Origin of the sequence: Glutamicibacter sp. BW78 (assembly GCF_002332245.1) — a bacterium.
GTDB lineage: Bacteria > Actinomycetota > Actinomycetes > Actinomycetales > Micrococcaceae > Arthrobacter_H > Arthrobacter_H rhombi_A.
In genome coordinates this window covers 1-56697 of record NZ_NRGU01000039.1, presented here as the reverse complement: position 1 = coordinate 56697, position 56697 = coordinate 1, and the positions used below count along the sequence as shown (strand labels likewise).

Annotated in this window: 54 protein-coding genes and 1 riboswitch (1 of these 55 only partly in view); of the genes, 27 read left to right on the top strand and 27 right to left on the bottom strand. The window is 65.0% G+C overall.

Annotated features, from left to right (window positions below; all coding sequences use genetic code 11):
* From CIK75_RS13065 to CIK75_RS13050, 4 genes are all read left to right on the top strand, one after another.
* A protein-coding gene (locus CIK75_RS13065) for an alpha-galactosidase (RefSeq protein WP_086995254.1) crosses the window boundary here: on the top strand, positions 1-370 show its 3' portion. The gene continues 1748 nt to the left of window position 1, outside the view; the window shows 370 of its 2118 coding nt (coding positions 1749-2118); its start codon lies beyond the left edge, outside the window; its stop codon occupies positions 368-370.
* 5 nt (positions 371-375) lie between these two features.
* On the top strand, positions 376-1524 hold the full coding sequence (gene galT / locus CIK75_RS13060) for a galactose-1-phosphate uridylyltransferase (protein ID WP_086995423.1): 1149 nt from the start codon (positions 376-378) through the stop codon (positions 1522-1524).
* The gene (galK, locus tag CIK75_RS13055) at positions 1521-2735 is read left to right on the top strand and encodes a galactokinase (protein WP_086995251.1); all 1215 of its coding nucleotides are present in this window, start codon (positions 1521-1523) and stop codon (positions 2733-2735) included. The genes galT and galK overlap by 4 nt, the downstream gene beginning before the upstream one ends.
* Before the next feature lie 232 nt (positions 2736-2967).
* On the top strand, positions 2968-4287 hold the full coding sequence (locus CIK75_RS13050; protein ID WP_086995420.1) for a TIGR00366 family protein: 1320 nt from the start codon (positions 2968-2970) through the stop codon (positions 4285-4287).
* 168 nt (positions 4288-4455) lie between these two features.
* Here CIK75_RS13050 and CIK75_RS13045 read toward each other — a convergent pair whose 3' ends face one another.
* From CIK75_RS13045 to CIK75_RS13025, 5 genes are all read right to left on the bottom strand, one after another.
* On the bottom strand, positions 4456-5664 hold the full coding sequence (locus CIK75_RS13045) for an AI-2E family transporter (protein ID WP_086995248.1): 1209 nt from the start codon (positions 5662-5664) through the stop codon (positions 4456-4458).
* Between the two features lie 57 nt (positions 5665-5721).
* Complete coding sequence (locus CIK75_RS13040) at positions 5722-7122, bottom strand: NAD-dependent succinate-semialdehyde dehydrogenase (RefSeq protein WP_241895451.1); 1401 nt, start codon at positions 7120-7122, stop codon at positions 5722-5724.
* A gap of 158 nt (positions 7123-7280) precedes the next feature.
* The gene (locus CIK75_RS13035) at positions 7281-8777 is read right to left on the bottom strand and encodes a DUF5129 domain-containing protein (RefSeq protein WP_158225974.1); all 1497 of its coding nucleotides are present in this window, start codon (positions 8775-8777) and stop codon (positions 7281-7283) included.
* A gap of 40 nt (positions 8778-8817) precedes the next feature.
* Positions 8818-9879 carry an L-glyceraldehyde 3-phosphate reductase gene (mgrA, locus tag CIK75_RS13030; protein WP_086995239.1) on the bottom strand — a complete coding sequence of 354 codons (1062 nt, stop codon included), beginning with the start codon at positions 9877-9879 and terminating at the stop codon, positions 8818-8820.
* Positions 9880-9972: 93 nt separating this feature from the next.
* A complete protein-coding gene (locus CIK75_RS13025; RefSeq protein ID WP_086995235.1) occupies positions 9973-10602 on the bottom strand; it encodes a hypothetical protein in 630 nt (209 codons plus the stop codon).
* 209 nt (positions 10603-10811) lie between these two features.
* Here CIK75_RS13025 and CIK75_RS13020 point away from each other — a divergent pair, with 209 nt between their 5' ends.
* The 3 genes from CIK75_RS13020 (at position 10812) to CIK75_RS13010 (ending at position 13838) form a co-directional block, all read left to right on the top strand.
* Positions 10812-11156 carry a DUF6507 family protein gene (locus tag CIK75_RS13020; RefSeq protein ID WP_256382363.1) on the top strand — a complete coding sequence of 115 codons (345 nt, stop codon included), beginning with the start codon at positions 10812-10814 and terminating at the stop codon, positions 11154-11156.
* A gap of 68 nt (positions 11157-11224) precedes the next feature.
* Positions 11225-12460 carry a hypothetical protein gene (locus CIK75_RS13015; RefSeq protein ID WP_143413350.1) on the top strand — a complete coding sequence of 412 codons (1236 nt, stop codon included), beginning with the start codon at positions 11225-11227 and terminating at the stop codon, positions 12458-12460.
* A 283-nt stretch (positions 12461-12743) separates the two neighbouring features.
* Positions 12744-13838 carry a hypothetical protein gene (locus CIK75_RS13010; RefSeq protein WP_143269184.1) on the top strand — a complete coding sequence of 365 codons (1095 nt, stop codon included), beginning with the start codon at positions 12744-12746 and terminating at the stop codon, positions 13836-13838.
* 171 nt (positions 13839-14009) lie between these two features.
* On the opposite strand, the gene CIK75_RS16355 is transcribed toward CIK75_RS13010, so the two are convergent.
* Positions 14010-14180, bottom strand: a complete 171-nt coding sequence (locus tag CIK75_RS16355) for a hypothetical protein (RefSeq protein WP_179204209.1) — start codon at positions 14178-14180, stop codon at positions 14010-14012.
* Between the two features lie 275 nt (positions 14181-14455).
* Between CIK75_RS16355 and CIK75_RS13005 the strand changes: the two genes are divergently transcribed.
* A complete protein-coding gene (locus CIK75_RS13005) occupies positions 14456-15232 on the top strand; it encodes an alpha/beta hydrolase (protein WP_086995224.1) in 777 nt (258 codons plus the stop codon).
* Here CIK75_RS13005 and CIK75_RS13000 read toward each other — a convergent pair.
* The 5 genes from CIK75_RS13000 to CIK75_RS12980 all read right to left on the bottom strand — a co-directional run bounded on the left by CIK75_RS13000 (position 15222) and on the right by CIK75_RS12980 (position 20506).
* Positions 15222-16442: an acyl-CoA dehydrogenase family protein gene (locus CIK75_RS13000; RefSeq protein WP_086995417.1), complete on the bottom strand. Its 1221-nt coding sequence runs from the start codon at positions 16440-16442 to the stop codon at positions 15222-15224. The genes CIK75_RS13005 and CIK75_RS13000 overlap by 11 nt on opposite strands.
* A gap of 156 nt (positions 16443-16598) precedes the next feature.
* On the bottom strand, positions 16599-17312 hold the full coding sequence (locus CIK75_RS12995) for a TetR family transcriptional regulator (RefSeq protein WP_086995222.1): 714 nt from the start codon (positions 17310-17312) through the stop codon (positions 16599-16601).
* Between the two features lie 26 nt (positions 17313-17338).
* Positions 17339-18868, bottom strand: coding sequence for a DHA2 family efflux MFS transporter permease subunit (locus tag CIK75_RS12990; protein WP_256382362.1), 1530 nt, complete (start codon positions 18866-18868; stop codon positions 17339-17341).
* A 37-nt stretch (positions 18869-18905) separates the two neighbouring features.
* Complete coding sequence (locus tag CIK75_RS12985; protein ID WP_086995216.1) at positions 18906-19883, bottom strand: PhzF family phenazine biosynthesis protein; 978 nt, start codon at positions 19881-19883, stop codon at positions 18906-18908.
* Between the two features lie 80 nt (positions 19884-19963).
* On the bottom strand, positions 19964-20506 hold the full coding sequence (locus CIK75_RS12980) for a hypothetical protein (protein WP_086995213.1): 543 nt from the start codon (positions 20504-20506) through the stop codon (positions 19964-19966).
* 453 nt (positions 20507-20959) lie between these two features.
* Between CIK75_RS12980 and CIK75_RS12975 the strand changes: the two genes are divergently transcribed.
* The 5 genes from CIK75_RS12975 to CIK75_RS12955 all read left to right on the top strand — a co-directional run bounded on the left by CIK75_RS12975 (position 20960) and on the right by CIK75_RS12955 (position 26491).
* Positions 20960-21934 (top strand): ABC transporter substrate-binding protein, encoded by a 975-nt coding sequence (locus CIK75_RS12975; RefSeq protein ID WP_086995210.1) that lies wholly within the window; start codon positions 20960-20962, stop codon positions 21932-21934.
* Positions 21935-21949: 15 nt separating this feature from the next.
* Positions 21950-22936 carry an iron chelate uptake ABC transporter family permease subunit gene (locus CIK75_RS12970; protein WP_086995207.1) on the top strand — a complete coding sequence of 329 codons (987 nt, stop codon included), beginning with the start codon at positions 21950-21952 and terminating at the stop codon, positions 22934-22936.
* Positions 22929-23996: an iron chelate uptake ABC transporter family permease subunit gene (locus CIK75_RS12965; RefSeq protein WP_086995205.1), complete on the top strand. Its 1068-nt coding sequence runs from the start codon at positions 22929-22931 to the stop codon at positions 23994-23996. The genes CIK75_RS12970 and CIK75_RS12965 overlap by 8 nt, the downstream gene beginning before the upstream one ends.
* Positions 23993-24748, top strand: a complete 756-nt coding sequence (locus CIK75_RS12960; protein ID WP_086995202.1) for an ATP-binding cassette domain-containing protein — start codon at positions 23993-23995, stop codon at positions 24746-24748. Before CIK75_RS12965 ends, CIK75_RS12960 begins: the two co-directional genes overlap by 4 nt.
* Before the next feature lie 264 nt (positions 24749-25012).
* On the top strand, positions 25013-26491 hold the full coding sequence (locus CIK75_RS12955) for a S8 family peptidase (protein ID WP_086995199.1): 1479 nt from the start codon (positions 25013-25015) through the stop codon (positions 26489-26491).
* A gap of 90 nt (positions 26492-26581) precedes the next feature.
* On the opposite strand, the gene CIK75_RS12950 is transcribed toward CIK75_RS12955, so the two are convergent.
* Complete coding sequence (locus CIK75_RS12950) at positions 26582-27385, bottom strand: SDR family oxidoreductase (protein WP_086995196.1); 804 nt, start codon at positions 27383-27385, stop codon at positions 26582-26584.
* Positions 27386-27634: 249 nt separating this feature from the next.
* Positions 27635-28453 (bottom strand): MBL fold metallo-hydrolase, encoded by an 819-nt coding sequence (locus tag CIK75_RS12945; protein ID WP_086995193.1) that lies wholly within the window; start codon positions 28451-28453, stop codon positions 27635-27637.
* A gap of 77 nt (positions 28454-28530) precedes the next feature.
* Here CIK75_RS12945 and CIK75_RS12940 point away from each other — a divergent pair, with 77 nt between their 5' ends.
* Together CIK75_RS12940 and CIK75_RS12935 are read left to right on the top strand one after the other, a co-directional pair.
* Positions 28531-30264 carry an SIP domain-containing protein gene (locus CIK75_RS12940; RefSeq protein ID WP_086995190.1) on the top strand — a complete coding sequence of 578 codons (1734 nt, stop codon included), beginning with the start codon at positions 28531-28533 and terminating at the stop codon, positions 30262-30264.
* A 66-nt stretch (positions 30265-30330) separates the two neighbouring features.
* Entirely contained in the window at positions 30331-30837 is a 507-nt protein-coding gene (locus CIK75_RS12935; protein WP_158225973.1) for a GNAT family N-acetyltransferase, read from the top strand.
* A 32-nt stretch (positions 30838-30869) separates the two neighbouring features.
* Here the strand turns inward: CIK75_RS12935 and CIK75_RS12930 are convergent, their stop codons facing one another.
* Complete coding sequence (locus tag CIK75_RS12930; RefSeq protein ID WP_086995184.1) at positions 30870-31823, bottom strand: oxidoreductase; 954 nt, start codon at positions 31821-31823, stop codon at positions 30870-30872.
* 118 nt (positions 31824-31941) lie between these two features.
* On the opposite strand from CIK75_RS12930, the gene CIK75_RS12925 reads away from it, so the two are divergent.
* Entirely contained in the window at positions 31942-32508 is a 567-nt protein-coding gene (locus tag CIK75_RS12925; RefSeq protein WP_086995182.1) for a DUF488 domain-containing protein, read from the top strand.
* A 145-nt stretch (positions 32509-32653) separates the two neighbouring features.
* Entirely contained in the window at positions 32654-32995 is a 342-nt protein-coding gene (locus CIK75_RS12920; protein WP_086995179.1) for a carboxymuconolactone decarboxylase family protein, read from the top strand.
* Between the two features lie 42 nt (positions 32996-33037).
* Here CIK75_RS12920 and CIK75_RS12915 read toward each other — a convergent pair whose 3' ends face one another.
* The gene (locus CIK75_RS12915; RefSeq protein WP_086995176.1) at positions 33038-33538 is read right to left on the bottom strand and encodes a MarR family transcriptional regulator; all 501 of its coding nucleotides are present in this window, start codon (positions 33536-33538) and stop codon (positions 33038-33040) included.
* A gap of 101 nt (positions 33539-33639) precedes the next feature.
* Here CIK75_RS12915 and CIK75_RS12910 point away from each other — a divergent pair, with 101 nt between their 5' ends.
* The gene (locus CIK75_RS12910) at positions 33640-35535 is read left to right on the top strand and encodes an ABC transporter ATP-binding protein (RefSeq protein ID WP_086995173.1); all 1896 of its coding nucleotides are present in this window, start codon (positions 33640-33642) and stop codon (positions 35533-35535) included.
* Positions 35536-35691: 156 nt separating this feature from the next.
* Here the strand turns inward: CIK75_RS12910 and CIK75_RS12905 are convergent, their stop codons facing one another.
* Positions 35692-36942, bottom strand: a complete 1251-nt coding sequence (locus CIK75_RS12905) for a phospholipase D-like domain-containing protein (RefSeq protein WP_241895450.1) — start codon at positions 36940-36942, stop codon at positions 35692-35694.
* A gap of 326 nt (positions 36943-37268) precedes the next feature.
* Between CIK75_RS12905 and CIK75_RS12900 the strand changes: the two genes are divergently transcribed.
* A complete protein-coding gene (locus CIK75_RS12900; RefSeq protein WP_086995168.1) occupies positions 37269-38654 on the top strand; it encodes an MFS transporter in 1386 nt (461 codons plus the stop codon).
* Between the two features lie 46 nt (positions 38655-38700).
* Here the strand turns inward: CIK75_RS12900 and CIK75_RS12895 are convergent, their stop codons facing one another.
* The 4 genes from CIK75_RS12895 to CIK75_RS12880 are packed head-to-tail and all read right to left on the bottom strand — an operon-like array spanning position 38701 to position 41725.
* Positions 38701-39378 (bottom strand): cation transporter, encoded by a 678-nt coding sequence (locus tag CIK75_RS12895; RefSeq protein ID WP_086995165.1) that lies wholly within the window; start codon positions 39376-39378, stop codon positions 38701-38703.
* On the bottom strand, positions 39372-39704 hold the full coding sequence (locus CIK75_RS12890) for a metalloregulator ArsR/SmtB family transcription factor (protein WP_198962448.1): 333 nt from the start codon (positions 39702-39704) through the stop codon (positions 39372-39374). The genes CIK75_RS12895 and CIK75_RS12890 overlap by 7 nt, the downstream gene beginning before the upstream one ends.
* Before the next feature lie 54 nt (positions 39705-39758).
* On the bottom strand, positions 39759-40409 hold the full coding sequence (locus CIK75_RS12885) for a metal-dependent transcriptional regulator (protein WP_241895449.1): 651 nt from the start codon (positions 40407-40409) through the stop codon (positions 39759-39761).
* Between the two features lie 53 nt (positions 40410-40462).
* Positions 40463-41725: an Nramp family divalent metal transporter gene (locus tag CIK75_RS12880; RefSeq protein WP_086995159.1), complete on the bottom strand. Its 1263-nt coding sequence runs from the start codon at positions 41723-41725 to the stop codon at positions 40463-40465.
* A gap of 93 nt (positions 41726-41818) precedes the next feature.
* On the opposite strand from CIK75_RS12880, the gene CIK75_RS12875 reads away from it, so the two are divergent.
* A complete protein-coding gene (locus tag CIK75_RS12875) occupies positions 41819-42931 on the top strand; it encodes a glutathione S-transferase C-terminal domain-containing protein (RefSeq protein ID WP_086995156.1) in 1113 nt (370 codons plus the stop codon).
* A 7-nt stretch (positions 42932-42938) separates the two neighbouring features.
* Here the strand turns inward: CIK75_RS12875 and CIK75_RS12870 are convergent, their stop codons facing one another.
* The 3 genes from CIK75_RS12870 to CIK75_RS12860 all read right to left on the bottom strand — a co-directional run bounded on the left by CIK75_RS12870 (position 42939) and on the right by CIK75_RS12860 (position 44367).
* A complete protein-coding gene (locus CIK75_RS12870; protein ID WP_086995153.1) occupies positions 42939-43394 on the bottom strand; it encodes a hypothetical protein in 456 nt (151 codons plus the stop codon).
* 32 nt (positions 43395-43426) lie between these two features.
* Entirely contained in the window at positions 43427-43885 is a 459-nt protein-coding gene (locus tag CIK75_RS12865) for a hypothetical protein (protein WP_143269182.1), read from the bottom strand.
* Between the two features lie 89 nt (positions 43886-43974).
* Positions 43975-44367, bottom strand: coding sequence for a VOC family protein (locus tag CIK75_RS12860; protein WP_086995148.1), 393 nt, complete (start codon positions 44365-44367; stop codon positions 43975-43977).
* Positions 44368-44467: 100 nt separating this feature from the next.
* Between CIK75_RS12860 and CIK75_RS12855 the strand changes: the two genes are divergently transcribed.
* Positions 44468-45496: a ribonuclease HI family protein gene (locus tag CIK75_RS12855; protein ID WP_086995145.1), complete on the top strand. Its 1029-nt coding sequence runs from the start codon at positions 44468-44470 to the stop codon at positions 45494-45496.
* Positions 45497-45550: 54 nt separating this feature from the next.
* Positions 45551-46696, top strand: coding sequence for a serine hydrolase domain-containing protein (locus CIK75_RS12850; RefSeq protein WP_086995142.1), 1146 nt, complete (start codon positions 45551-45553; stop codon positions 46694-46696).
* Between the two features lie 15 nt (positions 46697-46711).
* Here CIK75_RS12850 and CIK75_RS12845 read toward each other — a convergent pair whose 3' ends face one another.
* Positions 46712-47527: an FAD:protein FMN transferase gene (locus tag CIK75_RS12845; RefSeq protein WP_158225972.1), complete on the bottom strand. Its 816-nt coding sequence runs from the start codon at positions 47525-47527 to the stop codon at positions 46712-46714.
* Positions 47524-47802, bottom strand: coding sequence for a hypothetical protein (locus CIK75_RS16255; protein WP_158225971.1), 279 nt, complete (start codon positions 47800-47802; stop codon positions 47524-47526). The genes CIK75_RS12845 and CIK75_RS16255 overlap by 4 nt, the downstream gene beginning before the upstream one ends.
* 180 nt (positions 47803-47982) lie before the next feature.
* Here CIK75_RS16255 and CIK75_RS12840 point away from each other — a divergent pair, with 180 nt between their 5' ends.
* Together CIK75_RS12840 and CIK75_RS12835 are read left to right on the top strand one after the other, a co-directional pair.
* Positions 47983-48744, top strand: coding sequence for an SGNH/GDSL hydrolase family protein (locus tag CIK75_RS12840; RefSeq protein WP_086995137.1), 762 nt, complete (start codon positions 47983-47985; stop codon positions 48742-48744).
* 28 nt (positions 48745-48772) lie between these two features.
* Positions 48773-49507, top strand: coding sequence for a VIT family protein (locus tag CIK75_RS12835; protein ID WP_241895448.1), 735 nt, complete (start codon positions 48773-48775; stop codon positions 49505-49507).
* 5 nt (positions 49508-49512) lie between these two features.
* Here the strand turns inward: CIK75_RS12835 and CIK75_RS12830 are convergent, their stop codons facing one another.
* Together CIK75_RS12830 and CIK75_RS12825 are read right to left on the bottom strand one after the other, a co-directional pair.
* Complete coding sequence (locus CIK75_RS12830) at positions 49513-50067, bottom strand: RDD family protein (RefSeq protein WP_198962447.1); 555 nt, start codon at positions 50065-50067, stop codon at positions 49513-49515.
* A 71-nt stretch (positions 50068-50138) separates the two neighbouring features.
* Positions 50139-51653, bottom strand: a complete 1515-nt coding sequence (locus CIK75_RS12825; RefSeq protein ID WP_241895480.1) for an amino acid permease — start codon at positions 51651-51653, stop codon at positions 50139-50141.
* 232 nt (positions 51654-51885) lie between these two features.
* Positions 51886-51984, top strand: a riboswitch (glycine riboswitch).
* A gap of 188 nt (positions 51985-52172) precedes the next feature.
* Between CIK75_RS12825 and gcvP the strand changes: the two genes are divergently transcribed.
* The 3 genes from gcvP to gcvH are packed head-to-tail and all read left to right on the top strand — an operon-like array spanning position 52173 to position 56644.
* Positions 52173-55058 (top strand): aminomethyl-transferring glycine dehydrogenase, encoded by a 2886-nt coding sequence (gene gcvP, locus CIK75_RS12820; protein WP_086995131.1) that lies wholly within the window; start codon positions 52173-52175, stop codon positions 55056-55058.
* Positions 55059-55096: 38 nt separating this feature from the next.
* Positions 55097-56224 (top strand): glycine cleavage system aminomethyltransferase GcvT, encoded by a 1128-nt coding sequence (gcvT, locus tag CIK75_RS12815; RefSeq protein ID WP_086995129.1) that lies wholly within the window; start codon positions 55097-55099, stop codon positions 56222-56224.
* 39 nt (positions 56225-56263) lie between these two features.
* A complete protein-coding gene (gcvH, locus tag CIK75_RS12810; RefSeq protein ID WP_086995126.1) occupies positions 56264-56644 on the top strand; it encodes a glycine cleavage system protein GcvH in 381 nt (126 codons plus the stop codon).
* Positions 56645-56697: the final 53 nt, after the last annotated feature.

Genomic DNA, 56697 nt, shown 5'->3' with positions numbered 1-56697 from the left:
GCACCGGCGGCTGCTGCATTCCGGGGTTTCGGTCCGGGCCGATCTCGGCGATGACGCGTTCAGCCTGTACGGCACCGTAGCCGCCGACGGGTCCGAGGCGCTCTATGCCTTTGCCTTGCTGCGTTCCTCCGTCGGGGTCGGCCCCGGCGTCATGGCCCTGCCGGGTCTGCGGCCGGAGAAGACATACCGGGTCTCGGCCATCGTGCCGGGTAACGAACCGGGAACCTTCATTCACCGGGAACCGCCGGCCTGGCTCAACAACGGCTTCGTCGCCACCGGCAACTACTTATCAACCGTTGGATTGGCCTTACCTGCCCTGAATCCCGAGCGGGCCATCCTGCTCCACGCCGAAGCACTGGAGGCTTTGTGAGCACCATGAACAGCCCCACCGAAACCACCGATACCGAGGCCCTCCGTCGGCCAGTCCGCACCCGGATGGCTGATGGCCGTGAACTGTTGTATTTCTTCGACCATCCCGACCAGCACGAGGACTTCGTCCCCCCGGCAGACCTGCGCGAACTGCCCGAGCGGCCCGCCGCCGCCCGTCTGCGCCGGGACCCGCTGACCGGGGAGTGGGTTTCCTTCGCTGCCCACCGGCAAGGAAGAACCCATCTGCCCCCTGCCGACGAATGCCCGCTCTGCGCTTCGGCCCCCGACCGGTCCACCGAGGTTGCTGCAGCACAATACGACGTCGTCGTCTTCGAGAACCGTTTCCCCTCCTTCGGTCCGGGGCAGCACGAACACGATCGCTCCGATGCGCTGGGTGCCACCTACCCCGCTGAAGGCCGCTGCGAGGTGATCGCCTTTGGTGCCGATCATGAGGACTCCTTCGGCGACTTGGGTCCACAACGGGCCCGGACCGTCGTGGAAGCCTGGGCCCAGCGCACCGCAGAACTTTCGGCACTGCCGGGTGTCGAGCAGGTCTTCGCCTTCGAGAACCGGGGCGCCCAGATCGGGGTGACCCTGCACCATCCACATGGGCAGATCTATTCCTACCCCTATGTCACCCCGCGGACCCTCACCCAACTGGAGCAGGCACAACGGCACCGTGCAAAAACGGGGCGCAACCTCATGCAGGACGTGTTGGACTTTGAAGTGGGAGAAGGAACCCGGGTGGTGGAGCGGACCGAGCATTTCACCGTTTTTGTGCCCTTCGCCGCCCGCATGCCCATCGAGGTCCACGTGGTTCCGAACCGGCACGTGGCGGACCTGGCGGGACTGACCGGCGAAGAACGGGCCGATCTGGCAGAGGTCTACTTGCGTCTGATCCGTGGCGTCGACGCCCTCTACTTGACCCCTACCCCGTATATCGCCGCATGGTTCCAAGCCCCCGTCAGGCATCCGGGCGCCGAGGAACTGCGTCTGCACCTGCAGCTGACGTCCCCGCGTCGGGCGGAAGACAAACTGAAATACCTGGCAGGATCGGAAGCCGCGATGGGGGCCTTCATCGCCGACGTCACTCCCGAGACCACTGCAGAACGCCTGCGCGTGGCGCTCGGAACACTGAACGGAGCCACCTCATGAGCCAGCCGGACACCGAGGTCCTTGAGGCCCTTTCGGCGGCCTTCTCCACCCTCTTTGGCGGCCGACCAGATGGCGTGTGGGCGGCGCCCGGTCGGGTGAACCTGATGGGGGAACATACCGACTACAACGAAGGCTTTGTGCTTCCTTTTGCCTTGGAGAATAGTGCCCGGGTCGCCGTGACCCTGCGGCCCACGGGGCCGGCACGGCTGCGGGCAGCCTCCCTGCAGGGGGCAGATCCTGCCGGAACCGGGCAGGCGGCCCTGGCCGGCGAAATTGCCGAGGTGGATCTGACCGATCTTCACCCCGCAGGCGTCGCCCCCTGGGCCAGATATTTGGCAGGGGTCATGTGGGCCCTCCAACAGCGGGGGCACCCCGTGCCCGGGCTGGATATCCTGCTGGATTCGGACGTCCCGTCGGGGGCCGGGCTCTCTTCCTCGGCGGCCATTGAATGCGCGGTGGCCCTGGCCCTGGACGAACTGCTGGAGATCGGCATCGAACGCGAAGAACTGGTGTTGGTTTGCCAGCAGGCGGAGAACGACTTCGTGGGGGCGCCCACCGGGATCCTGGATCAGTCGGCTTCCCTGCTGGGCACTTCGGGCCACGCATTGTTTTTGGACTGCCGCAGCAGGGTCTCCCGGCAGGTGCCGCTGGATCTGGTGGCCGAATCCCTGGTGTTGCTGGTCATCGACACCCGCGTCGTCCACGCGCACGAGTCCGGCGGGTACAAGGATCTTGTTGCGGCCTGCGCCCGCGGTGCTGCAGGGCTGGGGGTGGCCGCACTGCGTGATGTGGGTCCCGAGCGGCTGCCGGAGGCCGCCGAGGTCCTGGACGCCCCGACCTTTTCCAGGGTGCGCCATATTGTGACCGAGAACCAACGGGTCCTGGAGACGGTGGCGGCATTGGAGGCCGAGGGGCCGCGAACCATCGGTGCCCTGTTGAACGCCAGCCACGCTTCGATGCGTGATGACTTCGGGATCTCCTGCGTCGAACTCGATGCTGCCGTCGAGGCCGCCCAGCAGGCCGGGGCGCTCGGAGCCCGGATGACCGGGGGCGGATTCGGTGGTTCGGCGATCGCCCTCGTCGATGCCGCCGCAGCGCAGACGGTGGGGGACGCGGTCCGTGAGCGCTTCGCCGCCGATGGGTACGGGAGTCCGGAGATCTTCGCCGTCCTGCCCGGCGCCGGCGCCCGGAGGCGGGACGGGCGGGCATGAAGAAGGCCCCGGCTTTCGGGGGGAGAAAGCCGGGGCCGGATTCATCACTCGCACCTGATGAGGTACTTAAAACACTAAGGTCCGAACCTAGTTGTTCGCTGTGCGTGCGGTGGGGGTTGACTGCAAACCACGGGTAATGTGGCGAGCGTCACCCACTCCTGAAACCCGCGAGGTGTTTTTAGTGCGCAACCGCACCGCTACCGATCAGCAAGGCACGGTCCTGTCACGGGCCATGCGTCCGGTCAACCATCTGGTCGAAAAGTTCATTCCCTCGGCGCTGGTCTTCGCCATCGTGCTGACCTTCATCGTCGCCGTCCTGGCGTTGGCCCTGACCGGTTCCTCCCCGGTACTGATTATCAAAAGCTGGGGTGACGGGCTGGCCGGGTTGCTGGCCTTCATGACCCAGATGGCTCTGGTGCTCCTGCTGGGATATATCCTGGCCAACACCCGTCCGGTCCGCAGGCTTCTGGGGTTTCTGGGCGGGATCCCCCGTTCGCCGATCCAGGCCTACCTCTTCGTCTTCCTCGTGGCGGCCGTCGCCTCGCTGATCACCTGGGGCCTCGGGCTCGTCGTGGGAGCCCTGCTCGCCAAGGAGGTCGCAGCCCAGGGACGCGAACGCGGAATGAAACTGCATTTCCCGATGCTGGTGGCCTGCGGGTTCGCCGGATTCGTTGTCTGGCATATGGGCTACTCGGGTTCGGGGCCGTTGACAGCAGCCACCCCCGACTCCTTCATTGCCGAGGAGTTGGGTGCACCGCTGCCGATCTCGGAGACCACGTTCTCGAGCTGGAACATGATTGCTGCCGTCATCACGATCGCCGTCGTCGCCCTGGCCCTGTTCTTGATTGCGCCCCGACAGTCGGACAAGATCGTGGAGCTGACCCGTGATGCTCGTGAAGCGGGGGTGGTCGTCGAGGAGGAGGTCCTCACACCCGCGGACCGTGTCGATGCCAGCCGGCTGCCCACCTTGCTGTTGGGCATCATGCTGGTGGCCTACCTGGTCATCCATTTCGCCCAGGGTGGGAGCCTGACCCTGGACATCGTGAACTGGTCTTTCCTGGCACTGATCTTGTTGTTGGTGCGCCACCCGTTCGAGCTGGTGGCCCTCACCAAGGACGCTGCCTCGAACGTCGGGGAGATCCTGCTGCAGTTCCCGCTCTATGCGGGCATTCTGGGCATCATGCAGGGGAGCGGGTTGATTGTGCTGGTCTCCAACGCCTTCGTGGCGATCTCGACGCCCCAGACCTTCGGGGTCTTGGCGTTCCTCAGCGCCGGAGTGGTGAACTTCTTCGTCCCCTCAGGCGGCGGCCAATTCGCCGTTCAAGCCCCGATCATGCTCACGGCGGCCGAACAACTGGGAGTGGACCCCTCGGTCCCGATCATGGCCGTGGCCTACGGGGATCAGTGGACCAACATGATCCAGCCGTTCTGGGCGTTGCCGCTGCTGGCCATCGCGGGGCTGAAGATGCGTGACATTCTCGGATACACCACGATCGTGCTGATCGCTTCCGGGCTGGTCTTCGCCGCGACACTGGTGATCGTCTCGCTCTAGGCGGGGGAAAGCGCGGAACATGATGAAGGCCCCAGTCCGGGCAGGACTGGGGCCTTGCTGTTTCATCACTCGCACCTGATGAGGTACTGATAACTCTAGGGGCCGAAACTTTGAGCTACCTGTATGCCGCGTGGGTATTGCCCGGGATCGGTGTCTCCGGCCGGGAGGCTACTCCCCGTCGGCCGTCGCGGGCTTGTATTCCTCGACGGCTTCCGGGTCCCGTCCGGTCCAGATCTTCACGATGGCCCAGCCGACGGCGGTCAGCGGGACCGACAGTACTGCGCCGACGACGCCACTGAGCACGGTGCCGACGGTCAATGCGAGCAGGATGACCAGCGCGTGCAGGTGCAGGGCCTGACCCATGACGACGGGCTGGAGGAAGTTGCCTTCGAGCTGGTTCACCAGGATCACCACGCCGAGCACGATCAGGGCGACCACGGGGCCATTGGCCACCAAGGCGACCAACGAGGCCAGGATGCCGGCGAAGGTGGCTCCGACGATCGGGATGAAGGCGGTGATGAAGACGATGGCCGCCAAGGGCAGGGCCAAGGGAACCTGCAGGATCCACAAGGCGATTCCGATACCTGAGGCGTCAACGAAGGCGACGATGGCCGTGCCGCGGATGTAGCCACCCAGGGTGTGGATGGTGCGGTATCCGCTGGCGCGCCAGTGGGCGTCATGGCTGCGCGGGACCCAGGACAGGAAGAAGGCCCAGATCTTGTCGCCGTCCTTCAGGAAGAAGAACAGGATCACCAGCAGGAGGACCAGCCCGGTGAAGAAGCTCCCGGCAGCCGAGATCCCCGACAGTGCGCCGGCGCCGAACTGCTTGCTGGTCAGGAAATCGGTGACGACACTGACGCCTTCATCGATCTGCTTTTGGCCGATCTGAATGGGGAGGTCCTTGGCCAGGTCCTGCAGTTGACCGAAACCCTCGACGGCCTGATCCACGAGCCCCGACCATTCGGCGCGCACGGCGAAGACAATGGCCGTGCCGATCCCGCCCAGGACCACCAAGGACCCCAGGAAGACCGTCCAGGCGGCCAGCATCGAGGAGAGGTGTCGACGCATGAACATCACCAGTGGCCACATGGCACTGGTGAGGATCAGGGCGATCAACAACGGAAGCACCACGACGCTCACCTGGGCCAACCCGACGACTGCCACACCGGTCAGAACGAGCACCAGCAGGATCTGAGCGGCCCGGGTGGCGTTGCGGCCCAACGCGTTGGACCACAGCAGAGCCACCCGGTCGGCGGGGGCCACCCGGGAATCCGCGGGCCCCAGCGCATCGAGCTGGGCGTGGCGCGCGCCGGGACTGACGGGAAGTGCCGGGGCAGAGCTGCGCCCGGAGCGGCGGCGGAATAATCGAAGACTCATCGGATGACCTCTGGTTTCATGACCACCACTCTAGGCGAGCAAACGGGCGCTGACCTGCTAATCCGCGATGTAGAACAGACGTTTGTTCACGAATTCGTCCATTCCTAGTGGGCCCAGCTCGCGACCGTAGCCCGAACGCTTGACCCCGCCGAACGGCAAGTCGGCGTCCTCGCCGATGCCGTTCACGTTGGCCATGCCGACCTGCAGCCGGTGAGCGAGCTTGCGGGCCCGCTCTTCATCGGTGCTGAAGACCGCGCCGCCGAGACCATATTGGGTATCATTCGCGAGCTTGATGGCCTCTTCGTCGGAGGAGACCTTATAGACGACGGCGACCGGGCCGAAGAGCTCTTCGCGGTAGGCCCGCATATCCTTGGTGATGCCGGTCAATACGGCAGGGGAGTAGTAGCAGGATGGTCCGTCATGGAGGGTTCCGCCGGCGTGCAGGGTGGCGCCCTTGGACACGGCGTCCTGCACCTGCTCGTGCACTGCCTCGGCTGCGGCGCGGGAAGACAGTGGGCCGAACGTACCAGCATCCTCCGTGGCCGGGTCCCCGGGAACCAGACCGTTGGCCTGCTCGGTGAGACCGGCCACGAAATCGTCGTAGATATCCTCCATGACGATCATGCGCTTGTTGGAGTTGCAGGCCTGGCCGGTGTTTTCGATCCGGGTGTCCCAGGCCAGCTTGGCCGCTGCCTTGACGTCCTCGGAGTCCAGCACCACGTAGGGATCTGAACCGCCGAGCTCGAGCACGGCCTTCTTGAGGTTTTGTCCGGCCAACTGGCCGATGATGGCCCCGGCTCGCTCGGAACCGGTCAGTGAGACCCCCTGGATCCGCGGGTCGGCGATGATGTCGGCAATCTGATCATGGGTGGCGAACAAGTTCACGTAAGCACCTGCCGGAACGCCGGCATCGTCCATGATCTGGGCGATGGCCATGGCCGAACGGGGGCAGGTTTCGGCGTGTTTGAGCACGATGGTGTTGCCGAGCATCAGGTTGGGTGCCACGAAACGGGCGACCTGGTAGTACGGGTAGTTCCACGGCATGATGCCCAGCAGCGGGCCGACGGGCAACCGCTGGACCACGGCGCGGCCACCACCGATGGCGTTGATCTCCTGATCGGCGGCCAGGGTGGGGCCCTCGGTGGCGAAGTAGTTGAAGATGTCGGTGCAGAATTCGGCTTCGCCCTTGGACTCCGAGAATGGCTTGCCCATCTCCAGGGTGATCGTCGAGGCGAGCTCATCGGCACGTTCGGTGAACAGTTCGGCGACGCGCTTGACGACGACGGCCCGCTCGGCGATGGGCAGGGCGCCCCAGGATTCGTAGGCGGCCTGGGCGGCGTCCACGGCCTGAACGACCTGGGCATCGGTCGCGGTTTCGAAGGTCTCGACGACCTCGCCGGTGGCGGGGTTCTGCACGCGGTAGCCGGACGGGTTGGACTGCTGGGCGGTGGTGGTCACTGCCGGTCTCCTCTTCATTGAAACTCACGGCGCCCTCGGCGGAGGCCGCACGGACCCATCATGTCGCGGATACCCGGGTTTGTGAATCGAGTCACTGCATCTGCACATTTTGGCGGCCCTGCTTCAGTGCAAGGGCCCGGGATGCGGGTGGTGCGGTTCTAGAAGCTCGAGGAGCTGCCGGAGCCCGAGAAACTACCGCCGCTGCTGCCGTAGCCGGAGGAGGACGAACTCTGGGCGCTGGCCACCGATGCCTGGCCGGAGGTGTAGCCGGTGTTCATGGTGGCGGCGCTGAAGTAGAAGACCCCGGGGTAGGACGTGGTCAGGATGCTGGTCCTCCGGGCGCGTGGCCGGGTGGATTCTTCCTGGGCCTGTTTGAGCTCCTGGCGCATGAGTTCTTCCTCCGCGGTGGAGGAAGCGTGGGCGGTGATCGCCGCCTCGGCATGGGCCTGGAAAAGTTCCGAGAGTCGTGCACGGGTGTCCCGGAGGGTATCGAGCCCCTCGTCGGGGGTCATGCTGCCGTCGGCCAGGCCGGCACGCCAGGAGGGCAGGGCAGCCTGGATCTCATCGCGGAAGGACAGCAGCGATGCGGCAGTTGCTTCGTTGGGGTCCGCTGCGGAGGTCTTGAGCACCTCGTCGATGCCGTCAAGGTCCTCGCGCAGATCGCGGGTCTGGTTCTCCCACGCCTCGTCCCAGCTCGAGTCATGGTTCAGGAATGAGTTGGCGTCGGCGATGACATCGTCGAGCTTGTCCAGGGAGACGGCTGCCTCGGCGAAGGCCTCCGCCTGGCGGACGCCTTCGACGGTGGAGCGGACCCTGGTTGGCACCGTCTCAAGGTCGCGGCGTTGGCCGGTCAACTGGGTGTACCGGGTGCGGAACTCCCGATACCGCTCCAGGACCCGGGCACCGTAGGCGGATTCGGTGGGAATGGTCCGGGCGTTGAGTTCGGTGATGTCCAGGTCCATCGTCACGTTGGCGTAGGCCTCATCGCCCTGGGCGAGTGCTTCGGCAAACGAGCGCCGGTTCTTGCGTTGTTCGTTCAAGACCAACACCACCACGGCCCCGACCACCAGGACGCCCAGCCCGCCGAGGACGAACGTCACCGGGTGCAGGTACCACGGCCGGTTGATGATCCGTGCTCCGGCCTGGACCGCATCAATGGCCCCATCCGTCCACTGGGCGTCGGCCAGGAGGTCCTTCGCCGCATCCTGGATATCGGATTGGGCATCCATGCTGACCTTGCGGTCCTCGCCCAGGTAGGTGCCGATATGCCGGCCGTCAGGGTCGATGGCGACGATGAAGAGCCCGTCGGCCCACTTCTGTCTGTCGGCGCTGAGCCATTCGGGGTGGTGGTCCCGGGCGTAGGCCAGGACCCGCTCGTTGAAGATGTCATCCTTGGCCCCCCGTTGGGTGAGGACGACGACGGTGGTGGGGCTGCGGAAGCTGGTGTCCTTGATGGCCGGGACCAGCTTCGACTCGTCGAGGATGCCTGCGGTGTCCGTGACGACGACGTCCTTCGGGGGGTTTGCCTGGGCGGGCGAGCCGACGCCCACCAGGGCCGCCACGGCCAGCGCGGCCGCTGCCAGGAGCCGGGCCAGGCGGGCTCCCGCCGTCGTCGTTGGTTCCCTGTCCCTGACAGGTCGCAGGTCGGTGTTCACCCGGTGGCCTCCTCGTCGGTGCTCGGTTCCGCCGCCCCGACTAGGACTGGGAGAAACGGCGCCAGATATCCACGCTATCGGCACCGTTGGTGATCCCGTCAATGAGTTCCAGTTCCTCCGTGGAGAAGGAAGTGTTCTCCACGGCCGAGAGGTTCTCATCCAATTGCCGGGTCGAGGAGGCCCCGATGAGCACCGAGGTCACTCCGCCCTCGCGCAGCAGCCAGGCGATCGCCAGCTGGGCCAGGGTCTGACCGCGTTGTTCGGCCAGCCGGGCCAGCTCACGGACCGTGGACAGGTTCTCCTCGGTGAGCCCGGCCAACGAGGACCTGCCTCCGGAAGGGACCGCATTCTTGTCGTCCAGATATTTTCCGGTCAGTAGGCCCTGCGCCAAGGGGGTGAACGCGATCGAGCCCATCCCCAGTTCCTTCAGGGTGTCCAGCAGCCCGTCCTCGACCCAGCGGTTGAGCATCGAGTAGGAGGGCTGGTGGATCACCAACGGTGTACCGAGTTCACGGGCCACGGCCTTGGCGGCGGCGGTCCGCTCGGGGGAATAAGAAGAGATGCCGACGTACAGGGCCTTGCCCTGGCGGACCAGTTGGTCCAGGGCGCCCACGGTTTCCTCGATGGGCGTCTGGGGATCGGGGCGGTGCGAATAGAAGATGTCGACGTAGTCCAACCCCATGCGCTGCAGGGATTCGTCGGCGGAGGCACGGAGATACTTGGCCGAGGCCCAGTTCCCGTAGGGCCCCGGCCACATGTCGTAGCCGGCCTTCGAGGAGATGATCATTTCGTTGCGGTAGGGGCGGAAATCGGTGCGCATCATGCGTCCGAAGTTCTCCTCCGCCGAACCGGCGGGTGGGCCGTAGTTGTTCGCCAGGTCGAAGTGGGTGATCCCGTGGTCGAAGGCGTGGCGGAGGATTTCGCGCTGGGTGTCGAAGGTCCTGTTGTCACCGAAGTTCCACCACAGGCCCAGGCTCAGCGGCGGCAGCAACAGGCCGGAGTTGCCGACCCTGCGGTACTGGAGGTCGTCGTAGCGCTCGAGGGCGGCGACGTACGGATCGTGGGTTTCCGGGGTGCGCGGCGTGCGGACGTCATCAGCCATGGGGTGCTCCTGGGGATGGGAAGACAAGGTCAGCCCCATGCTACGCGGTGCCCGGGGCGTGACACCGCAGTGATCGATACCAGGCGGTGTCCCTTAGCTGACGAAGGGCAGCGCCCCCGCGAGGACGCCGATCATGAAGGCAGGCAGCGGAACCCACGACCACCAGGTGGTAGGAAAGCCGGGGTGTGAGGTGTCGGCAGCAGGCCGTGGTGGTGGCGCCAGGAACAGGCAGATCAGACCGAAGACCACTAACAAGACGGTCGTCACTGCCGCGCCGGCCAGCGTGTTTCCGAGGAAGACTCCTTCGGGTAGCGCCTCGGTGGCAGCCGCCTCGTGGAAGGCATCGAGGACGGAAGTGGCACTTGAGGTGCTTGGCAGCCAGCAGATGACAAAGAAGGCGATTGAAACCACCGCAGCGGCAATGGTCGTGAACCGTACCCCGGGACTGACAACCTTGCTTGCATCGGGGCGCATGAGTCGAAGCCAACCGAGGTAGGCGAGGATCGGAACGAAGGTGAAAAGCAATATGCCCGCGGCGAAGCGGATCAGCTGGATGATGGACAGGCTGCCTGTTTCGGCCATTTCCGCCCCGGTGATGTCCCCAGCGATGGACAAGACGGGAGCCCGGAAAGCCGCGAACCACAAAAGTGCCACTGCGGAGCCCACCAGCGCGGCGATGAGCCGGTTGCGGACAAAGGAGAGATAGGGGTTTCTCATGGCCATGACGTCGTAATCGTTCCTTGGGCTGGGGAGTGCTGCGGCATCAGTATAAGCGGGCCTGCCCGTAGCCAACGGGTAGGTAGGGGCGGCCACCATGGGGAGAACTCCCCATGGCGATGTCGGCCAGCTGTGCCATAACCTATATCTGAAACAGTAGCTTGTGGTCGCGCTCTCTCCGTGGCCCAGATCTCGGCGGAGAGGCACAACGCCCCATGACAACGTACGACCTGTCACCCGACGCTATGAACAACGTTGCAAGCAACGTTGAAGTCGAGCTCGATTTGCTTCCAGGGTTAAGGAAGACGCTGAGCAGCACCTTGGACGAGGCCGCGGAGGCTTGCAAGATGCAAGACATCACGGCTGCTCTGACCGGAGTGTGGAGCGAGATCCTTGCTTTCCAAGCCGAAGCGGCCCAGACCCGCATCGAGAATGCCTGTTCGGCCATCCGAACCACGGCAGCCGCCTATCGCAGTGGTGACGAGAAGATGATGGAGGAAGCATCGCGGGCCGCGGATGATGCCCCCAACGTGTTGATCGAAGACGGGAAGGACATCTGATGGGGCTCGATACAGCCGGTCTCGAAGGATGGCCGGACCCGGCTTCCATCAGCGCGGCAGCGGCGTCCGTGTCCACCGCCGGAGGCAAATACGACGACAAAATCGAAAACGCAGCTGATGATTGGACACCCATCGGTTCGGCCTACCGCCAGGGGGCTGGGCGTGGCGAGGTCCTGCGGGCGTTTTCCCCGGTCAAGGATCATGGCGAGGCCATTCGGACCGCTTCAGGGTTCGTGCGTGATGCCTTGGATGACTTCGCCGCGGATGTAGTTGCCCTGAAGGCACGCCGCAAGAACGTGCTGCTCCGGGTCGATGCCTTCAATACGAAAGTGGCAAACGATGAGGAAATGCTTGACTACGGCTACTCATCCGAAACCGGCATCCAAGCCACCATCGATGCCATCGCGCAGGACCTCAAGGACCGGGCCAACGAGTGTGCCCAAGCGCTCAAGGACATCACCATCAAAGCCAAACCAGGTGGGGGATTCCTCGCTTCTCCAGAGGGAGGGCTAGTCACTGGCAGCATCTCCAAATATATGAAGTTGAATGAGGTTGCTTCTTTCAGTTACACGGAATTGCACGTCAACGTCCAGACATACACATTTTCCCACCAAGACAAGAAGCTCCGGCCATGGGTTCGGTTGTGGAACAACGGCAAATTTGACCCCGGGGCGGGAGTTTGGCGCTATGACACCACGACCCACCACGTGACCGTGATCAGCATGGAGGAAATCGAGCGGAAGGGAACCTGGAAGCCGAACTGGACGCCGACTGATACTCGTTGGCGGCAATGGATCGAGGGGAAATCCAAGTGGTACGGGAACTACGCAGCCAACCGGGCGGGCCACTGGCAGCAGCCATCCAGCGCTTCGTGGCTGGATGATTTCAAGAATGCGGGCAAAGGAACGAAATTCCTCAAGGGAGGAAACGTCGCACTTTCTCTTGCGACCACGGGGCTGACATACGTCAACGAACGCGACAAGGAATATAATCGGCTGCTCCAAGAGAATCCAGGCTGGTCGGACGACAAGATTTCCGACCGTGCCCGGGAGGTGGGAGCAGTGAAGACCACCGCCAAGACAACAGTTGACTTTGGCGCGGGCATGGCTGGTGCCGCAGTGGGCACGATGATCGGCGGCCCGGTGGGGACCGTCATTGGTTTCGGCGTGGGTATGGGCCTGAGCTATTTGTCGAACAAGTCGGGGGCCTCCGATTTCGTCGCCGACAAGGCGGTTGAGGTGTGGGATGGTGCCAAGGATATGGGCGGGAAAGCAAAGGATTGGGTAGGAGGTCTCTTTGACTGAGCATGGTGCGAACGGGGACCGGCCCGGCGCGGCTGGTGGAAGCGACATGTCGGATGGGCCACTGGCTCGGCTTCGACTAGGGCTTGATGTCCCTGGACTGTGGACTGTTGTGGAAGTGGCGGACGCCGTCGTGGTTTCCCATCCCGACGTGGAGGGGTTTTTCCGACCAAATCTTGTCGTTCGGCGGACCCTTGATCATCGTTCTTTGCCGGAGATCTCCGCGGCTGCCCTCAAGACCGCTTTGCTGACGTTGGAGAATTGCCACGTTTTCGCAAATGAACCGATGATTTTGAATGGGCACCCCGCGCGAGCGCAGCGGTTTGTTTGTGACGCAGGAGGGTATTCCCTGGTCGTCGATCGGTGGCTGACAACCGATGGCGTCAGCGCGATTGAGCTGACGGCAAGCTATTCCGTGGTGCAGTCCCTGGACATGACATTGGCCATGTCCAATATCGCGGCTTCGTTACGGGTCGAACCATCGGAGGAAACGGAGGCAGGGGCGTCTCCGGCTGAACGCTCGCCACGCCTCGACGATTTTGCCGGTGGGGTTGCTGGCCAACCGCTGGAGACGCTGGACAGGTTCTCCAGCGGACAGCACTACGTTTCCGAGGGCCCCGTGCTCTCGCTGTCGACCATCAACTTTTTGACGGAGCGTTCAGGGGAGCGACGGGTGGGGCGGCTCGAGTGGAAACGGTATGCGAATGAGGTGGATGAGCTGCGACGTTCGGGACTGATGGACTCCTCGGGACGGTTTTCCGGGGAACTGCTCTCCTACCTCATCCCGGTCAGGACCTGTCGATTTACCCTGCAATGCGCGGGTGAGCAGCCGGGAGAGGGCAGTCACCTGACCCTGTGGGTCGGTGATGGTGCGGTGTTGGTCGCTGCCGGGTCGTCGCACGCGGCGCTGGTGTTCGGCAACCCAGAGGGCAGGGTTCCCGAGGGGTATGCACGGCTTGATCTGGTGGGCATGGAGGGGGTCCCCGGAGTCGTCGCTTCGTGGGCTGGAGTGGCTCCGGCCTATTCGGTTCCCGCCCGGAGCCCTGAGGTCCATGGTGAGGCACTGAACCGACGGATGGAAGGGAAGACCCCAGTCCCACGCGATGATGCGGCACTGAGGCGGATGTGGGATCAGCCCTGGTTCAGATGGTCATGGCGGATTGAACCCTTGGGTGCGGGAGCGGATCTGCTCAATGCGGCGGCGGCCGGCCACTATCTCCCTGTCGCCGTGGCGGATGGAGCAGTTGCCTTGGGCGCCCTGAAGTCCGGGGATCTGTGGGATGGGCTGGTGCACACCTATGTTTCGGCCCTAGCGGAGCTCCCTCCGCGGGAGGCATCGGGTGAGGCTCACCGGGGTGGGAACCAGCGCGGACGCGATTGAACGGCAGACGTTAAAGGAGTGAAGCACCGGCCATAGCGGACAAGGAGGCGACAAACCGCTATAACCGGTGCTTCTGATCACTCGCACCTTTGAGAAGGTTCCTTCAGCTTAACCAGCGAAACTTGGAGCCAGCTGTGCGCCCCGTGTCAGCTCGGTGGGAGTGTCTGGAGATTAGTAGTTCGACGGCGGATCGGAAGCCGGGAAGGACTCCTCTTCCCATTCATCAACCCGCTCGTCATCGTGGTCGTGTTGCGCCTGACGTGCCTTCTTCGCCGCGTCTTCCGCACTCTCGAGTGTGGTGTTCGGGCCGTCCGTGGACAGTCCCCCGGTATTTTCGCTCATGACGTCCTCCCTCGTTGACGGGGCCTATGCCACCAGTCTCGTCCCGAAAGAACAGGGTGTCGAGGGTGGGCCGCCGCTTAACGAGATGAGCACCGACTGGATCGATAGTTGGGGGGAATCATCGATGGTCCAGCCGGTGCTCTCATCACTCGCACCTTCAAGAGGTACTTAAAAACAATAAGGTCCAAAGCTTGGCGTTTGCTGGAAAATGCTGATCAGCCACGTGTGAATCACCGCTGGGTCGCCACCCATGTGCCGCCCGATAGCCTGTGGGGATGGTTGAAACGCAGAATCCCCGGGACGGAACCACCATCTCCTATGACGTGTCAGGGCAGGGGCCCGCGGTCGTCCTGCTGCACGGCTCGGCCCTGTCACGGGCCATCTGGCGCGGACTGGGCTACGTCAAGGCACTGGAGGGGTTCACCGTGGTGCGGATCGATCTGCGCGGACACGGCCGCAGTTCCAAACCACACCGCCCGCAGGACTACGCCATGGACCTGCTGGTCGACGACGTGCTGGCCGTGCTCGACGCCGAAAAGCTGGCCAGTGCCGCGGTCGTTGGCTATTCCTTCGGGGCGAGGGTCGGTTTCTCGCTGGCCGTGGCGGCGCCAGGGCGGGTCGAGAAACTCGTGACGCTCGGCGGGACCTTCAAGGCGCAGGGCGGCCAGATAGCCGACGTGTTCTTCGACGGCTATCTGGAAGCCCTGCGCACCGGCGGGATGCAGGCCTTCGTTGACGGGCAGCGGCTGGATCCGCAGACCCGGTTTGCCTTCATGAATAATGATGCCCAGGCCCTGCACGCCTACTTCGAACGCACCGAGATCGAACCCGGAATCGATGAGTCAGTCGTGGCAGGACTCGAGCTGCCGACCCTGGTGATCGCCGGCACCCGGGACCGTCAGCGTTATCTGGACTCCCGGGCCGCGGCGGACTTGATGCCTGCGGCCCGGTTCGTCCCTTTGGAGGGCCAGGCGCATGGTTCGACGCTGGCCGCAGTGGACGAGATCCTGCTCCACTTGCTCCCGTTCCTGAGCGAACCTGCTATTTATTGAAGGCCGAGAGTCCGGTGATCGACCGACCGATGATCAGTGCCTGGACGGTTTCGGTGCCTTCGTAGGTGTGGATGGCTTCGATGTCAGCGAAGTGACGGGCCACCCGGTTCTTCAGCAGGATGCCGTTGCCGCCCAGGAGGTCGCGGGCGTTGGAGGCGATCTGGCGTGCGGTGCGCGTGCACGTGTATTTGGCCAACGATGCCTGGGCTCCGGTGAGTTCGCCGCGTTCTTCGCGGCGGGTCATCTGCATCACCATCAGCTGCATGGTAGCCAGTTCCGAGTGCATGCGGGCCAAACGTTCCTGCACGACCTGGGCGGCCGCCAGCGGGCGGCCGAACTGCGTGCGCTGGGTGGCGTACTGCACCGCGGATTCGTAGCAGGCCATGGCATGCCCGACGGCGGACCAGGCGACTCCCAGCCGGGTGGCGAAGAGGACCTTGGCGGTGTCCTTGAAGGAGTTGGCCCCGGGCATGACATGGCTGTCGGGGACGAAGACGTTCTCCAAGCGGATATGCGCCTGCCAGATGGCGCGCAGGCTCAGCTTCCCCTCGATGGTGGTCCCGGTGTAACCCTCCCACTCCTGCTGCACGATGAAACCGCGGACGTTGCCCTCATCGTCGCGGGCCCAAACGACCGTGATGCCGCCGGTGGAGCCGTTGCCGATCCACTTCTTCTCACCGTTGAGGACATAGCCGCCGTCCACGCGCGTGGCCCGGGTCTCCAGGGACACCGAATCGGATCCGTGCGTCGGTTCGGTGAGGGCGAAGGCACCCAGGACTTCGGCCCGGGCCAGCTTCGGAACCCAGTGGGCGATCTGTTCTTCGGAGCCGCAGTAGGCGACCGAGCGCAGGGCCAGACCCGACTGGACGGCACCGATCGTGGCGACCGATCCGTCGGCGCGGGAGAGTTCCATGTTCACCAGTCCGGCGGCCAGGGTGCTCATCGCCGGGTAGCCGTCAACGTCGATGCCGTCGCGCAGCAGGTCGAGTTCACCCAGCCGGGTGGCCAAGTGGAACGGATAGTCGGCGCGGTCCCAGTAGTCGTCGATCTCCGGACGCACTTCGTCCAGCCCGAAACGGCGGGCGCGATCCCAATAGTCGCGGTCCTCCGCCGGGATGTTCTCCTGGTCGAAGAGGCCGGCTGGGTCGACATCGACCTCACCCCAGAGCTCGTACTCGGGTTCGATGACCCCGAGAGGGAATTCGGCCATCGGGCTGGCCTGCGTCGGCTGGGAGGAGGTGGTTTCTGAAGTGCTCACGGAGTGTCCTTCGGCTCTGCGTGGCCGGCCGTCGGAGCGTCGCCGGTCACGGGGAATCAATCCGTACCAGCATCTATGAAACTGCGGTTCAGGTCAAGACACCCAGTGTCAGAGGGTGGATGGTGGGTGGCCGGAGGGCTGATCGAGGGCACGGCGGACCGCCTCGATGATCTCCTCGGTGCCTGTGCCGCTGCTGGATACGGTGACGACGACGCCCGGAGATGGGCTGCCCTGTTGCGTCTCGGGTGCCTGTTCCTGGAGCCGCGGCACATGCAGGGCGGCCAGCTTCGCCAATTCGCTCACCAGCCCGGCACGCAGGCCGTCGTCACAGGTATTCAGCCAGCTGCGCAGGAAGGCGTTGTGCACGGCGACCACCGAGGCCGCATAGGAAGTGATGGCCAGGTTGACGTCGTCGAGTCCGGGTTCCACATCCAGGGCTGCACGGAGGCCGTGACGGAAGGCGCGTTCGTACCGGTGAGTGCTCACCAGCTCCCGGTCGCGCAGGGCGGGAACTTCCTGCAGCAGTTCGAAGCGCAGCAGCGAGGCTTGGGGCCGGCTGGTGTGGTGGTCGAAGACCCAGAGGGCTGCGGCAGCCAGCCGGTCGGCCAGCCGGCGCCCCGGGGCTGCCAGCTCGCGGTGGACTCCGGCAATGACGGTTTCCATATCCGCGAAGACCATGTCCTCCTTGGACAGGTAGCGGCGAAAGAAGGTGCTGCGGCTGATCCCCAGCACTGCTGCCAGCTGGTCCACACTGGTGGCATCGAACCCGCGTTCGACGAGCAGGCGGAGGGCTTCCTCGGGAACGGTGACGATGTTCTCCATGCCGGTGAATCTAGCACGGCCGGCACTCACCGCCGTGCCGCCTTCCGCCCCGCTGGGGGTTGGAAGAAGAGGCAGACCAGTGCCGCGAAGATGGCCACCAGACCCGGCAGGAGCAAGGACTGTCCCAGGGCCGTGGAGAATGCGCCGTGCAGGAATTCCGGGACCGCCTGGCCCATGGTGGCTGCCGGCCCGTCAGGGGTGGCGGAGGACCCGCCGCCCGCGCGCCCGGTGCCGGCCAGCGCCGCGGTGGACTCGATGCTGATACGTGACTCCATGATGAAGGCGATCAGGGCCGAGCCGAGGAGGGAGCCGACCTGGCGGGTGGTGTTGTAGACCCCCGAACCGGCACCTGCGTTGGTTTGACCCAAATCGCGGGTTGCCGTCAGCGAGACCGAGGGCCAGATACCGGCACTGCCGATACCCATGACCACCGGCGGTAGCAACAACACCCAGAAGGGGATGTCAGGGCTGAGGATCAGCCCGTAAACCACGATTCCACCACCGAAGAGCAGGAATCCCGGAACGGCCAAGAACTTGGGGTCGATCCGGTTGGTGAGCTTGCCGGCGAAGGGGGCCAGCACCCCCGAGACGATCGCCATGGGGGCGATCATCAGTGCCGAGAGCGTCGGGGAGAGCCCGCGCACGGACTGCAGGTAGAGGATCATCGGGAAGTTCAACGCGATGATGGCCAGACCCATCGCCGTGATCGCGATATTGGCCAGCGAGAAGTTCACGTTCCGAAACAGGCCCAAGGGCACCAAGGGCTCGCGCCGGTTGAAGCGTTGCCACAGGATAAAGCCAGCCAGGACGACGATTCCCGAGATGATCAGGCCCCAGACGGTGATCGGGCCGATGATCGTTCCCCAGTTATAGGTGTTGGCCTCCTGGATGCCGAAGACGATCAGGAACATGGCGACAGCAGAGAGCACGACGCCGAACAGGTCGAAGTTCCGGCTGTGCCGGGGCAGCTGCGGGACCTTGAGCCAGACCCTCCAGATGGCCAGGGCGCCGACGGGCACATTGACGAAGAAGATCCATTCCCAGCTCAGGGTGTCCACGAGTACACCACCGAGGATTGGTCCGGCCAGGGTGGCGACACCAGCAACGGCGCCCCAGACACCCATCGGGGCACCGCGCCGTTCCGCGGGGAACATGCGGGTGATGAACGTCATGGTCTGCGGGGTCAGCAGGGCGGCCCCCAGCCCCTGGGCCACGCGGGCGGCGATCAGCATCCCGATGCTGGGGGAGAGCCCGCACCACAGCGAGGACACGGTGAATAGGGCCAAACCGATCAGGTACAGGTTCTTGGGGCCGAAACGGTCCCCCAGCCGCCCGGCCACCAGAAGCGGAACCGCGAAAGCCAGTAGATAGGAACTATTGACCCAGATGACACCGTTGATTCCCGTATCCAGACCCCGCATGATCGCCGGCATGGCCGTGGCGACGATGGTGGAATCGACCAGGATCATGAAAAAACCGATGACGAGGGCCCAGAGGGCAGACCAAGCGGCGCGGTCGTCGGGGGCTGTGTGCGCGGGGGTCTGGGTGTTGGTCACCGATAGAGGATACTCCGGTGCCGGCGCACCTGCCGGATCAGTCCCAGCCCACGGTTCCTTCGATGCAGGTGACGACATCCCCGGCAACGAGGACTCCGCCGTCGTGCTCCGAGAGCCTGAGGTATCCGGCACGTCCGAGCCGGGTGCCTTGGCGCACGGTATAGGAGGGGGAGACGAGGCCCTCCGGGATCATCCACTGGGCGATACCCGCGTTGAGGCTTCCGGTGGCCGGGTCTTCGGGCATTCCCTCGCCCGGGCAGAAGGCTCTGACCTCGAAGTCGGCAGGTATGGGCCGGACCGCGGTTTCGAAGGCGGCGGCGTCTTCGGCGGGCAGGAGTGGTTCGAGTTCGGCGCGGGTACCCTTCGGGCGGTCCTCGGCCCTCTGTGAGTAAGGGGCTGCTTCGACCCCCGGGGCCAGATGGGGGCCGATCACCCCGATTTCCAGCCCCTCCAACGCCACGAAGTCAGGCTCCACAGCCAGTACGGCATCGGCGTCACGGAGCATCAACACCGCCCACTGAGGGCCGTTGGCCACCCATTGATGAGCCACGACGTCTTCTGCTTCCAGGCCCAATCCGGTCAGTGCCCAGTCCAGAACATCTGCTTCCAGGGGCCCGGTGCGGCGCAAGGGAGGGGAGAGGAAAGCCAACTGCTGCCGGCCCTCACCATCGCGGCCCACGGTGTGAACTTCGACGAGCCCGGCAGCGCATTCCTGGATGATCACCCCGGGGTGGCGCGGACGCCCGCCGGCTTCGAGCCAGGCATGGGCGGTACCCAACGTGGGGTGTCCGGCGAAGGGGAGTTCCGTCGTGGTGGTGAAGATCCGCACGCTGTAATCGGCTGCCGGATCCGTCGGTGGGAGGACGAAGGTGGTTTCGGCGAGGTTGGTCCAGTTCGCGAAACGCAGCATGGCCTCCTCGTCCAGACCTTCGGCGTCGAGCACGACGGCCAGGGCATTGCCCAGATAGGGGGTGGAGGTGAAGACGTCGACCTGGCGGAACTGTCGTTGGGGCATGGCGCCATGGTGGCACACCGAAGCCGGCGAGGGGGCTTCCCCGCCGGCTTCATGACGTGATGTTCAACGAGTCGAGGGCATCACCACCGGTGGGCGACGTCGATGACGAGACGAGATCCGGTCCCCGGACCGTCCAGGATGAAGGCGCGGAAGGGCAGTCGGGCGCGAACACCGAGGCCGAAGGACGTCTGGCCTTCGAAGCTACCCAGATAGGCCACCTGATCGAAGGTGCGGTAGTCGGAAACGTTGGCCACCTTGCTGCGATGGGCGGGGGCGTAGGAGGTGCTGGCTGGAGAGGGAAGGAGGATCTGCAGGTCGGCGGCACCGATCAGTGGCACGTGCTTGCCCTGGCCTTCGGTGTAGACGGCTTTCACGTACTTCACGTCGTATCCCTTGATCTTGCCCTTCAGGTCGATGACGAGCCGGTCGTAGCAGGCGTGCTGTCCGGTGCGCACCCCGGTTACCCGGGCCGAAGAAGAAGTTCCGTGGGAGTCGGCGAGAGAACCCCAGGTGATGCCGCAATAGGGGGAAGCAGCGGTGGCCGAGGCGGCGGGTAGTGCGGGGGCCAGCCCCAGGCCCGCGACCAACAGTGCGCCGGCTAGACCGACTTTGATGGCCTTCATGATGGTTTTCCTTCCAATGATCCTGCGGTGGATGATGCTCCATGGTGCTCCTCGAAACGGCCCCGCGGAAGAGGGTTAATCACGTTGGTGCATAAATGTGATCCCGAGATCGAAATACTCGGATTCCAGCACCGAACGGCCTCAAGGTGGCGGCGTTTTGGTCACGGGAAAGGGGGTGGATGGCGCCCGGCGTCGACCTGGTCACGAGCAGGGTTTTTGGCGTTCCGCGCCCGCCGCCCCGGATTCACCCCGCGTCGGCACCGATGGGGCGCGTCTGATGGTGCACGCCTGGTGAGCGGGCCCGCGTACTACCCGGAATTCGGGAATTCAACAACCCGGGAAAAGTGACAAGAATAACATCAACCTAAATGTGCGTTATCTACTCAGGGTGGGCTAAGTTGGACCGAAGTCCCATCCGGTGGCCCGCATGCTCGGCCTCATTCGAAGGAAAATATGTCCTCCCTGAAACTGCGCCTGGGGGCGCTCCTGGGCGCTTCTGCCCTCGCTCTGACCGCCTGCGGAGGAGCCTCCGAGGCTTCGGCCGATGCTTCCGATGGAGCGACGGTGAGCATCGAAGACAACAACGGAACGCAAGCGGTACCCAACCCCCCGGCCTCGGTGGTCGCCACCGACAACCGCACGTTCGAGACCCTCTCGGACTGGGGCGTGGAACTCTCCGCCGGTGCCGTGGCCCTGATGCCGGACACCATCGACTACACGAATGATGACTCCATCGTGGATCTGGGGAACCACCGCGAACCGGATCTTGAAGCCGTCGTGGCCGCGGAACCCGATCTGATCGTCAATGGCCAGCGCTTCGCCCAGTACCACGAGGACTTCGCCTCGCTCGTCCCCGATGCCACGATCCTCGAACTCGACCCCCGCGAGGGCGAACCCTTGGACGCAGAGCTCAAACGCCAGACCGAGGTGCTCGGCGAGGTCTTCGGCAAGCAGGACGAAGCACAAAAGATCAACGAGGACTTCGACGCCGCCATCGAGCGGGCGAAAGCCGCCTACGACGGCAGTGAGAAGGTCATGGCGGTCATTACCTCGGGCGGGGACATCGGCTACTCGGCACCCTCCAATGGGCGCACCCTCGGGCCGGTCTTCGACATGCTGGACCTGACGCCGGCACTGGAAGTCGAAGACTCCAGTGATGACCACCAGGGAGACGACATCTCCGTGGAAGCGATTGCCGATTCCAATCCGGATTGGATCCTGGCCATGGACCGCGATGCGGCCGTCGCAGCCGATGAAGCCGGCTATCAGCCGGCCAACGAGCTGCTGGATTCCTCCGCTGCCCTGAAGAATGTCACGGCAGTGAAGGAAGGCAAGGTCATCTACATGCCGGCCGACACCTACACCAACGAGGGCATCCAGACCTATACCGAGTTCCTCAACAGCTTCGCCGACGCCCTCGAGGGCTAACGGCGAGGACCACTCATGATCACCAGCACCACCGGACGTGACGTTGCCCAGAAGGGCCGGCTCTTCGAGCCTTCCCTTCTGGTCGGCGTCCTCGTCGTCGCTGCCCTGCTCGGATTCTCGCTGCTCACCGGTGTCTATGACATCTTCGGTGCACAGGACGGTGGGGAGATGTTCGCCATCACGCGGATCCCGCGGACGATCGCTCTGGTGCTTTCCGGGGCGGCGATGGCGATGTCGGGGTTGGTGATGCAGCTCCTGACGCAGAATAGGTTCGTCGAGCCCACGACGACCGGGACCACCGAATGGGCGGGGCTGGGCCTGCTGGCCGTGATGATCTGCGCCCCCGGGGCAGGCATCATGGCCAAGATGATCGGGGCCGTCGTTGCCGCGTTCATCGGCACGATGGTGTTCTTCCTCTTTCTGCGCAGGGTTTCACTGAAGGCTTCGTTGACCGTCCCGATTGTGGGCATCATGCTCGGCGCAGTCGTCGGGGCCGTTTCGACCTTCATCGCGTTGCAGACCGATATGCTCCAGAGCCTGGGCATCTGGTTCGCGGGTAGTTTCACCTCGGTGCTGCGGGGGCAATACGAAGTGCTGTGGATCGTGGCCCTGGTCGGGGTGGCCGTCTTCTGGGTGGCCGACCGCTTCACGGTGGCCGGACTCGGCGAGGAGGTCGCCACGAATGTGGGGCTGAACTACAACCAGATCATGCTGCTGGGCACCGGGTTGATCGCCGTGGCCACCGGCATCGTGACGGTCGTGGTCGGCAACCTGCCGTTCCTGGGGCTCATCGTGCCCAATATTGTTTCCATGTTCCGCGGCGACGACCTGCGCGGGAACCTGCCGTGGGTCTGCCTGCTGGGCATCGGCATCGTCACCGTCTGCGATCTGATCGGACGCACGATCATCATGCCCTTCGAAGTTCCCGTGTCCTTGATCCTGGGGATCGTGGGTGCAGTGGTCTTCATCGGCCTCCTGTTGAGGCAGCGTCGACATGGCTGATACCGCTTCCCCTTCACGGGTGGGTTCCTCCCTCCGGCACCAGAACCCGGATTCCGCCCCACGGAGCTCCTCGGCCTTTCCCACCAGGCGGGCGCGACGGCGGTACCTGATCGTGGTCACCGTATTGACCCTCCTCGCCCTGGGTTTCGGTGGCGGGCTGCTGATCTGGGACAACCCCATGCCCGCCGGATCGGCCGGCTATTGGCGGATCGCCGGGCTGCGCGGAACGAGCGTCGTGGTCATGCTCGTCGTCGCCTTCTGCCAGGCCATGGCGACCGTCAGCTTCCAAACCGTGACGAACAACCGCATCATTACCCCGTCGATCATGGGCTTCGAATCGCTGTATGTGGCGGTCCAGACTGCTGCCGTGTTCTTCCTCGGGGCTGCCGGGGTGACCGCGGTGCAGGGCCTGCCGCAATTCGTGGTGCAGGTGGCCATCATGGTGGGACTCTCGTTGGCACTCTATGGCTGGTTGCTCTCGGGAAAATACGCGAACATCCAGGTCATGCTGTTGATCGGCATCATCATTGGTGGGGGACTGGCCTCGGTGTCCACGTTCATGCAGCGATTGCTCTCACCCAGTGAATTCGACGTCCTTACTGCCCGCCTGTTCGGTTCGATCTCCAACGCCGATGCGGGCTACCTGCCGGTGGCGATCCCCTTATGCCTGGTCGCCGGAACCCTGCTGTGGGCGAACTCGCGGAACCTCGATGTCGTTGCGCTGGGGCGGGACGCCACGATCAACCTCGGCCTGGACCACCGACGGATGGTCATGCGGACCCTGCTTCTGGTCTCCCTGCTGATGGCCACCTCCACCGCCCTGGTGGGGCCGATGACGTTCCTTGGTTTTCTCGTGGCCACCCTCGCCTACCAAATCGCCGACACCTATGACCATCGGCTCGTCTTCCCCGTGGCCGTACTCATCGGGTTCGTGACCTTATCGGGGGCCTACTTCATCATGAAGAACCTCTTCTACGCCGAGGGCGTCGTCTCGATCATCATCGAAGTCATCGGCGGCTCGCTCTTCCTGTACTTCATCCTGCGAAAGGGCCGCCTGTGATCACCCTGAACGACGTCGGCAAAAGCTACGGCAATGGCACTGAGATCGGGCCGGTCAGCTTCGAGATCCCAGCGGGGGGCATCACCGCGCTGGTCGGTCCCAACGGTGCCGGCAAATCGACGCTGCTGACGATGATCGGACGTCTACTCGGCCTGGACTCCGGGGCCATCGAGATCGCCGGCTATGACGTTTCCAGTACGGCGTCGAAGGATCTGGCCAAGATTGTGTCGATTCTGCGCCAGGAAAACCACTTCACGACCCGGCTCACCGTGCGCCAACTGGTGGGCTTCGGCAGGTTCCCGCATTCGCGTGGACGGCTGACGGTTGCCGATGAGCAGGTCGTCTCCGAAGCCATCGACTTCCTGAATCTGCACGAGCTGGAGGGCCGATACCTCGACCAGCTCTCCGGGGGCCAGCGGCAGCGAGCCTATGTGGCAATGGTCTTGGCCCAGGACACCGAATACGTCCTGCTCGACGAACCGCTGAACAATCTGGACATGAGGCATTCGGTGCAGATGATGCAGCATCTGCACCGTGCTGCGCGGGAGCTCGGGAGGACCATCGTGGTGGTCATCCACGACATCAACTTCGCTGGGCACTATGCCGATCACATCTGCGCCGTGAAGGACGGGCGCATTGTTGACTTCGGGCCGCCGGAACGAATGATGACCAACGAGGTGCTGAGCCAGGTCTTCGACACCCCGGTGGAAGTCATTGAGGGCCCCCGCGGGCCGCTGGCCGTCTATTACTGAGCGGTAGGGTTTCTCACGCACTTGCGTAAACCAATGATCCGGTCGGTCTTTGCGGTGATGGCGCGGCAGGTTTCGGGATAGACGAAACTTTGACAATCACAATATTTGTGTACTGTAAACACTATATTTGAATACCTAATTATTAGTTTTCAAATAAGGCTTTCATATTTCGTCACCACCTGCTTATTATCCGTAGCGTGACCCGGACCTGGCTCACAGTGGAGCCGCCGGGCACAGACAGAAAAACGAAGCAAGGAGTGCAACATGGGTAAGAAACCCATCAGATTGACCCGCGCCGTGGTTTTGTCCACGGCAGCGTTCGTAGGATCCTGTTCGCTGATCGGGGGGCTGACCGGCCTGCCGGCCACCGCCGCGACACCGGCGTCCGGGCCGACCGTCTCGAGCACCGTCGAGGTCGCCGCCGTTGCGAACACCGCTCAGGCCGCGACGGGAGCCCTCGAAACCGGGACGTCTTACGACCAGTTCATCGTCTCCTATAAGGACTCTGCGAGTTCCGCGACCAAGCAGGCCCGCGTGAACTCCATGGGGCCCGCCGCCCAGGAAGCCGGCGTCTCCGTGAAGGAATTGCGCCCCACTGCCACGGGTGGCCACGTGTTGAAGACGAACGAGAAGCTCTCCAGCGCCGAGGCGAAGCAGTTCATGCTCGACGCGGCCAAGACCGGGACCATCGACTCCATTGAACCGGATGCGATGATGACGATCGCGGCGACCCCGAACGACACCCACTACGGGCAACAGTGGGACTTCCACGGTTCCAACGGCATGCGCACCCCGTCCGCGTGGAACTACTCCATCGGCAGTGGGGCCGTCGTGGCCGTCTTGGACACCGGCATCACCAGCCACTCCGACCTGAACGCGAACGTTTTGTCCGGCTACGACTTCGTCTCCGATGCTTCCTCAGCTCGTGACGGAAATGGCCGAGACTCCAACCCTGCCGACGAGGGTGACTGGGTCAACCCCGGTGAATGTGGTTCCGCCAACGGCAGCAACTCCTCCTGGCACGGCACCCACGTCGCCGGCACCGTCGCCGCCATGACGGACAACAGCAAGGGTGTTGCCGGGGTAGCCCCTCGGGCCAAGGTCGTCCCGGTGCGGGTACTGGCCAAATGTGGTGGCTCGCTCTCGGATATTTCTGATGCCATCGTCTGGGCCTCGGGCGGAAACGTCTCTGGCGTCCCGTCGAACCCCAACCCGGCCGACGTGATCAACATGTCCCTCGGTGGTGGCGGTGCATGCGGCTACACCTACCAGAACGCCATCAACTCGGCAGTTTCCCGCGGGACGTCCGTCGTGGTGGCCGCCGGCAACGAATCGCAGAATGCCGCCAACTCACGTCCGGCGAACTGCAATAACGTGATCACCGTCGCGGCCAGCAACAAGTCCGGTTCGCGGGCCTTCTACTCCAACTACGGCTCCTCCGTGGACGTCACCGCCCCCGGTGGCGATACCTCCACCCGTGGTGGCGGCATCCTGTCCACGATCAACTCCGGACGGACGACCCCGAGCGGTGAAGCCTACGCCGAGTTCCAGGGCACCTCGATGGCTGCCCCGCATGTTGCCGGTGTGGTGGCGCTGATGCGGGCCAACAACCCCAACATGAGCCCGTCATCGGTGGAGTCCTCGCTGAAGTCGGGGACACGCTCCATGCCCGGTGGTTGCACGGGTGGTTGTGGTGCCGGCTTGGTTGACGCAGGAAAGGTCCTCTCCTCGATGGGCTACTGATTTCCTGTAGGACCCGCAATCCGCTGGCCGGGACACCTTCTTCACGGTGTCCCGGCCAGCTTGCCGTCGTGCAGGTGGTGGCGTGTTGGCTCAGCGGCCGCGTTGGGCCAGACGGGCGACCAAGGCATCCGGGGCGACCCGTGCCAAGAATGTGATGATCTTGTACTTCGTGCTCGGGATGGACACCGAACGTCCGGCCATGGCGTCCGTGAGGCCGCTGCGCACCACCTCTTCGGGTTCCAACCAGGACCAGGAGGGGATGGACTTCTTGTCCACCTTCATCCGGTCGTGGAATTCGGTGTGCACAAAGCCGGGGCAGATGGCCGTCACTGAGATCCCACGGTCGTGGTAGAAGACGTTGGCCCACCGGCTGAAGTTCACCAGGAACGCCTTGGATGCCGAGTAGGTGCCACGCGGAGTGAAGGCGGCGACGGAAGCGACATTGATGATCCGCCCTCCACCGATCTTCGCCATGGTTCGCAGGGCGGCGTGGGAAAGGATGAGCGGGGTGCGCACGTGGATGCCGACGTGGGCTAGTTCCTCTGCGAGGTCGTTGTCGGCAAAGTTTCCGGCCAATCCGTACCCGGCGTTGTTCACCAGCGTGGTCACCGGTTGGTTGGAATCGGCCAGCCGGTTGGCAACCTGCTGGACGCCGGCTTCGGTGACGAGGTCGGCGCTCAGGGTCTGCACTTGGACGGCATAGCGTGCCCGCAGGCTCTCGGCGGTGGCGTCGAGTCGTTCCTGGTCGCGGGCCACGAGAACCAGGGAGTACCCTTGCGCCGCCAACTGTCGGGCGAACTCGGCGCCGAGTCCCGACGTGGCTCCGGTGATGAGTGCAGTCACTGATGGATGGGCGGAGTAGTGCGTCTCGGTATGCTGTGTGGGACTGGCCATGCCTTGACTGTAGCGGGGTGCGTGGGCCAGTCCAAGGAGGCTGCGCGGGTGAGGCGAAATCGTCACCAGCGGGCAATAGAGTAGGGAAACTTTGCGTAATATCAGCCACCAAGGCTAGCCTAACTACAGAAGAGTTTTCCGGGGTGTCCCCGGCGCGAACCGTCAGGGAGACCAGCGTGGATTCAAGCCGCATCAACGGGTGGGCCCTGTCCTGCCCGGTAGTGGTCAGATATGCCGGCGGCTAGCAGCCTAGGGTGCCGGGGTGACGCCGGAGAGGTAGTGCAGCTGGGCCTTGACGGAATGTTCGGCGGCCCCGCGAACCGCAGGATCGATCTCGGCGTACACCAGATCCGTGACTTCGCCGGCCCCCGGCTGTCGCGAGGAATCGCCGCCGGTGAGCCGGGCGACCGCTTCACGGACCTGCTCCAAGCGTTGAAGGCGGTGGGAGGCGTACTGCTCGATCACGGTGCCCAAATGCGGGTGCATGGGGCCATGGGCAGGAAGCATGACTGCCGGACCGAAGCCGGACAGAACATCGAGGCTGGCCAGATAGTCACCGAGCGTTCCGTCGGGGAAGTCCAAGATGGTCGTCCCGCGCCCCAAGATGGTGTCGCCGGTCAGCACCGAACCGTGGTGTCCGTCGTCGAGCAGCAGGAAACACAGCGAATCGGAGGTGTGCCCGGGCGTGGCTACGACCTGGACGTTCACCCCCGCTACGGTCAGCACTTCTCCGTCGCTCAGGATCGGGGCGTCTCGGCAATGTTCGGCCCTGGCCGCGCGTACCGGGGCTCCGGTCAGTTCGTGCAAGCGGTCGATCCCCTCGGTGTGGTCGGGGTGCCGGTGGGTGATCAGGATCAGCTCGACGCGCCCCGCGGCGGCCAGGGCTTGGAGGTGGCCCTCATGGGCGGGCCCCGGGTCCACGACCACCACGGGGCCGCCCACGGAGCCGGCGGCGTGCAGGAGGTAGGAATTGGTGCCCTCCAGCGTCATCGGGCCGGGGTTCGGCGCCGTGATCAGATCGGCGCAGGACGTCATGTGCTGGAGAGAAGAAGGCGTCGGCTGTGGCATGCCGACAGTCTAGGGCAGCCGAGCGGACGTTTCCTGTGCCAAGACATTCCGAGAACCCCCTTCCCCCTAAGGAACGTATGCAGACCCTGACAACGGAGAACCTGTCCTTATCCCATTCGTCCGACACCGTGGTCAACGGCGTGAACGTGGAGATCCCGGTGGGTGAAATCACCACGATCATCGGGCGCAATGGTGCCGGAAAATCCACGTTGCTGCGCGGCCTGGCCGGAAAGCAGAAACCGGATGCCGGCACGGTGCGGATCGGCGGAACCGATTTGCACGACTACCCGGTCGATGACCTGGCCAGAATCGTGGCTCTGCTGCCGGAAGACTCCGACGGCCAGGAAGCCGCCGCAGTGCGCGAACGGATCGCCGACGTGTTGGCCCGTGAATCGGAGGTGCTGCTCCTGGACGAGCCGACAACGCATCTCGATATCGCCCAGCAACTCGAGGTCCTCGACGCCATCGCCGCCGTGAACCGTCGGCGGGGGACGACAGTGGTCATGGTCCTGCACGACCTCAATCTTGCAGCCCGCTACGCGGACCACCTGCTTGCACTGCTGGAAGGAAACATCGTGGCCGCCGGGCGCCCATCAGATGTCCTCACCTCCGAATTGGTCCACGACGTCTTTGGGCTCCGGGCACGGGTGATTCCTGACCCGGTGGTTGGAACTCCCTTGGTGTTGCCGATTGGACGCCACCGGTTCCGCCGCCCCGAAACCGGGCACACCGGGCAACCCCCAGCAGCCCAGCCTGCCGAAGCGCTTCCGGCGAATGAGGCGCCGGAGGAATCCGTCGTCCTCCCGACGCCCCGTCGCCCGTCCGTGGAGGTATGCCCGACGCTGGCCTTCAGCCTGGAGATCGTCGACGTCCAGGATCTTGGCCCCAGCTTCCGCCGCCTGACCTTGGCTGGGCACCAACTCGAACACTTCGGCACGGGTGGGCATCCCTTGGACCTGCGCATCAAGGTCCTCGTCCCACCAGCGGGTGAAGGGGCCGTGGCTCATCTGCGCACACTTTTCGCCGATCTGGCCCCCGGCGGACTGATCAGCGAGGAAGACTCGACCGGCTGGTACCGGGCCTGGCTCGCCAAGGACCCTGCCGAACGCGGTGCCATGCGCACCTATACGGTGCGTTCCTTCCGCCCCGCAGGCCACCCAGGCAATGCAGGGGCGTCCCCGGAAATGGACCTGGATTTCGTGCTGCACGTGCACCGCGAAAAGGGGGTGCTGGTCGGTGGGCCCGCTTCCGTGTGGGCGGCCGAAGCCCGAACCGGCGATGAGGTCATCATCTTGGGCCCCAACCGGGCCCTCTGCGGGCACGACTACGGGGGCATCGAATTCCGGCCCGGTACGGCGCGACGAATTCTGCTGGCTGGAGACGAAACGGCGGCTCCAGCCATCTGCTCGATCTTGGAATCACTACCACCGGGGATCACCGGAGACGCGTTCATCGAGGTCCCCTCGGTGGAGGATATCCAGGGTTCCTTTACCCGCTCCGGTGTCACCGTGCAATGGCTTCCGCGTGGCATGCAAGCCCCGGGCACGCTCCTGGAGGCGGCAGTGCGTTCGGCGGTCGCACTCCCGGGGGCCGGTGCCGTGGACCCGGGCAATGATCTAGAGGACGTGGACGTCGATACCGACATCCTGTGGGAGACCACAGCCGGAGCGGGCCAACCCTTCTATGCCTGGCTCGCCGGCGAGGCGGGAGTCATCAAAGCGATGCGACGCTATCTGGTCCGTGAGGTGGGAATCGACCGCAAACAGGTCTCCTTCATGGGGTACTGGCGCGCTGGACGGGCCGAAGCCTAGGGCCGAATCCGCGTCGTGGCCCGTCATGCAGGGCGGGATTGCCGTCCGGCGTGGGAAAATATGGGAATGATGCACACCCAGGTCCGCCGGGCCATGACCGAGGACTGGCAGGCGCTGCGTGCCGTGCGGCTCCGGGCACTAGCGGACGCACCATCGGCCTTCAGTTCCAGCTGGGAACACGAATCGGCTTTCGAAGAGGAACGCTGGCGTCACCGCGCGGAACAGGGCAACTGGTTCCTGGCTTGGTCGCCGCTCTCGACGGGGCCCGCCACACGGATGGCTGACGGGCTGGCGGGAGCCGTCCTGCGGCCGGGGACCGGGGGCTGCGAACTCATCGGCATGTGGGTGGATCCTGCGGTGCGTGGCCTGCACGTCGGTCGGGAACTGGTGGCCGCGGCAGCCGGGTGGGCGCGCCGGTCCGATGCCGGACGATTGGATCTGTGGGTGGTCACCGAGAATCTGAGCGCCCGCGACTTCTACCGACGTCAGGGGTTCTTCGAAACCGGGGAGCTGCAGGAAGTTTCCGGCCGTCCGGAGGCGGTGGAACTGGGCATGTCACTGCCGCTGATCTGATCGGGGCCCACCACGGGAACCGGTCCCGGAGCTCATTCCCGGGACGGTGCATCCAGATAGCTGACCTGCGTCAGGGCCTCGGAGAGCTCCCAGAGCCGCCGGGCGCTCTCTGGGTCCTGCGCAGCTGCCGCCCGCTTCGCTGGCCGGGGTGCCCCGCGCCATTCCCCGGGCCCACCCGGGCCGAAATACTCCCCTCCGTGCACCCCGGGGTCCGAAGCCGCGCGCAGTGTCGGTCGGGCACCTTGGGCCGGTCGTGGCATGACGGCGTTGAACAGGGCCCGCGCCGGGCGCAGAGAAGGTCGGTCAAAGACGTGGCCGAACAGGTCGGTGCCCACCACTCCGGGATGGGCGGCGACGGCGAACGTTTCCTGGCCGGCGGCCCGCAAACGTTGGTCCAGCTCGTAGGTGAAGAGCAGGTTGGCCAATTTCGAGCGGTTATAGGCGGCTACGGGCGTGTAGCCGCCCTCCAAGAAGAGGGGATTCTCGAAATCCATGGTCCCTCCCCGGTGGGCCAGGCTGGACAGCGAAATGACGCGGGAACCCGGTGCCGCAGCCAAGGAACCCAGCAGCAGGCCGGTCAGGGCGAAGTGCCCCAGATGGTTCGTCCCGAATTGACGTTCGTGCCCGTCGGCGGTCAACCCGTAGGGGGTCATCATGACGCCGGCGTTATTGACCAGCAGATCCAACCGGTGGTGGGAGGCCATGAAGGCCTGGGCGAAGGAATGGACCGTGGACAAAATCGATAGGTCGAGCTGAACGACTTCCGTGCGGAGCTCGCCGACGGACGCCAAGACCTCCGGTCGCAGTTGATCGACAGCTGCCCTTCCCTTGTCAAGATCGCGGCAGGCCAGGACGACGTGCGCGCCATGGAGGAGCAGTTCACGGGTCGTGGCGAATCCCAGGCCGTTATTCGCGCCGGTGACCACCGCCGTTGTTCCGGTCAGATCGCCGATATCCCTGGTGCTCCAGGTCCTATTGCCAGGCATTGGGGGTCTCCTGCCGATTGGTTCGAACGGGCGGCCCCCAGCCTAGGGCCTTCGACAACAATCTGCGTTGTGGTGCATCCTAGGCAGGAGAGCATCCACGTCACGGATCGGGGGCGATATGGCAGCGGAACGATCGGGGAACGAACCGGCGGGGACCATGTGGACCATCGGTCATTGGACCTGCCCTCCGGCGGTGGTGGCCGCGACCCTGGAATCAGCGGGGATCGAGCTGCTCGTCGATGTGCGCAAGATGCCCGGATCGCGTCGGAGCCCGCAATTTGATGAGGAGCAGATGCCCGGGTGGTTGGCAGAATGCGGTATCGAATATCACCACCTGCCCGAACTCGGGGGCCGCCGGCACCGGCAGCAGGACATCGACCCGATGATCAACGCCGGTTGGCAGAACGCCAGCTTCAAAAATTATGCGGACCATACGCTCACCGAGGAGTTTGAGAACGGGGTGGACCGGCTGCTGCGGTGGGCAGGGGAGCGGCGTGTCGTGGTGATGTGTGGGGAGCCGATGCCGTGGCGTTGCCACCGGCTGCTGATCGCCAATGTCCTCGCTGCCCGGGGGTGGAAGGTCGTGCACCTGTCCAATACCTCGAAACCGACTGAGCACGAACTGGGCCGCTGGGGTGCTGAACCAACAGTGGACGACGACGGGGTGGTCACCTACCCTGCCTGAGGGCAGTGACTTTGTCCGTGCCACCTGCCTACAGTGAAAGTGGGCTCCGCACACCCGTGGAGCCCGCCACCGGTTGGTGACCATCCCCGTGCTTCACGGGTTCGGAGGTGCCGGCGCCAGCCGCACTTCAGGAGAGGACCCAACGATGTCAGATGATCTCTTCCCCCAGGCCACCCCTGCGGTGGCCAAACGTCGCAAAGAGTTGACGCCAAACGCCACCCAGGCCTTCGAGGACTTCAGCAAGGCGGTCTTCGCCGAGGGGGCCCTGGACGAGCAGACCAAACAGTTGATCGCCGTTGCCGTCGCCCATGTCACGCAGTGTCCTTATTGCATCGAGGGTCACAGCAAACTGGCCCAACGCAAGGGGGCCAGTTCCGAGCAGATCATGGAGGCCATCTGGGTGGCCGCCGAGATGCGGGCCGGTGGTGCCTTCGCGCACTCCACGATCGCCCTGAACGCGATCGGGGAGGTCCCTCACCAGCATTGAGCCGGAGCAAGGGGGGCGGTGACCGCCGCTGCTGGGACCGTCCTAACGGTGGTGGGCCACCGGTTCATCCCCGGCCAGAACGCCCAGCAGCCGCGCCAGTTCATCGCGCTCACCCGAATCCAGGCGACCAAAATACTTGGTGGATTGTTCGCGGCGCGATTGGTGGATCCGGGAGCGGAGTTCCTGTCCGTCGGGGGTGAGGCGGATCAGGACGGCCCGGCGGTCCAGCGGGTCAGGAGCCCGCTCCACCAGCTCCTTGGTTTCGAGCTGGTCGATGACCTCGGTCGCCGAACGCGGGGCGATCCGCAGCAAATCGGCCAGTTGTTTCAACCGCAGACTGGCCTCAGGGGTGGTTCCCGACCCCTCGGGTGGGCCGGGTCCACAACCTCGAGCCAACATATTCAGGGCCCGCCATTGGTGTGGGGTCAGTTCGAAGGGCGCCAATTCGTGCGTCCACCGGCGACGCAACCCCCGGAAGGCGGCATGAAAAAGGTCGCCCAGATCGGGATCGTCGGCCAGGCCAGGGGGCGCGTCAGCGGTCATACCGTCAGTGTACTCATTTGCGTGGTTTCCACATAATGAGGTAACCTCTGCATAGTTGCCGGGCATCCCGTGCGACTCCTTCAACCCAGGAGGTGCTGCCGATGAAACCGGCACGGACTCCAGAACTCCCCTCAACCCCGCGCGCCGGAACCAGTCGGGGAACCCCCGGCGGCCCGGGCCCCGGCAAAATCAGTGCCGACGACCGCAGCCAGCTCGCCCGCCATCCGGTGAGCCTGCGTCGGGTCGCCGCCCTCTTCGCTCCGCACCGGAGGATGATCACGCTCCTGATGCTGCTCATCAGCATGGCTTCCGTGGCCGGCCTGGCCCAACCGTTTCTGATTCGCGCCATCATTGATGACGCCATCCCCAACGGGAACACCCCGCTCCTGGCCTGGCTGACCGGGGCGATGGTGGTCATTGCTGCCATTACTGCCCTGATCGGCGTCGTCCAGACCTGGATGGCCACCGATATGGGGCAACGGGTCATGCATACCCTGCGCACCGGTATGTTCACCCACCTCCAAGCCCAGTCGCTGGCCTTCTTCACCCGGACCCGTGGCGGAGAAATCCAGTCGCGGCTCACCAGCGACATCGCGGGGATGCAATCGGTGGTGACCACCACGGCAACGTCCATCGCCACGAATCTGACCACCGCCGTTGCCACGGCCATTGCCATGGTCGCCCTGTCCCCGATGCTCAGCATCCTCTCGCTCATCGTCATCCCCCCGGCGGTCTTCCTGAGCCGTCGGGTCGCCCTGCTGCGGCGCGATATCACCGCCGATCGTCAGGCAGAGTTGGCGAACCTCTATACCCAGGTCGAACAGGGCCTGTCGGTATCCGGGGTGCGTCTGGCCAAGACGCTGGGCACCACCGAACGCGACGCGGCGGATTTCACCGCCAGTTCGCACCGGCTCATCGGCCTGGAACTACGTTCGCAACTGGCAGGACGCTGGCGGATGGCCACCATGCAGATTGTCTTCGCTGCGATCCCCGCGGCCATTTATCTGGCCGGCGGTTTTCCCGCGGCCACCGGTGATATGAGCATTGGCACCATCGTTGCTTTCACGGCATTGCAATCCACTATTTTCCGTCCGATCATGGGCCTGCTGAACGTGGGGGTCCAGTGGGTCACGGCCATGGCACTCTTTAGCAGAATCTTCGAATACCTCGATCTGATCCCGGAGATCACCGCCCCCGAACACCCCGTGCAGATCGACCCCGGCGCCGTCCGCGGGGAACTGCGCTTCGAAGGCGTGGGGTTCTCGTACGACGGCGAAGCCCGGGCCCTGGCCGATATCGATCTGGTGGTGCCCGCGGGGACCGCGACGGCGATCGTCGGGGCGACGGGTTCGGGGAAATCCACTCTCGGGGCCCTGATCCCGCGACTGCACGAGGCAACGATCGGACGCATCACCATCGATGGAGTCGATGTCAGGAAGCTGGCTCCTGCCGACCTGGCTCAGATCGTCGGTGTCGTCTCTCAGGAGTCCTATCTGATCCACGCTTCCATCCGGGAGAACCTCCGTCTGGCCGCCCCCGAAGCCACCGACGACCTGTTGTGGGCTGCCCTCGAAGCCGCACAGATCGACGAGCTCGTCGCCTCGCTGCCGGATGGGCTGGACACCTTCGTCGGAGCTCGGGGACACCGGTTCTCGGGTGGGGAACAGCAGCGACTGGCGATTGCCCGGACCGTTCTGCGCAATCCTCGGATCCTGGTCTTGGACGAAGCGACGTCGGCGCTGGACAACACCACGGAGGCCCAGGTTCAGGCCGCCCTGGATCGGTTGGCTGCCGGACGGACCACGGTGACGATCGCGCACCGTCTATCCACGGTGGAACGGGCCGATCAACTGGTGGTCCTGGACTCGGGACGCATCGTCGAACGGGGGACACCTGCCCAATTGCGTTCGGCCGAGGGGCCGTTCGCTCGCCTGCTGCGCGCTCGTGCCGAGGCTGACGGACTGCAAGTGGCCGGGCCGGCTCGGCCCGTGATATGAGTAGGCCCCTGGAAACCAGAACTGGTTTCCAGGGGCCTTTTCATCACTCGCACCTTTTTGAGGTACTGACGAGCTTAGCCATGACAGCTGGGAGTCGGCTGTGCGGAGGGTAGGAGTTAACTGGCGATCCATCGCTGGGCGGAGCCCCCGGTTGTCTTAGAGGAACGGGCGCAAGGGGATCAAAATGACTTCGCTGACTTTGGCCGCCGGGTTCTGCTTGCTCCAGCCGGATAACGTCAGTTGCCGGCAATTGGTGCTGTCGACCAGGAAGATCCGCTCCATTTTTTCGGCGAATGCCGGATCGTGGATCTCCAGATTCGTTTCGTAGTTTCCGGTCAGGCTCAATCGGTCGATGTTGGCAGTGCCGATCGTGGACCATTGGCCGTCGATGGTGGCGGTCTTGGCGTGGATCATCGCGTTCCTGTACAGCAGCACGGAGATCCCTTCCCGCAGCATGGCGGTGAAGAACCCTCGGGCGAGCCAGTCGGCCAGGACGTGGTTGGAATCCTCCGGAAGGATCAGCCGGACGTCGACGCCCCGCCTGCTGGCGGCGAGCAGCGAATCAAGAATTTGCCGGTCCGGGATGAAATAGGCGGTGGTCATGTAGATCCGGTCGCTGGCCCGGTTAATGGCGTCGAGGTAGACGCCCCGGATGGGGTACACCAAATGGGAGGGCATGTTGTTGGCCGTACGAATGTGCGGATCCCAGGTCAGTGCGGGCTGGTGAGGGATTTCCGGCCGACCGCATACTGAGTTCCAGACATCCAGAAATGCCTGGCGCAGTTCCCAGACCGCGGGGCCTGTGAGGCGAAGATGGGTGTCGCGCCATTCGGTGGCGTACAGATCACCGATGTTATAGCCGCCGGCGAATGCGGTTTCGCCGTCCACGACCAGCAATTTGCGGTGGTCCAGGCCGGTGCTTCGCAGTGGGGTGAACAACCGGGAGGGGCGTAGCACGGGGAAGCGGTAGACCCGGATCTTGGGATGAAATTGGTAGAAGGAGCGGGGGACGACGAGGTTGGCGAAGCCGTCATAGATGACGAATACTTCGACGCCACGCCGGGCGGCCTCGTTCAAGGCTTCCTTGAACCGTTGCCCGGTCGCATCGGATTTCCAAATGAAGGTCTCAAGGAAAACGTGTTCCCTGGCGCCTCGGATGGCGGCCAGCATATCGGCGTAGAGGTCCTCACCGTAGGTGTAGATCTTCGTCTCGGATTCCTGGACGGGGGCATCGAAAACTCCTGGGCGCGGGAACCCGACCCGTTGGCTCCGTTGGCGGCGCTTCAGGGCATCGAAGATCACCAGGCCAGCAACAACCGTGGCCTGTACGGCTACGAAGGCCAGGGCCAGTCGGGTGGTCGTTTTTTTCAAACCCGCCATCACGGGGGCTGGTATCACGGAAGGCATGGTGCGAGTTTAGTCCGATGTCACCGCCGGCGGCCGTGCGACTCGTTGAGCCCGAGAAAACTGCGACGCGGGCGGCCCCGGGGCCTTGTCCGCGGATGCCCCGCAGCCGGTGAGCAGACGGGCGTTGATCAGGACCCCATGCAGGGGGTTGACGGTGCGAGTGTTCCCCCTCACACTGGATAGTATACGATTTAGTATATTAAGTCGGAAGTTGTGGACGATCGCCAATGACGTCGATGCACGGCCGAAGACAGGCGAGGACGCCGGATAGAACGGGACCAGAGACAGACGTTCCGGGAACCACCAGACCAGTCCAGGAGTGAATCATGAGCAGAGCACGGCTGGACGCGCACGCACGCAAGACCCAGCGACGCGTCGCCTTCGCCACGATCGTCGGCACCACCATCGAGTGGTACGACTTCTTCATCTACGCCACGGCGGCAGGCCTGGTCTTCGCCCATGTCTTCTTCGCCCCGGCAGGGGAGTCCATCGGCTTATTGCTGGCGTTCGCCTCCGTGGGCATCAGCTTCCTCTTCCGTCCCTTGGGGGCCTTCCTTGCCGGGCACTACGGCGACAGGATCGGCCGGCGCCCGATGCTGGTCATCACGCTGATCATGATGGGCGCCGCGACGACGCTCATCGGTGTGTTGCCGACCTATGAGACCGCAGGGATCCTGGCTCCCATCTTGTTGCTGTTGCTACGGATCCTGCAGGGGATCTCAGCTGGCGGGGAGTGGGGAGGCGCGGTGCTGATGGCCGTCGAACACGCGCCGGCGGACCGTCGCGGTCGGGCCGGTGCCTTCCCCCAGTTGGGCGTCCCCCTGGGCCTGCTGCTGGCGACCGGCGTCACCGCAGTGATGACCGGATGGATTTCCCCCGGCGAAGCCTTCGTCCAGTGGGGCTGGCGTGTTCCGTTCCTGCTGAGCGTCGTGCTGATCGCCGTCGGATACATGGTCCGTCGAGCCGTGGATGAATCCCCGGTGTTCCAGGAGATCGCGGAGAAGAAGCAGCAGACCAAAGTGCCGATCGCCGAACTGTTCCGCAAGCATTGGCTGTTGGTGATCCTTGCTGCGCTCGTCTTTGCGGGCAATAACGCCGCGGGATACATGGCCACCGGCGGATTCATCCCCAGTTACGCGACCAGCGATGCCGTGGGACTGGATCGGACGGACGTCCTGGTGGCCATGACCTTCGCCGCTGCCATGTGGTTCATCTTCACCTTCGCTGCCGGAGTGCTGGCCGACAAGATCGGACGCAAGCGCACCTACCTGATCGGCTTTGGCATCCAGTTGCTGATGGTCTTCCCGCTGTTCTGGATGATCGATACCGGCTCGTTGCCCCTGCTCTATCTCGCGCTGGGCCTGTTCACGATCGGGCTCGGCCTGACCTACGGGCCGCAAGCAGCGTGGTATTCCGAGATTTTCCCGGCCTCCGTGCGATTCTCCGGAGTATCGATCTCCTATGCCCTCGGGGCGATCCTGGGCGGGGCCTTCGCCCCGACCATCGCCCAGGCCCTGATCAACGCCACGGGCACCGGCGCATCGATTTCGGTCTATTTGCTGCTCATGACCGTTGTGGCCATCGCCGCGGTCATGATCCTGCGGGATCGGCCCGGGATCAATCTGTCGATCAATAATCAGGCCGAACAGGAGGTGGGGGCGACGGTCTTCGATCAGCGACGCGCCCCGGCGTTCCAGAAGAGCGGGGACTAGGCGCCCAGGCTGTGGAGGGGCCCGTGCCGGACCATGATCGGGCACATCAACAGCAGTGGGGGTCCGATCCTGCCGGTTCACTCTCTCCGCTGATCGCCGACATCGGCTGCTTGCAGGCATCGCCGCGCCAGGCCTCGAGTCCTTCGCGGAGGGCGACGACGGCGATGACCAGCCCTGCCACGGGGTCGGCCCAGGCCCAACCGAAGAGGGTGTTCAGGAGCAGGCCCAGAAGGACGGCGGCCGAGAGGTAAGAGCAGATCAGCGTCTGCTTTGAGTCGGCGATGGCCGACGCGGAACCCAACGCCTGACCCGTCCGGCGTTCCCACAAGCTGAGGAACGGCATGATCAGCAGACTGACGGCGGCCAAGGCGATGCCCACGGTGCTGTGTTCGGCTTCCCGGAGACCCGCGAGGGTCAGCACCGCATCGATGCTGATGAAAACCGCCAGGCCGAAGAAGGAAAAGGCGATCAACCGCAGCGCCGTCCGCTCGCGTTTCTCCGGATTCGGGACGGAGAACTGCCAGGCCACTGCCGCGGCGGAAAGGACCTCCACAATGGAATCCAAACCGAAGCCGAGCAGGGCCACCGATGAAGCTGCTGCCCCGGCGACCACGGCGATCACTGCCTCGATGACGTTGTAGGTGATCGTCAACGCCACAATCAATTTGATGCGGCGCTTCAGGATTTCGTGGGATTGGTATCGGTCCTGGGGAGTTCTCAGCATGTGCATCCGGGGCCTTCGCAGCAGTCGGGCTCCATGCGCAGCGCAGCCCTGAGGAGTTCGTCCATGGCGGCTGCCAGATGGGGATCACTGAGGCGATACCAGGAACGTCTGCCCTGGGGGATCGCCTCGACGAGGCCACAACCACGCAGGCAGGCCAATTGGTTGGACATGACCTGCCGGGAAACGTCGAGGGCGTCGGCCAGATCGGAGGGGTAGGCCGGCGCCTCACGCAGCGCCAGGAGCACACCGACGCGGGTGGGGTCCGATACTGCGTGCCCAAAGCGGGAAAGGGCGGCAGTATGCGAGGCGGTAGCGGTGGAGATCATCCATCCACAGTACAGCGTATGCTGAATTCACGAAACTCTTGACGGAGGGCCGTGTCAGGTCGTGGAGATCACCCAGAGTCCCCGGGTGGCTTCGGAGCGCAGCACTACCCGGGCGCCATCCTCGTGAGGTGTCAGGACCATGGAACCGGCGGTTTCGGCCTCCGCGATGTCAACCACGGCGCCCGGACGCAGCCCGTGCCGAGCGAGCAGTCGCAGCAATCCGGGGTTCTCGTCCGAGATGCGAGTGACCTCGTAGGTACCCGGTTCCGCTTCTGCCAGGTTGACCGCATGCGCCGGACGCCGCGTGGTTCCGTCGACGGTGGGGATCGGGTCGCCGTGGGGGTCGCGGGCGGGGTGTCCCAGCAGGGAGTCGATCCGGTCGATCATTTTTTCTGAGACGGCATGTTCTAAGTTCTCCGCCTCATCGTGGACCTCCTCCCAGGAGTAACCCAACGTACCCACCAAAAAGGATTCGATGAGCCGGTGCTTGCGGACCATGGCCACGGCATGGCGTTCTCCGGCGGCGGTCAGGCGGGCCGGTTTATAGGGTTCGTGGATGATCAGCCCCTGGGCATCCAGTCGGCGCATGGTGTCTGAGACACTGGCCGCAGTGGTCCCGAAACGTTCCGCCAGGGCCTTCCCGGTGACCGGCTCTTGGCCCCATTCGGTGGCCGACCAAATGACCTTCAAGAAGTCCTCAGCCACGCGGCTGATTTCCTCCTCGCCAGGACCCGGAGGTGGTGAAGCGTGTTCTTCAGTCATTGGGCACCCGTCACGGTCAAATAGATCAGCAGGAAGTTCAAGGCCACGATCGCCGCGGTAATCGCCCAGGCGAAGAGCTGGGTGCCGAAGCTGTTGATGAATTGGCCCATCACCGAGCGCATGCCGGTGTAGCGGACCAGGGGGATGAGGGCGAAGGGGATGCCGATGGACAGGAAGACCTGGCTGAGCACCAGTGCCCAGGTCGGGTCGACCCCCACGGTGAGGATGACCAGCGCCGGGATCAGCGTGCTGACCCTGCGCGCCAGCAGGGGGATCCGCCGCTGCAACAACCCCGACATGATGGCCGAACCGGCGTAGCACCCCACCGAGGTCGAGGCCAGGCCCGAGGCCAAGAGCCCGACGCCGAAGATGACGCCGATGACCGGCCCCAGCGCCTCAACGATGGCTCCATGGGCGCCCTGGATGGTATCGGTGCCCTCCACTCCGCGCAGGCTCGAGGCCGCCAGCAACAACATCGCGATATTGACCGAGCCGGCCACGACCAAGGCCAGGACGACGTCCCACCGATTGGCGTGCAATAGCCGACGGATTCCCGACTCGGTGTGTCCTTCACCGTGGCGGTCACGGGCCAGGGAGGAATGCAGATAGATGGCGTGCGGCATGACCGTGGCGCCGAGCATGCCGGCAGCCAGCAGGACGGTGCCGGCCCCCTCGAACCGCGGGACCAGGCCGCCGGCTGCTGCTCCCCAATCCATGGGGCTGACCAGCAGGCCTGCGACGAATCCGATGGTGATTAGCGCCAGCAAGGCCATGATCACCAGCTCAAAGGGGCGTTGACCATGTCGAGACTGGATAGCCAGCAGGGCCATGGACACGATGCCGACGATCAGCCCGCCCACCGGCAGCGGCAGGCCGAAAAGGATCTGCAGGGCAATGGCCCCGCCAATGACTTCGGCCAGATCGGTGGCCATCGCAATGAGTTCCGCCTGGCCCCAGAAGGCGAGACGGCCGCTGCGCGAGAGCCTGGTGCCGAGGATCTCCGGCAGCGACCTGCCGGTGACCAGGCCCAACTTCGCTGAGAGGTACTGGATCATCACCGCCATGACATTCGCTGCAACCAGCACCCAGACCAGCAGGTAGCCGTGTTGGGCGCCGGCAGTCAGGTTCGCGGCCACGTTGCCGGGGTCGACATAGGCGATGGCCGCGACAAAGGCCGGGCCCAGCAGCCACACCAGGCGTCGCTGAGGGTGTCCCTGCTGTTCCACGACAGACGGTGCCGCCGAACCAGCTCGTTTCATCACACGAATCCTTAGAGTTAAGTCAACTTAACTTATCTTCCGAAGGCCCGATGACGCCAGCTGTATGACGTGATTCGGACGTAGGCTGGACCCATGAACGAGAACCGGTATTCCACCCGCGGTGCCTATGTGAGTCACGGTGAGGAATTCACCCGCGACACGAACTACATCGATGATCGGATCGTCGCCCATCCGGAGGCCGTCCGGGCTTCCGGTGGCGAAGGCGGCGGATCCATCGGGGATCCGGAGGCCGGGTTGTCGGCCGGCGCACAGGTTTGGCCGGTGGAGGCCGGCCGGTACCGGCTCGTGGCTGCCCGCGCCTGCCCGTGGGCGAACCGGGCGCTGATCGTGCGCCGCCTCCTCGGGCTCGAGGAGGCGATCGGCGTCGGGCTACCCGGGCCGACGCATGATGTCAGGTCCTGGACCTTCGATCTGGACCCTGGTGGTCGAGACCCCGTGCTGGGCACCGAATGGCTGCAGGAGAACTTCTTCCGTCGCTTTCCCGATTACCCGCGGGGCATCACCGTTCCGGCGATCGTTGATATTCCCACCGGCGGCGTCGTGACCAACGACTATCCGCAGATGACACTGGACTTCTCGACCCAGTGGAGGCAGTTCCACCGTGCCGGGGCCCCCGATCTGCTGCCCGCCGGACGCTGGGAGGAGATGGCCCCGGTCATCAAGCGGATCTTCACCGAGGTCAACAACGGGGTCTACCGTTGTGGCTTTGCCGGTTCACAAGAAGCCTACGACGAGGCCTATCAGCGGCTCTGGACTGCCATGGACTGGTTGGAGGAACGCCTGGCCGGTCAGCGGTATCTGATGGGGGACACCATTACCGAAGCCGATATCCGTCTGTTCACCACGTTGGTGCGCTTCGACCCCGTTTACCACGGGCACTTCAAATGCAACCGGAATAAACTCACCGAAATGCCGGTGCTCTGGGCCTACGCCCGCGACCTCTTCCAGACGCCTGGGTTCGGGGACACCATCGATTTCGTCCAGATCAAACGGCATTATTACATCGTGCACGAGGACATCAATCCCACCGGATTCGTGCCGCAGGGCCCCGATCTGGCGAACTGGCTCCAAGCCCACGGCCGCGAGGCATTGGGGGGTTCCCCCTTCGGTTCCGGAACGGCGCCCGGGCCGGTGAGGGCCGGTGAGGAAGTCGCTGCCGGGCACAACCCGCTGTACCCCGGCTAAGGCCCGGCTACCGGTTGCGTCCGGGCTTCCTCTGAACGTCAAGACCCTTCAGGAACAGGTTTTTCTGCACCTGGTCCCAGCCGTCGGAGGTGAGTGCGGAGGCGTCGAAGTCGTCCGCTTCGATCTTGGCCGAGATCCCATAGAACGACGCGTCGAACGGCATGCCTCCGCAGACGATGTGATCTTCTTCAGCGATGATGAGACACAGACCCTCATCCGCCGTTGCGCTCTCAGCGGCGTCCCCGGAGGCCGCGCGGGCCACATAGAACGAGAGACCGTGCACCGTGGCAGCAAACCGCGGGGTATCTGGCTCAAAGCCGCCCACATGGAGCCCCGGCGGCAATTCATCCTGTGCGGTGGCTGGCTGATCGAGCAATTCGATGCTCTGGATCGCAGGGCTGCTACACCCGGCCAGTAGCGGCAAGGAGAGTGCCAGTAGTGGAACCAGAAGGTGACGTCGCATGGGGCCAGCGTCCCCGATGGGTAGAAATCTGGCTACCCCTCGCCCTCGAGATTCGGGTGGCGTGGGGGTGTCCTGCTGCTGTGGTCCAGGCCTTTGATGAACAGATTGCCCTGCACCCGTTCCCAACCGTCGGAGGTCAGCATCGAGGCGTCGAAGTCATCGGGGACGAGTTGGGCCGAGACGCCGAAGAACCGGGTTTCGAGGGGTGTGGGTCCGCAGGTGATGACCTCCGGTTCGGCCACGATGAGGCAGGCGCCCCAACCCGGGGGGAGGTTCCCCGTACCGCCCGACAGGGGCGGACGGGCCAGATAGAACGAAAAGCCTCCGGTCCGGGCGGCTAATCGGGTGGTGCCCGGCTGGAAACCCGCCACGGCGGCGTCCGGAGGCAGGGCATCCTTCGAGGTGGCCGGCCGATCAAGCAGAGCGATGCCAGGACCGGATGAACTGCAGCCGACGAATAATGGCAGGCACAGCAACACTAGTGGAGCCATCAGCCGACGGTACATCTGAGTCTCTTCCCCGGATCATGAATTTTCAGCCACCTTATCCGGAGCCACCGCGGAGCCGTGTTTTTATCGCCTCAGTTGTTGGCGACAAAAAACTCCAGTGCGGTTCCGTCGGGATCCTTCACGTTCAGAGCGAGCCCTGAATCGTCCTCGACGATTCCGCTATGTGCCATCCCCTGGGCCTCGAGATGGTCTTGCCATGCTTGCAGCCCCTTCCGGTCGGCCACGGCAAAACCCAGATGGTCCAGACCGGCCGCACGCGGGTTGAAGGCCTGGGCCCCACCACCGCCGTGCTGGGTCAAACCGACCATCGTCCCGTCGGGGAGGCGGAACATCCTGCGCACCAGATCGGGGCCTTCAAGGCTTCCAACCGGGGGCTGCGACCAGAGTTTTTCGTAGAAGACCGCGCTGGCCTCGAGGTCGGAGACCGTGATGGCGACGTGGTGGATTCCGCTGAATTCAGGCATGGCCCCAGTCAAGCAGACACGGGAGCCATGACCACACCTGAGGCGCTCTGAGCTTCGCCTGGGCAGTGATTCTTCGGGGCGCCGTGGCAGGATGGAACCCATGACGATTACCGCCGCAGCAGACGGCTCCGCGCTCGGAAACCCAGGACCGGCCGGCTGGGCCTGGTACGTCGACGACTCCGCGTGGCGGGCCGGTGGGTGGCCTCACGGGACGAACAACATGGGCGAACTGATGGCCGTGCTGGATTTGTTCCGTTCCACCGAGCATGTTGCCGAAGAGCACCTGCACATCCTGTGCGATTCCCAGTACGTCATCAATTGCATCACCAAGTGGATGCCGGGGTGGAAGCGCAAGGGCTGGAAGAAGGCCGACGGCAAGCCGGTGCTGAACGTGGACCTGCTCAAACAGATCGACGACGTCATCACCGGCCGCGACTACAGCTTCGAATGGGTCAAGGGACATGCCGGGCACTACCTCAACGAGGCCGCCGATGACCGGGCCCGGGCAGCAGCTACCGCCTACCAGACCGGGCGGGGCAGCGACACGGGACCGGGCTACCCGGGTTCCGGGCAGCCGGCAACCGACTCCGAGGCCACCGCATCCATCACTGTTGCTGAGCCGGCACCGGCTCCGGCCGAACGCCCGGAGCAGGACGATTTGTTCTCCTCCCTCGAGGACCCCTCGGAAACGGGCCGCGGGAGCGCGGAAATTGACGCCGTGGTCGCCCTGGAACGCGAGTTGCTGGACCCGCGGGTTCGCAGCGAAGTCGGCCAGCTGAACTTTCTGCTGCATCCGGACTACCGCGAAGTCACGGCGCAGGGGACGGTGAACGAACGAGATACGGCAGTGACCGTCTTGTCCTCGGGGGCCACGGACCTCCAGGAATCCACCGAACAGGAGGGCGAGGACGACGACGTCGTTCAGCAGGTCGGCTTATCGGCTTCGGCAGCCGCTCCCGGCAGTGAACGTGCCGTCGAGCTGCTCGAGGCCATCCGCTTGGGTGGGGAAGCCATCCACCTGACCTATCGGCTGGTCGGAACGGAATCGGCGCTCGCCGTCGGATCCCTCTGGCAGCGTGAAGAGCAACGGTGGCGCCTGCGTTTCCGCCAGGAAACACCAGAACTCTAGATCCCCGAACGCCGGGAAACCGTCCCCGGAACCGGCAGAGCCCAGGAGAGCACCGTGAACGACCCGCGATTCGCCCCCGTCACCGAACTGCTGGAATCCTTCGCCGCGGCAGACCCCGACTACTCGGCGCAACTCTGCGTCTACGCCGGCGGGCACCCCGTCATCGACCATGCCGTCGGGCCCCATGCGGAACTGGACTCGTTGACCGGGGTCTTCTCCGCCTCCAAGGGTGCCGCCGGCATGGTCATCGCCCTACTGGTGCAGGATGGCCAATTGGACCCCGGCGAGCCCGTCACCACCTATTGGCCGGAATTCGCAGCCCACGACAAAGGCACCATCACGGTAGCGGAACTGCTGAGCCACCAGGCAGGGCTACCCGGGGTCGACGGCGGCATGGAGGTGAGCCACTACACCGAATCCGCTCTCGGCGCGGCCCGCTTGGCCGACGCGCCAACGGTCTGGAAACCCGGGTCAACGCATCAATACCATGCGTTGAGCATCGGGATCTTCGCGGAGGAGCTGGTCAGGCGGATCACCGGGCAGACGTTGCAGCAGGTCTACGAAACCCGCATCCGGGCACCCTTCGGCATCGATTTCTACCTCGGCCTGCCCGACGGTGAGGAACCACGTTTCCGGGAGGTGCTCAAACCCGCGCAAACCCCTGAGCTTCCCTTCATTGATCCGTACGGTCCCCTGGGGCTGGCATTGAACTCCACGGCGGGCTTCGATATCGGCGAGGGCGTCAGCTACGACCTGCTGGACCTGCCCAACTACCGACGGATCAGGGCCTCGGGCCTCGCGGCCGCCGGCGGAGTGGCCAGCGCGCGCGGGCTGGCACGGCTCTACGCCGCGGCCAGCACCGGGGTCGTGCGGCAGGACGGGGCCGCCGACGGGCCCTTCCTGGCCGAGGACACGCGCCGGAAGGTGGCCGCCGAGCAGGTGTTCGGCATCGACCGGGCGAACGGGCTGACCGGGGCGTTCGCCCTGATGTTCATGAAATCCATCCCCCGCAACGACTTCGGCTCCTGGCAGTCCTTCGGCCACGACGGGGCCAACGCCACACTGGCCTACGCGGACCCCGCCTATGGCATCGGATTCGGCTATGTGCCCGCGCGGGCCGAGGAGAGCGGCACCGGTACCCGGGGTGGGCAACTCAGCGTGGCCGTCCGCCACGTCCTGCTCTCCCTCGCCGCCGGCTGAGGACGGACGAGGAATTCAGGCCGGCTGGTGCAAGGGCCAGGTCGTGGAGGCGAGCCATTCGCCGTCGTGCCCGCAGACCAGGACCGCGACCCCGAAGTCGCGAACGGCAGCATCCAGGGTGGATGCTCCGCCGGCAACAATCGCCTGCGACAGGACATCGGCGGTGACTATTTCCTCGGCCAGCACACTGACCTGCAAGTAGGCGTTCGGAGGGTGGCCTGCCTGAGCGGAGGTGGTGGCCAGTGCCGCGGTGAAGCCGGGGGTCCCTGCCATCGGCACATCGGCGACCAAGGACGTGGCATCGAAGGGATCGGTGATCCCGGCCCGCCAATGTCGACCATAGAACGGGTCGGTCCCGGCGGGTTCTGCCGGGAAGGGCGAACCGCTGCATAGGACGTCGCCGCCGACGGTCACCGACCAATGAGGCAATTCAAGGTCCATCATGGCCTGTCCGGCGTGGGCGACGGCCCAGCTTTTGACCAGACCGCTCAGGTCGACCGGTCCGGTGGCCGTATGAGGGGTGTAGGCGCCGTCGGTTGCCTGACGCCACATCGTCGCTTGTTCATAGAGCGAACGCAGCCGGCGATGGGCATAACGAAGCTCGATGTCTCCGCGGCGCAGGCCCTCCACCGGGCCGTGGCCGTTCACACCGAAGGAGGTGTGGGCGTCGGCGAAGACGCGTTGCATCGTCTCCACGGCGGCGTCGATCTCATCGGCCTCCAGCGGCGCGCTGATGCTGACCGTGGTGCCCAGTGCCTCGAACGTCCGGTGGGCCAGTTCCGGGACTTCGAGATCTGCCGTCATCTCAGCTTCTTCCTCTGCGAGGTTCATGCCCGGACACCGTCGGCAACCGGAGGGCCCGGCCTGCTGATCAGCTGGACCGGCTCCGAGCCGCGCAATTGTTGGCGGCGCACACTGGACAAGGTCGAGGGCGCCGCAGCCAGCCGGGTCGTCGTTGCCGCCGAGGAACCGCTCGCTGCCGACCCGAGACGGTAGGGGGCAGGAGTTGGCGTTGCCTGGGCGACCGGTGGTGTCCCGCCGACCCAACCGGCGGCCAACACCCCGGCGGATGCCACGGAAGCGAAGATGGCCTGGCGGATGTTCACGAGGTGGTCCTTTCGCGGACGGATTCCTGTCGGTAGTGCATGAAACCAGCCTGTCGAACCGAACTGTGAAGACCCTGTGACAGGGCCCCCAGATGGCTCCGCCGTCGCATTTTTCGCCGAGGGCGGATTCACGCCGGTCTCCGGCGGGCATCCGTGCCACGGCGGACGTAGGGTGGACTGGTGGAATTCGAGAAACGGTATTTGGCCCTGGGCGACTCCTTCACCGAAGGCGTCGGTGATGAGGACCCCACCCGTCCCCATGGCGTCCGAGGCTGGGCCGACCGGGTGGCCGAGCAGCTCTGTGCCGCCGATCCCGCTTGGGGTTATGCGAATCTGGCCGTCCGCGGCAAGAAAATTCGTCAGGTCATCGACGAACAGCTCGAGACGGCGTTGGCCATGGAACCGACCCTGGTCACGCTCTACGCCGGGGGCAACGACATCCTGCGCCCGCGCGTGGATATCGACGCCCTCATGGCCGGATACGACGATATGGTGTCCCGTCTGCGCGCCTCGGGGGCCGCCGTCGTCCTCTTCACCGGTTTCGATTCCTCCGGCTCGGCGGTCTTCGGCAAAACCCGCGGACGGACCGCGATCTACAACGAATGGGTGCGTGAAGCAGCCGATCGCCATGGTGCCGTCATCGCCGATTACTGGCGCTGGCGCGAATTCAGCGACTTCAGGTACTGGGCGGTGGACCGGCTGCATATGGGCACCCCCGGGCATACGCTGATGGCCAAGAAGATGCTGGCCCTGCTCGAGAGCACCGATGCGATCGCGACCCCTGAACTGGACACCGCGACGGCACGAACCCGGAGGGAACAACTCGCTTCCGACGCCCGTTGGGCCCGCGAATTCGTGGTGCCGTGGATCGGACGCCGTGTGCGGGGGACCTCCTCGGGGGACTTGATGGGCCCCCGCTACCCCGGCTACATCCGGCTCTGAAGGACGGCGCAGTGGTTGACTGATGGCCATGAGGCAATCCAGTAAAGTAAACCAGCACGACGGCGAACCGCATGAAGGCGGGGGGCTGGCCGAACGGCTGAACTGGCTGCGCGCCGGGGTCCTGGGTGCCAACGACGGGATCGTCTCCACCGCCGCCGTGGTGGTCGGGGTGGCCGGAGCGACCACGGCCACCGGACCGATCCTGGCCGCCGGTGCCGCCGCATTGATCGGCGGAGCGGTGTCCATGGCGCTGGGCGAATACGTTTCGGTCTCCAGTTCTGCGGATTCGCAGCATGCCCTGATTGCCCAGGAGCGGAGGGAACTCGAGCAGATGCCCGAGGAAGAGCTCTCCGAACTGGCCTATCTTTATGAGCAGAAGGGGTTGAGTGCCGCCACGGCGCAGAGGGTTGCCAGCGAACTCACCGCCCATGACGCCCTAGGGGCGCACCTCGAGGCGGAACTCAAGATTGACCGCGACGATGTGGTCAGCCCATGGAGTGCCGCGGCGGCTTCCGCGGTGTCCTTCACTGCCGGGGCGTTACTGCCCTTTCTGACGGCCGTCCTCTTGCCCGTCGACTGGAGGATCCCCGTGACCTTCCTGGCCGTGCTGTTCGCCCTCGCGGCGACCGGAGGCATCGGCGCACGTCTCGGGGGAGCTCCGATGCTCAAACCGGTGACACGGGTAGTGGTCGGTGGGGTCTTGGCCCTGGGGGCCACCTTCCTCATCGGCACCTGGCTGGGCCAGAGCGGGGCCGTTGGCTAGCGGGATCAGCCCTGCTTGATGACCTGGGTGCCGCCGGCGAACTGATCGAACCAACTCTGGCGTTTCACGGTGTCGCTGTTGATGGTCACCGCGATCACGATCGCGGCGGCCAGCGAAGCGAGCGAACCAAGGATGGAACCGATGAGCGGCAGGATTCCGAGGATCCCGAACCCCATCCAGATATTGCGCTTGATCGCCTCGGTCATATCCGGGTGGCCACCGTTGGCCCCGACGACGTGCAGTTTCATGATCATTTTGCCCACGGTCTGTCCCCGGCTGGACTCCATGAAGGCGAAGTAGCCGACGTAGATGACGGCGCTAACTACCGCCGATACCGCCGTCGCACCGAAACTTCTGCCACCGAGCCCGAATCCGGCACCTCCGGCCCCCATGATCGCGCCGGTAATGATCAGGCCGACGACCAGGAAGTTGACGATCAGCAGGATGACGCCGTCGATCAGCCGGGCCAGGAACCTATCGGTGAGCTCCCCGGGGCGTGTACCCGTCGGGGGCATGGCGGGGCCGGTGGGTTGGGGCGGGGGAGGTGTTGGATCGCTCATGGCCCCACCATACGCAAGGATGCGCCCCAAGACCATGGTTGGACATGATCTTCATTTTCGGGCTGAGTAGGCTATATGCGTTTCCCGTCACGCTTGGTGGATGGTGGAGGGGGAGCCTGGCGGGCGGGGTGCCGGCGGTCCTGTGCGTAGGAGGCAGCCGCCGTGGAACGCCGCCGTCCGTAGGACAGGTAGGCGACGGCGCCGAGCGCCATCCACAGTCCGAAGACGGTCCAGGTGGTGCCCCCGAGGTTGGCCATCAGGAACACGCAGCCGGCAACCGCGAGGATCGGTGTCACCGGGTAGAGCGGAACACGGAAGGTACGGGGCAGATCCGGGCGGTTGCGGCGCAGATAGATGACCGAAAGACTCACCAGGCTGAAGGCGAAGAGCGTGCCGATGCTGGTGGCGTCGGCCAGCTCGCCCAACGGCACCAACCCCGCGGTGACCATGATGATCCCGCCGGTGATCAACGTGTTCACCACAGGGGTTCCGGTCCGCGGGTTGAGTTTGCCGAAGATGCGGGGAACCATCCCATCGCGGGACATGGCCACCAGCACACGGGTCTGGCCGTAGAGCACCGTGATGACGATGCTGATGATCGCCACCACCGCACCGACGGAGAAGACCAGGGCCACCCAGGCCTGGCCGGTGATCTCTTCGAGGACCTGCACCAGGGCGGCCTCCTTGCCGACGAACCACTGCCAATCCTTGGCGCCGACGGCGGCGATGGCGACCAAAATATAGAGCACGGTCACGATGATCATTGAGGCGATGATGGCCCGCGGTAGATCGCGTTGGGGGTTCACCGCCTCCTCGCCGGCGGTCGATGCGGCGTCGAAGCCGATGTAGGAGAAGAACAGGCGGGCAGCCGCTGCCGAGACCCCAGCGGTGCCCATGGGCAGCAGCGGGGCGAAGTTCCCGGTCTGGAAGGCGCTGAAGGCGATGACCACGAAGAAGAGCAGCACGAGGATCTTCACGAACACCAGCACCGTGTTCACCGTCGCGGACTCCTTGGCCCCGCGCATCAGCAGGACCATGGCCAGGGCGACCACCAGGACGGCGGGAACGTTGAACAGGCCGCCGTCGGCTCCGGGGGGATTGGTCAGCGTCGCGGGCAGGTCCAGCTGGAAGACCCCGGCAAGTTCGTTGACGTACTCCCCGGCGCCCACGGCGATCGCGGCCACCGAGACCCCGTATTCGAGCAGCAGGCACCAGCCGCAGATCCAGGCCAGGCCTTCGCCCATGGTGGCGTAGGTATAGGAGTAGCTGGACCCCGAAACGGGGACGGCGCCGGCCATCTCCGCGTAGGACAGGGCCGAAAGCAAGGCGGCGATCCCGGCGATCGTGAAGGAGATCCAGACGGCTGGTCCGGCCATCGGTACCGAGGAACCCAGGACGACGAAGATGCCGGTACCCAGCGTGGCGCCGACGCTGATCATGGTCAGTTGCAGCACACCCAGGGTTCGGCGCATGGTCCCGCCACCGGAACCATGGCCAGCGTCGGCCTGCAGTGTTTCGACGTCCTTGCGCAGCAGGAGCTGTCGGCCCAGCGTCAAGGGCGGGCGGAGTGAGGGTGGGGCAGAAATGCCCGAGGCAGGATGGTTCGATGAAATCTGCAACTGCGTCCTCGGCGGGTTCGGGTGGACCCGCGGTTAGGCGGCGCCCGTCGGATCGCGGCAGGTGCCGGTGTCGGCAAATGAACTTACATATTTTCGCACCACCATGCATGAATATGAAAATCGGCGTTCTGTCCCGAAGGTTGTCCGTGGCATGGATCTCCACGTATCATGAAGGGGTGCCCATCAGGGCACACGCCTATGACTTGCGGCGGGAGAGTCCCGTCAGATCCACTGGCGGGCGCCGTAGGAGCAATACCCTCCCCGGGAATCTCTCAGGCACCCGTACCGCCGCGCAGAGGCAACTCTGGAAAGAAGACGCATCGCCGGCCGGGGGCACCTGGCCATCAAGCGAAGCGCTCACCGACGGTGCAAGCCGCGGCCGGGACACCGGACGTAGCGGAATCTCTCAGGTCCAATACAGAGTCGGGGAGGAACCGAAGCTCATTCGGTGTGCACCACACATCGACCACACTTGGAGTTCCCCTGATGACCGAGACCACGGCCCGTCCCACCACCAGCACCGCCGGCGAACTTTCCTTCGCCGACCGTCATATCGGCCCCCGCGGCGACGCCACCGAGACCATGCTCCGGCAGCTCGGCTACGCGACCCTCGACGACCTCGTCGACACCGCAGTGCCCGCAGACATCCGCCAGGCGAAGCCGCTGGATCTTCCGGCCGCCCGCTCGGAGGCCGAGGTCCTTGATGACCTGCGTGCCATCGCCGCGAAGAACATCGTCAAGACCCAGATGATCGGCCAGGGGTTCTACAACACCATCACCCCGCCGGTCATCCTGCGCAACGTCCTCGAGGACCCCGCCTGGTACACCGCTTACACCCCGTACCAGCCGGAAATCTCCCAGGGCCGGCTCGAGGCCCTGCTGAACTTCCAGACCATGGTCTCCGACCTGACCGGACTGCCGATCGCCAATGCCTCGCTGCTCGATGAAGCATCGGCCGTCGCCGAAGCCGTCCTGCTCATGCGCCGTGCCAATAAGGCCAGGGCGGAAGCCAAGACCGTCCTGGATGCCGATCTGTTCCCGCAGACCATCGCCGTGGTGAAGGGCCGCGCCGAAGCGCTGGGCTTCGAACTCGAAATCGCCGACCTCTCTCAGGGGCTCCCCGACGGCGAGATCTCCGGCATCGTGCTCCAGCAGCCGGGCAACTCGGGCCGCGTCGTCGATCAGACGGCAGTGATCGCCGCGGCCAAGGAGCGCGGCGCGATGGTCACCGTCGCCGCCGACATCCTGGCCCTGACCCTCATCGTCCCGCCGGGCGAGCAGGGAGCCGACATCGCCGTGGGCAACACCCAGCGCCTGGGCGTCCCGCTGTTCTTCGGCGGCCCGCATGCCGCCTACATGTCGGTGCGCGACGGCCTGGTGCGCTCACTGCCCGGTCGCCTGGTCGGAGTCTCCAAGGACGACACCGGACTGCCCGCCTACCGGCTGGCCCTGCAGACCCGTGAGCAGCACATCCGCCGCGAAAAGGCCACCTCCAATATCTGCACCGCCCAGGCACTGCTGGCCATCACCGCCTCGATGTACGGCGTCTACCACGGCCCCGAAGGCCTCAAGGCGATCGCCCAACGCGCCCACCTGCGCGCCGGTGCCCTCGCTTCGGTACTCGGCGACGCAGGATTCGCCCTGGCCAACGAGTCCTTCTTCGACACGCTGACCCTGCAGGTCCCCGGCCGGGCCAATGAGCTGGTGACCGCCGCCGAGGAACACGGCATCAACCTGCGCCGCCTGGACGCCGACACCGTGGGCATCTCCACCGATGAAACCACCACCACCGCCCACCTGGTGGCGATCGCCGAAGCCTTTGGCGTTGCCGACGCCGCCGGGGCCGTCGAGGCCGCCGAAGCTGCCGTCACCGAGGCGCTGCCCTCCGACGTCGTGCGTTCGAGTGAGTACATGACCCACCCGATCTTCCACACGGTCCGCTCCGAAACCCAGATGCTGCGCTACCTGCGCCGCCTCTCGGACCGCGACCTGGCGCTGGACCGCACCATGATCCCGCTGGGCTCGTGCACCATGAAGCTCAACGCGACCGCCGAGATGGAATCCATTTCCTGGCCGGAGTTCGCCTCCATCCACCCCTACGCCCCGTCCCACCAGACCCAGGGCTGGCGTGAACTGATCGAGGACCTGGAAGCACGCCTCTCGGCCATCACCGGCTATGCGGGGGTCTCCATCCAGCCCAACGCCGGTTCGCAGGGCGAATACGCCGGCCTGCTGGCCATCCGCCAGTACCACCTGGCCAACGGCGACGCCGAACGCACCGTCTGCCTCATCCCCGCCTCGGCGCACGGCACCAACGCCGCCTCCGCCGTCCTGGCCGGACTGAAGGTCGTAGTGGTCAAGACCGCAGCCAACGGCACCATCGACTCCGCGGACCTGGACGCCAAGATCGAGGCGAACCATGATTCCCTGGCGGGCATCATGATCACCTACCCCTCCACCCACGGCGTCTACGACGCCGATGTGCGCGAGGTTTGCGATAAGGTCCATGCCGCCGGTGGCCAGGTCTACATCGACGGCGCCAACCTCAACGCCCTGGTCGGCCTCGGACAGCCGGGCCAGTTCGGCGGCGACGTCTCGCACCTGAACCTGCACAAGACCTTCTGCATCCCGCACGGCGGCGGCGGACCCGGCGTCGGTCCGGTCGCCGTGGCCGAGCACCTGGTCCCGTTCCTGCCCGGCGCCCCGGCCGGCGAAGCCACCGAGCGCACCGGCACCGCCGTCGCGGCAACCACCTACGGTTCGGCCGGCGTGCTGCCCATCTCCTGGGCCTACGTGGCCATGATGGGTGCCGAGGGTCTGACCAACGCGACCAAGAACGCGTTGCTGACCGCCAACTACGTGGCCTCCCGGCTCAACGAGTACTTCCCGGTGCTCTACACCGGCAATCAGGGCCTGGTCGCCCACGAATGCATCCTCGACCTGCGCGATGCCACCGCCAAAACCGGCATCACCGCCGAGGACGTGGCCAAGCGCCTGATCGACTACGGCTTCCACGCCCCGACGTTGGCCTTCCCGGTCGCCGGCACCTTGATGGTGGAGCCGACCGAGTCCGAGGACCTGGCGGAAATCGACAGGTTCATCGACGCCATGATCGCTATCCGGGCTGAAATGGAGCAGGTCCTGGCCGGCGAGTTCACGGCCGAGGAATCCCCGCTCCGTTTGGCCCCGCACAGTGCGGCAGCCGTCGTCTCCAGCGACTGGGACCGGGCCTACACCCGGGAACAGGGGGCCTTCCCGGTCCCCGGGCTGCGCCAGGACAAGTACTTCGCCCCGGTGGGACGCATCGACGGGGCCGGCGGCGACCGGAACCTGATCTGCTCCTGCCCGCCACCCGAGGCATTCGAAAACTAACCCGAATCCCCGGAACCCGACGAAAGGCAGCCTGAGCTGTGAGCACCGATACCACCACCACGCCGAAGCAGACGCCCCTGCACGGCGAACACGAGGCCCTGGGCGCGAACTTCACCGACTTCGGCGGCTGGGACATGCCGCTGAAGTACCGCTCCGAATTGGCCGAACACCAGGCGGTGCGCGAAGCCGCGGGCCTCTTCGACCTCTCCCATATGGGCGAAGTCCGGGTCGAGGGTCCCGAGGCCGCGAAGTTCCTGAACAGTGCCCTGGCAGGGAACATCGCCATCATGAAGATCGGCAAGGCCAAGTACTCGGTGATCTGCAACGCCGAGGGCGGGATCATCGACGACCTGATCACCTACCGTCGCGCCGAAGACACCTTCCTCGTGGTCCCCAACGCCGGCAACGCCGACGTCGTGGCGGCGGCCCTGGCCGAACGCGCCGCAGGCTTCGACGTCACCGTCACCGACGAATCGGCGGATACCGCGCTGATCGCCATCCAGGGCCCCGCAGCCGCGGGGATCCTCACCGGGCTGGTCACCGGCACCGACGTGCAGACAGTGAACGAGATGAAGTACTACGCGGCAGACGACGTCACCGTCGCCGGGATCAACGTGATGCTGGCACGCACCGGCTACACGGGCGAGGACGGCTTCGAGCTCTACCTGCCCAACGCCGAGGCCGTCGCCTTGTGGAAGGCACTGCTCGAGGCCGGAACCGAGGCAGGGCTCACCCCCGCCGGACTGGCCAGCCGTGACTCGCTGCGACTGGAAGCCGGAATGCCACTGTATGGCAACGAGCTGTCCACGGACATCACCCCGTTCGACGCCGGCCTGGGACCGATCGTCTCCTTCAAAAAGGAAGAGGATTTCCTCGGGCGCAGCGCACTGGAAGCGAAAAAGGCCGAAGGCGTGGCACGCAAGCTCGTGGGCCTGAAGGGCCTGGGGCGTCGAGCCGGGCGTTCGCACTACGCTGTGATGAAGGACGGGAACGTTGTCGGTGAGGTCACCTCGGGTCAGCCCAGCCCCACGCTGGGTTACCCGATCGCGTTGGCCTACGTCGATGTCGAACTCGCCGAGGTCGGCACCGCACTGGACGTCGACCTGCGCGGCAAGCCGCAGCCCTTCGAGGTTGTCGCCCTGCCGTTCTACGCCCGCCAGAAGTAAACCCCCACACGTACTGGAATCCAGAGACAAGGACAACACATGAGCAAGGTTCTTTCGACCCTCCGTTACTCCGCCGAGCACGAGTGGGTTGACGACTCCACCCCGATCAGGGTCGGGATCACCCAGATTGCCGCCGACGCCCTCGGCGACGTCGTCTACGTCGACCTGCCAGAGGTCGGCTCGACCGTCACTGCCGGGGAGACCTGCGGCGAAGTCGAATCCACGAAGTCGGTTTCCGATCTCTACGCGCCGGTGACCGGCACCATCGTCGAGACCAACCCGGCCGTCGAGGACAACCCGGCACTGCTGAACGAGGACCCCTACGGTGGCGGTTGGCTGTTCACCGTCGAGGTCTCCGAAGAGGGCCCGCTGCTTTCGGCAGCCGACTATGCCTCGGCCAACGGCGGCGATGTCGAGTGACCATCGAATCTGCACAGGTCGTCTCCTCGAGCCTGACGGCCCCGCTGGCGGAG

What these genes read in the sequence shown, in the direction of transcription:
- CIK75_RS13045 (WP_086995248.1), bottom strand. Translation starts at nt 5,664, where the DNA reads ATGAGTCTTCGATTATTCCGCCGCCGCTCCGGGCGCAGCTCTGCCCCG.
- CIK75_RS12835 (WP_241895448.1), top strand. Translation starts at nt 48,773, where the DNA reads ATGAGGCAATCCAGTAAAGTAAACCAGCACGACGGCGAACCGCATGAA.
- CIK75_RS12950 (WP_086995196.1), bottom strand. Translation starts at nt 27,385, where the DNA reads ATGGCCAGTCCCACACAGCATACCGAGACGCACTACTCCGCCCATCCA.
- CIK75_RS12955 (WP_086995199.1), top strand. Translation starts at nt 25,013, where the DNA reads ATGGGTAAGAAACCCATCAGATTGACCCGCGCCGTGGTTTTGTCCACG.
- CIK75_RS12925 (WP_086995182.1), top strand. Translation starts at nt 31,942, where the DNA reads ATGGCAGCGGAACGATCGGGGAACGAACCGGCGGGGACCATGTGGACC.
- CIK75_RS12870 (WP_086995153.1), bottom strand. Translation starts at nt 43,394, where the DNA reads ATGCGACGTCACCTTCTGGTTCCACTACTGGCACTCTCCTTGCCGCTA.
- gcvH (WP_086995126.1), top strand. Translation starts at nt 56,264, where the DNA reads ATGAGCAAGGTTCTTTCGACCCTCCGTTACTCCGCCGAGCACGAGTGG.
- CIK75_RS13025 (WP_086995235.1), bottom strand. Translation starts at nt 10,602, where the DNA reads ATGGCCATGAGAAACCCCTATCTCTCCTTTGTCCGCAACCGGCTCATC.
- CIK75_RS12875 (WP_086995156.1), top strand. Translation starts at nt 41,819, where the DNA reads ATGAACGAGAACCGGTATTCCACCCGCGGTGCCTATGTGAGTCACGGT.
- CIK75_RS12965 (WP_086995205.1), top strand. Translation starts at nt 22,929, where the DNA reads ATGGCTGATACCGCTTCCCCTTCACGGGTGGGTTCCTCCCTCCGGCAC.
- CIK75_RS13005 (WP_086995224.1), top strand. Translation starts at nt 14,456, where the DNA reads ATGGTTGAAACGCAGAATCCCCGGGACGGAACCACCATCTCCTATGAC.
- CIK75_RS12890 (WP_198962448.1), bottom strand. Translation starts at nt 39,704, where the DNA reads ATGATCTCCACCGCTACCGCCTCGCATACTGCCGCCCTTTCCCGCTTT.
- CIK75_RS12935 (WP_158225973.1), top strand. Translation starts at nt 30,331, where the DNA reads ATGATGCACACCCAGGTCCGCCGGGCCATGACCGAGGACTGGCAGGCG.
- CIK75_RS12910 (WP_086995173.1), top strand. Translation starts at nt 33,640, where the DNA reads ATGAAACCGGCACGGACTCCAGAACTCCCCTCAACCCCGCGCGCCGGA.
- CIK75_RS13010 (WP_143269184.1), top strand. Translation starts at nt 12,744, where the DNA reads ATGATTTTGAATGGGCACCCCGCGCGAGCGCAGCGGTTTGTTTGTGAC.
- CIK75_RS12905 (WP_241895450.1), bottom strand. Translation starts at nt 36,942, where the DNA reads ATGCCTTCCGTGATACCAGCCCCCGTGATGGCGGGTTTGAAAAAAACG.
- CIK75_RS12895 (WP_086995165.1), bottom strand. Translation starts at nt 39,378, where the DNA reads ATGCTGAGAACTCCCCAGGACCGATACCAATCCCACGAAATCCTGAAG.
- CIK75_RS12920 (WP_086995179.1), top strand. Translation starts at nt 32,654, where the DNA reads ATGTCAGATGATCTCTTCCCCCAGGCCACCCCTGCGGTGGCCAAACGT.
- CIK75_RS12900 (WP_086995168.1), top strand. Translation starts at nt 37,269, where the DNA reads ATGAGCAGAGCACGGCTGGACGCGCACGCACGCAAGACCCAGCGACGC.
- CIK75_RS12980 (WP_086995213.1), bottom strand. Translation starts at nt 20,506, where the DNA reads ATGAAGGCCATCAAAGTCGGTCTAGCCGGCGCACTGTTGGTCGCGGGC.
- CIK75_RS12915 (WP_086995176.1), bottom strand. Translation starts at nt 33,538, where the DNA reads ATGACCGCTGACGCGCCCCCTGGCCTGGCCGACGATCCCGATCTGGGC.
- CIK75_RS12930 (WP_086995184.1), bottom strand. Translation starts at nt 31,823, where the DNA reads ATGCCTGGCAATAGGACCTGGAGCACCAGGGATATCGGCGATCTGACC.
- CIK75_RS13020 (WP_256382363.1), top strand. Translation starts at nt 10,812, where the DNA reads ATGACAACGTACGACCTGTCACCCGACGCTATGAACAACGTTGCAAGC.
- CIK75_RS12975 (WP_086995210.1), top strand. Translation starts at nt 20,960, where the DNA reads ATGTCCTCCCTGAAACTGCGCCTGGGGGCGCTCCTGGGCGCTTCTGCC.
- mgrA (WP_086995239.1), bottom strand. Translation starts at nt 9,879, where the DNA reads ATGGCTGATGACGTCCGCACGCCGCGCACCCCGGAAACCCACGATCCG.
- CIK75_RS12830 (WP_198962447.1), bottom strand. Translation starts at nt 50,067, where the DNA reads ATGAGCGATCCAACACCTCCCCCGCCCCAACCCACCGGCCCCGCCATG.
- CIK75_RS13050 (WP_086995420.1), top strand. Translation starts at nt 2,968, where the DNA reads ATGCGTCCGGTCAACCATCTGGTCGAAAAGTTCATTCCCTCGGCGCTG.
- CIK75_RS12845 (WP_158225972.1), bottom strand. Translation starts at nt 47,527, where the DNA reads ATGAACCTCGCAGAGGAAGAAGCTGAGATGACGGCAGATCTCGAAGTC.
- CIK75_RS12940 (WP_086995190.1), top strand. Translation starts at nt 28,531, where the DNA reads ATGCAGACCCTGACAACGGAGAACCTGTCCTTATCCCATTCGTCCGAC.
- CIK75_RS12880 (WP_086995159.1), bottom strand. Translation starts at nt 41,725, where the DNA reads ATGAAACGAGCTGGTTCGGCGGCACCGTCTGTCGTGGAACAGCAGGGA.
- galK (WP_086995251.1), top strand. Translation starts at nt 1,521, where the DNA reads ATGAGCCAGCCGGACACCGAGGTCCTTGAGGCCCTTTCGGCGGCCTTC.
- CIK75_RS12860 (WP_086995148.1), bottom strand. Translation starts at nt 44,367, where the DNA reads ATGCCTGAATTCAGCGGAATCCACCACGTCGCCATCACGGTCTCCGAC.
- CIK75_RS12865 (WP_143269182.1), bottom strand. Translation starts at nt 43,885, where the DNA reads ATGGCTCCACTAGTGTTGCTGTGCCTGCCATTATTCGTCGGCTGCAGT.
- galT (WP_086995423.1), top strand. Translation starts at nt 376, where the DNA reads ATGAACAGCCCCACCGAAACCACCGATACCGAGGCCCTCCGTCGGCCA.
- CIK75_RS16355 (WP_179204209.1), bottom strand. Translation starts at nt 14,180, where the DNA reads ATGAGCGAAAATACCGGGGGACTGTCCACGGACGGCCCGAACACCACA.
- CIK75_RS12985 (WP_086995216.1), bottom strand. Translation starts at nt 19,883, where the DNA reads ATGCCCCAACGACAGTTCCGCCAGGTCGACGTCTTCACCTCCACCCCC.
- CIK75_RS12970 (WP_086995207.1), top strand. Translation starts at nt 21,950, where the DNA reads ATGATCACCAGCACCACCGGACGTGACGTTGCCCAGAAGGGCCGGCTC.
- CIK75_RS12995 (WP_086995222.1), bottom strand. Translation starts at nt 17,312, where the DNA reads ATGGAGAACATCGTCACCGTTCCCGAGGAAGCCCTCCGCCTGCTCGTC.
- gcvP (WP_086995131.1), top strand. Translation starts at nt 52,173, where the DNA reads ATGACCGAGACCACGGCCCGTCCCACCACCAGCACCGCCGGCGAACTT.
- CIK75_RS12855 (WP_086995145.1), top strand. Translation starts at nt 44,468, where the DNA reads ATGACGATTACCGCCGCAGCAGACGGCTCCGCGCTCGGAAACCCAGGA.
- CIK75_RS13000 (WP_086995417.1), bottom strand. Translation starts at nt 16,442, where the DNA reads ATGGCCGAATTCCCTCTCGGGGTCATCGAACCCGAGTACGAGCTCTGG.
- CIK75_RS12945 (WP_086995193.1), bottom strand. Translation starts at nt 28,453, where the DNA reads ATGCCACAGCCGACGCCTTCTTCTCTCCAGCACATGACGTCCTGCGCC.